49 protein-coding genes and 7 pseudogenes (1 of these 56 running past the window's edge) are annotated in these 57,671 nt (G+C 35.9%); 41 read left to right on the forward strand and 15 right to left on the reverse strand.

The features are described 5' to 3' along the window. Positions 1-97: 97 nt before the first annotated feature. The gene (locus ACVWY7_RS25460; protein WP_456524039.1) at positions 98-7,657 is read right to left on the reverse strand and encodes a DUF7507 domain-containing protein; all 7,560 of its coding nucleotides are present in this window, start codon (positions 7,655-7,657) and stop codon (positions 98-100) included. Between the two features lie 277 nt (positions 7,658-7,934). Here ACVWY7_RS25460 and ACVWY7_RS25465 point away from each other — a divergent pair, with 277 nt between their 5' ends. Both ACVWY7_RS25465 and ACVWY7_RS25470 read left to right on the forward strand, forming a co-directional pair. Further along, complete coding sequence (locus ACVWY7_RS25465; protein WP_456524040.1) at positions 7,935-9,005, forward strand: hypothetical protein; 1,071 nt, start codon at positions 7,935-7,937, stop codon at positions 9,003-9,005. A 49-nt stretch (positions 9,006-9,054) separates the two neighbouring features. Further along, positions 9,055-10,110, forward strand: a complete 1,056-nt coding sequence (locus tag ACVWY7_RS25470; RefSeq protein WP_456524041.1) for a hypothetical protein — start codon at positions 9,055-9,057, stop codon at positions 10,108-10,110. A gap of 30 nt (positions 10,111-10,140) precedes the next feature. On the opposite strand, the gene ACVWY7_RS25475 is transcribed toward ACVWY7_RS25470, so the two are convergent. After that, a complete protein-coding gene (locus ACVWY7_RS25475; protein ID WP_456524042.1) occupies positions 10,141-10,581 on the reverse strand; it encodes a DUF2621 domain-containing protein in 441 nt (146 codons plus the stop codon). 103 nt (positions 10,582-10,684) lie between these two features. Next, entirely contained in the window at positions 10,685-10,981 is a 297-nt protein-coding gene (locus tag ACVWY7_RS25480) for a hypothetical protein (protein ID WP_000262403.1), read from the reverse strand. Positions 10,982-11,235: 254 nt separating this feature from the next. On the opposite strand from ACVWY7_RS25480, the gene ACVWY7_RS25485 reads away from it, so the two are divergent. Together ACVWY7_RS25485 and ACVWY7_RS25490 are read left to right on the forward strand one after the other, a co-directional pair. Then, positions 11,236-11,814: an AAA family ATPase gene (locus tag ACVWY7_RS25485; RefSeq protein ID WP_088120555.1), complete on the forward strand. Its 579-nt coding sequence runs from the start codon at positions 11,236-11,238 to the stop codon at positions 11,812-11,814. Continuing rightward, a pseudogene (locus ACVWY7_RS25490) lies at positions 11,811-12,380 on the forward strand (DJ-1/PfpI family protein). Before ACVWY7_RS25485 ends, ACVWY7_RS25490 begins: the two are co-directional and overlap by 4 nt. Here ACVWY7_RS25490 and ACVWY7_RS25495 read toward each other — a convergent pair. Beyond that, positions 12,363-12,500, reverse strand: a pseudogene (locus tag ACVWY7_RS25495) (class I SAM-dependent methyltransferase); the annotation flags it as partial. The pseudogenes ACVWY7_RS25490 and ACVWY7_RS25495 overlap by 18 nt on opposite strands. 173 nt (positions 12,501-12,673) lie before the next feature. Here ACVWY7_RS25495 and hutP point away from each other — a divergent pair. From hutP to ACVWY7_RS25550, 11 genes are all read left to right on the forward strand, one after another. Beyond that, a complete protein-coding gene (gene hutP / locus ACVWY7_RS25500) occupies positions 12,674-13,114 on the forward strand; it encodes a hut operon transcriptional regulator HutP (protein WP_000926516.1) in 441 nt (146 codons plus the stop codon). A 103-nt stretch (positions 13,115-13,217) separates the two neighbouring features. After that, positions 13,218-14,735, forward strand: coding sequence for a histidine ammonia-lyase (gene hutH, locus ACVWY7_RS25505; RefSeq protein ID WP_456524043.1), 1,518 nt, complete (start codon positions 13,218-13,220; stop codon positions 14,733-14,735). 23 nt (positions 14,736-14,758) lie between these two features. After that, positions 14,759-16,417: a urocanate hydratase gene (gene hutU, locus ACVWY7_RS25510; protein WP_072191420.1), complete on the forward strand. Its 1,659-nt coding sequence runs from the start codon at positions 14,759-14,761 to the stop codon at positions 16,415-16,417. A 12-nt stretch (positions 16,418-16,429) separates the two neighbouring features. Next, positions 16,430-17,701, forward strand: a complete 1,272-nt coding sequence (gene hutI, locus ACVWY7_RS25515) for an imidazolonepropionase (RefSeq protein WP_456524044.1) — start codon at positions 16,430-16,432, stop codon at positions 17,699-17,701. Further along, positions 17,680-18,651 carry a formimidoylglutamase gene (gene hutG / locus ACVWY7_RS25520; RefSeq protein ID WP_000399840.1) on the forward strand — a complete coding sequence of 324 codons (972 nt, stop codon included), beginning with the start codon at positions 17,680-17,682 and terminating at the stop codon, positions 18,649-18,651. Before hutI ends, hutG begins: the two co-directional genes overlap by 22 nt. A gap of 261 nt (positions 18,652-18,912) precedes the next feature. After that, positions 18,913-19,374 (forward strand): CarD family transcriptional regulator, encoded by a 462-nt coding sequence (locus ACVWY7_RS25525; RefSeq protein ID WP_003160944.1) that lies wholly within the window; start codon positions 18,913-18,915, stop codon positions 19,372-19,374. A gap of 585 nt (positions 19,375-19,959) precedes the next feature. Beyond that, a complete protein-coding gene (locus ACVWY7_RS25530; protein WP_072191455.1) occupies positions 19,960-21,087 on the forward strand; it encodes an alkene reductase in 1,128 nt (375 codons plus the stop codon). A 67-nt stretch (positions 21,088-21,154) separates the two neighbouring features. After that, positions 21,155-22,723, forward strand: coding sequence for a glutamate synthase-related protein (locus ACVWY7_RS25535; protein WP_456524045.1), 1,569 nt, complete (start codon positions 21,155-21,157; stop codon positions 22,721-22,723). Between the two features lie 287 nt (positions 22,724-23,010). Continuing rightward, positions 23,011-24,489: a sodium/proline symporter PutP gene (gene putP, locus ACVWY7_RS25540; RefSeq protein WP_000687603.1), complete on the forward strand. Its 1,479-nt coding sequence runs from the start codon at positions 23,011-23,013 to the stop codon at positions 24,487-24,489. A gap of 340 nt (positions 24,490-24,829) precedes the next feature. Further along, positions 24,830-25,768 (forward strand): ring-cleaving dioxygenase, encoded by a 939-nt coding sequence (locus ACVWY7_RS25545; protein ID WP_456524046.1) that lies wholly within the window; start codon positions 24,830-24,832, stop codon positions 25,766-25,768. A gap of 24 nt (positions 25,769-25,792) precedes the next feature. Then, the gene (locus tag ACVWY7_RS25550; protein ID WP_456524047.1) at positions 25,793-26,404 is read left to right on the forward strand and encodes an alpha/beta hydrolase; all 612 of its coding nucleotides are present in this window, start codon (positions 25,793-25,795) and stop codon (positions 26,402-26,404) included. A 53-nt stretch (positions 26,405-26,457) separates the two neighbouring features. Here ACVWY7_RS25550 and ACVWY7_RS25555 read toward each other — a convergent pair whose 3' ends face one another. After that, positions 26,458-27,990, reverse strand: coding sequence for a BA3702 family sensor histidine kinase (locus ACVWY7_RS25555; RefSeq protein ID WP_456524048.1), 1,533 nt, complete (start codon positions 27,988-27,990; stop codon positions 26,458-26,460). Between the two features lie 236 nt (positions 27,991-28,226). Between ACVWY7_RS25555 and ACVWY7_RS25560 the strand changes: the two genes are divergently transcribed. Next, positions 28,227-28,598 carry a VOC family protein gene (locus ACVWY7_RS25560; RefSeq protein WP_001246935.1) on the forward strand — a complete coding sequence of 124 codons (372 nt, stop codon included), beginning with the start codon at positions 28,227-28,229 and terminating at the stop codon, positions 28,596-28,598. A gap of 20 nt (positions 28,599-28,618) precedes the next feature. On the opposite strand, the gene ACVWY7_RS25565 is transcribed toward ACVWY7_RS25560, so the two are convergent. Then, positions 28,619-29,428, reverse strand: a complete 810-nt coding sequence (locus tag ACVWY7_RS25565; RefSeq protein WP_000251336.1) for a YitT family protein — start codon at positions 29,426-29,428, stop codon at positions 28,619-28,621. A gap of 126 nt (positions 29,429-29,554) precedes the next feature. Between ACVWY7_RS25565 and ACVWY7_RS25570 the strand changes: the two genes are divergently transcribed. Genes ACVWY7_RS25570 through ACVWY7_RS25580 form a run of 3 tightly spaced genes read left to right on the forward strand, consistent with a single transcriptional unit; the run spans position 29,555 to position 31,113 of the window. After that, positions 29,555-30,376 carry a protein phosphatase 2C domain-containing protein gene (locus ACVWY7_RS25570; protein ID WP_456524049.1) on the forward strand — a complete coding sequence of 274 codons (822 nt, stop codon included), beginning with the start codon at positions 29,555-29,557 and terminating at the stop codon, positions 30,374-30,376. Positions 30,377-30,391: 15 nt separating this feature from the next. Continuing rightward, entirely contained in the window at positions 30,392-30,844 is a 453-nt protein-coding gene (locus tag ACVWY7_RS25575) for a peptidoglycan recognition protein family protein (RefSeq protein ID WP_456524050.1), read from the forward strand. Positions 30,845-30,861: 17 nt separating this feature from the next. Next, positions 30,862-31,113 carry a DUF2164 domain-containing protein gene (locus ACVWY7_RS25580; RefSeq protein WP_001983516.1) on the forward strand — a complete coding sequence of 84 codons (252 nt, stop codon included), beginning with the start codon at positions 30,862-30,864 and terminating at the stop codon, positions 31,111-31,113. 113 nt (positions 31,114-31,226) lie between these two features. Here ACVWY7_RS25580 and ACVWY7_RS25585 read toward each other — a convergent pair whose 3' ends face one another. After that, positions 31,227-31,655 carry a cytidine deaminase gene (locus ACVWY7_RS25585; protein ID WP_017560432.1) on the reverse strand — a complete coding sequence of 143 codons (429 nt, stop codon included), beginning with the start codon at positions 31,653-31,655 and terminating at the stop codon, positions 31,227-31,229. 395 nt (positions 31,656-32,050) lie between these two features. Here ACVWY7_RS25585 and ACVWY7_RS25590 point away from each other — a divergent pair, with 395 nt between their 5' ends. Then, positions 32,051-33,529, forward strand: coding sequence for a DUF4822 domain-containing protein (locus ACVWY7_RS25590; protein ID WP_456524051.1), 1,479 nt, complete (start codon positions 32,051-32,053; stop codon positions 33,527-33,529). Between the two features lie 204 nt (positions 33,530-33,733). On the opposite strand, the gene ACVWY7_RS25595 is transcribed toward ACVWY7_RS25590, so the two are convergent. Next, a complete protein-coding gene (locus ACVWY7_RS25595) occupies positions 33,734-33,946 on the reverse strand; it encodes a CsbD family protein (RefSeq protein WP_000160409.1) in 213 nt (70 codons plus the stop codon). A gap of 170 nt (positions 33,947-34,116) precedes the next feature. Beyond that, entirely contained in the window at positions 34,117-34,929 is an 813-nt protein-coding gene (locus ACVWY7_RS25600) for a GNAT family N-acetyltransferase (RefSeq protein ID WP_456524052.1), read from the reverse strand. A gap of 152 nt (positions 34,930-35,081) precedes the next feature. Between ACVWY7_RS25600 and ACVWY7_RS25605 the strand changes: the two genes are divergently transcribed. The 9 genes and pseudogenes from ACVWY7_RS25605 (at position 35,082) to ACVWY7_RS25645 (ending at position 43,137) form a co-directional block, all read left to right on the forward strand. Next, positions 35,082-35,285, forward strand: coding sequence for a hypothetical protein (locus tag ACVWY7_RS25605; protein ID WP_099683436.1), 204 nt, complete (start codon positions 35,082-35,084; stop codon positions 35,283-35,285). A gap of 3 nt (positions 35,286-35,288) precedes the next feature. Continuing rightward, positions 35,289-35,474 (forward strand): annotated as a pseudogene (locus tag ACVWY7_RS25610) (GNAT family N-acetyltransferase); the annotation flags it as partial. 263 nt (positions 35,475-35,737) lie between these two features. After that, positions 35,738-36,526, forward strand: coding sequence for a helix-turn-helix domain-containing protein (locus tag ACVWY7_RS25615; protein ID WP_000505621.1), 789 nt, complete (start codon positions 35,738-35,740; stop codon positions 36,524-36,526). Between the two features lie 46 nt (positions 36,527-36,572). Then, positions 36,573-37,424 (forward strand): ABC transporter ATP-binding protein, encoded by an 852-nt coding sequence (locus ACVWY7_RS25620; protein WP_000067327.1) that lies wholly within the window; start codon positions 36,573-36,575, stop codon positions 37,422-37,424. Continuing rightward, a complete protein-coding gene (locus ACVWY7_RS25625; RefSeq protein ID WP_456524053.1) occupies positions 37,425-38,075 on the forward strand; it encodes an ABC-2 transporter permease in 651 nt (216 codons plus the stop codon). Positions 38,076-38,211: 136 nt separating this feature from the next. After that, the gene (locus ACVWY7_RS25630; protein ID WP_000980179.1) at positions 38,212-39,825 is read left to right on the forward strand and encodes a long-chain fatty acid--CoA ligase; all 1,614 of its coding nucleotides are present in this window, start codon (positions 38,212-38,214) and stop codon (positions 39,823-39,825) included. A gap of 123 nt (positions 39,826-39,948) precedes the next feature. After that, positions 39,949-40,524: a biotin transporter BioY gene (locus tag ACVWY7_RS25635; protein WP_001093326.1), complete on the forward strand. Its 576-nt coding sequence runs from the start codon at positions 39,949-39,951 to the stop codon at positions 40,522-40,524. A 65-nt stretch (positions 40,525-40,589) separates the two neighbouring features. Next, entirely contained in the window at positions 40,590-42,053 is a 1,464-nt protein-coding gene (locus ACVWY7_RS25640; protein WP_456524054.1) for an acyl-CoA synthetase, read from the forward strand. Then, positions 42,046-43,137, forward strand: coding sequence for an acetyl-CoA C-acyltransferase (locus ACVWY7_RS25645; protein ID WP_456524055.1), 1,092 nt, complete (start codon positions 42,046-42,048; stop codon positions 43,135-43,137). The genes ACVWY7_RS25640 and ACVWY7_RS25645 overlap by 8 nt, the downstream gene beginning before the upstream one ends. A gap of 7 nt (positions 43,138-43,144) precedes the next feature. On the opposite strand, the gene ACVWY7_RS25650 is transcribed toward ACVWY7_RS25645, so the two are convergent. Then, a complete protein-coding gene (locus ACVWY7_RS25650) occupies positions 43,145-43,726 on the reverse strand; it encodes a DUF6434 domain-containing protein (RefSeq protein WP_001247874.1) in 582 nt (193 codons plus the stop codon). A 104-nt stretch (positions 43,727-43,830) separates the two neighbouring features. On the opposite strand from ACVWY7_RS25650, the pseudogene ACVWY7_RS25655 reads away from it, so the two are divergent. Beyond that, a pseudogene (locus ACVWY7_RS25655) lies at positions 43,831-44,274 on the forward strand (NUDIX hydrolase). 44 nt (positions 44,275-44,318) lie between these two features. Here ACVWY7_RS25655 and ACVWY7_RS25660 read toward each other — a convergent pair. Next, positions 44,319-45,521: an alanyl-tRNA editing protein gene (locus ACVWY7_RS25660; RefSeq protein WP_456524056.1), complete on the reverse strand. Its 1,203-nt coding sequence runs from the start codon at positions 45,519-45,521 to the stop codon at positions 44,319-44,321. A gap of 137 nt (positions 45,522-45,658) precedes the next feature. Here ACVWY7_RS25660 and ACVWY7_RS25665 point away from each other — a divergent pair, with 137 nt between their 5' ends. The 5 genes and pseudogenes from ACVWY7_RS25665 to ACVWY7_RS25685 form a co-directional block, all read left to right on the forward strand. Next, positions 45,659-46,066, forward strand: coding sequence for a hypothetical protein (locus ACVWY7_RS25665; protein WP_456524062.1), 408 nt, complete (start codon positions 45,659-45,661; stop codon positions 46,064-46,066). Between the two features lie 24 nt (positions 46,067-46,090). Further along, positions 46,091-46,987: pseudogene (locus ACVWY7_RS25670) on the forward strand (hypothetical protein). 214 nt (positions 46,988-47,201) lie between these two features. Beyond that, positions 47,202-48,206, forward strand: coding sequence for an HNH endonuclease signature motif containing protein (locus ACVWY7_RS25675; protein WP_456524057.1), 1,005 nt, complete (start codon positions 47,202-47,204; stop codon positions 48,204-48,206). A 22-nt stretch (positions 48,207-48,228) separates the two neighbouring features. Continuing rightward, positions 48,229-48,795: an SMI1/KNR4 family protein gene (locus tag ACVWY7_RS25680; protein WP_073525945.1), complete on the forward strand. Its 567-nt coding sequence runs from the start codon at positions 48,229-48,231 to the stop codon at positions 48,793-48,795. A 404-nt stretch (positions 48,796-49,199) separates the two neighbouring features. Beyond that, positions 49,200-49,460: pseudogene (locus ACVWY7_RS25685) on the forward strand (MDR family MFS transporter); the annotation flags it as partial. Positions 49,461-49,503: 43 nt separating this feature from the next. On the opposite strand, the gene ACVWY7_RS25690 reads toward ACVWY7_RS25685, so the two are convergent. Together ACVWY7_RS25690 and ACVWY7_RS25695 are read right to left on the reverse strand one after the other, a co-directional pair. Continuing rightward, entirely contained in the window at positions 49,504-49,890 is a 387-nt protein-coding gene (locus ACVWY7_RS25690; protein WP_000516742.1) for an Hsp20/alpha crystallin family protein, read from the reverse strand. Between the two features lie 124 nt (positions 49,891-50,014). Beyond that, positions 50,015-50,137 (reverse strand): small acid-soluble spore protein P, encoded by a 123-nt coding sequence (locus tag ACVWY7_RS25695; RefSeq protein ID WP_000517650.1) that lies wholly within the window; start codon positions 50,135-50,137, stop codon positions 50,015-50,017. Positions 50,138-50,258: 121 nt separating this feature from the next. Here ACVWY7_RS25695 and ACVWY7_RS25700 point away from each other — a divergent pair, with 121 nt between their 5' ends. Then, positions 50,259-50,522 carry a hypothetical protein gene (locus tag ACVWY7_RS25700; protein ID WP_001146294.1) on the forward strand — a complete coding sequence of 88 codons (264 nt, stop codon included), beginning with the start codon at positions 50,259-50,261 and terminating at the stop codon, positions 50,520-50,522. A gap of 46 nt (positions 50,523-50,568) precedes the next feature. After that, entirely contained in the window at positions 50,569-51,294 is a 726-nt protein-coding gene (gene pdaB, locus ACVWY7_RS25705) for a polysaccharide deacetylase family sporulation protein PdaB (protein WP_243498092.1), read from the forward strand. Positions 51,295-51,335: 41 nt separating this feature from the next. Here pdaB and sspO read toward each other — a convergent pair whose 3' ends face one another. Further along, positions 51,336-51,485, reverse strand: coding sequence for an acid-soluble spore protein SspO (gene sspO, locus ACVWY7_RS25710; protein WP_000044266.1), 150 nt, complete (start codon positions 51,483-51,485; stop codon positions 51,336-51,338). 290 nt (positions 51,486-51,775) lie between these two features. Between sspO and acnA the strand changes: the two genes are divergently transcribed. Then, on the forward strand, positions 51,776-54,499 hold the full coding sequence (gene acnA / locus ACVWY7_RS25715) for an aconitate hydratase AcnA (protein WP_456524058.1): 2,724 nt from the start codon (positions 51,776-51,778) through the stop codon (positions 54,497-54,499). A 117-nt stretch (positions 54,500-54,616) separates the two neighbouring features. Then, a pseudogene (locus ACVWY7_RS25720) lies at positions 54,617-56,267 on the forward strand (ABC transporter ATP-binding protein). Between the two features lie 23 nt (positions 56,268-56,290). On the opposite strand, the gene ACVWY7_RS25725 reads toward ACVWY7_RS25720, so the two are convergent. Beyond that, positions 56,291-56,548, reverse strand: a complete 258-nt coding sequence (locus ACVWY7_RS25725) for a hypothetical protein (RefSeq protein ID WP_001083863.1) — start codon at positions 56,546-56,548, stop codon at positions 56,291-56,293. A 251-nt stretch (positions 56,549-56,799) separates the two neighbouring features. Between ACVWY7_RS25725 and ACVWY7_RS25730 the strand changes: the two genes are divergently transcribed. Beyond that, positions 56,800-57,375 carry a TlpA family protein disulfide reductase gene (locus ACVWY7_RS25730; protein ID WP_000269066.1) on the forward strand — a complete coding sequence of 192 codons (576 nt, stop codon included), beginning with the start codon at positions 56,800-56,802 and terminating at the stop codon, positions 57,373-57,375. A 115-nt stretch (positions 57,376-57,490) separates the two neighbouring features. Next, on the forward strand, positions 57,491-57,671 hold the beginning of the coding sequence (locus tag ACVWY7_RS25735; RefSeq protein WP_000526913.1) for a 3'-5' exonuclease. The gene runs 767 nt beyond the window's last position; 181 of the gene's 948 nt are visible here — the first part of the coding sequence; its start codon is at positions 57,491-57,493; its stop codon lies off the right edge, out of view.

Consider the following 57,671-nt stretch of genomic DNA (forward strand, 5'->3'; position numbering starts at 1 on the left):
ACGTACGGTTTGATGAGGGGAAACTGAAACAGAAAAGGGATGGCAAAGCCACCCCTAAAGAAAATATAATCTGTTTCAGTTTTCTACTCTACTATTGTTAACACCTTCTATCCCAGCCGCGACGTATAAAACGTGTACCATCAAAAAAGCAATTTAAATTTGGTGCTACAAATGGAACGACCGAAATGATGTTTGGTTCTGAAGTTTCATCAACAGAAATCGGTGGTTGAGTAGGATCAGGTCTTAGTGTATAGCGAATGCGAGCAGTATTGCGAATTAGACCACCACGTGGCTCTGCTGTTACTTGGACGATAAAACGGATAACAACGGATTCACCTGGATTAACAGTGTCGATAAGAATACCAATAGTTGGGTTAGTTCCAGGACGTGCTACTCCGTTTACTGTTACTGAATTCGGATAGAAAGTAACTTCAGGTGGAAGTGGGTCGGTAATGAGTACATTATTTGCTGAGATAGCACCATTGTTAGTAAAGGTAAGTGTATATGTGATGAAATCGCCGAGATGGGCGCTATTTACATTTGCAGTCTTAATAAATGTGTTTGGCTCATTAGGGTTTACTTCTACTGTAATTGGTGGTGTTGTAATCGTTGTTGTGACGGGTGGTCTAGTAGGATCTGGTTGAGAAGTAGACGTAATGGATGCGATATTTGTAATCATTCTATTAGGTGGAAGGGTAATAACCTGTACTTGGAATGAAATTGTTACTGAGTCTAATGGATTAAGAGTTCCAACTAGAATTCCTGTAGATGGATTTGCATTTGGAATTGGAATGTTGTTAATTGTGACACTGTTTGGAATAAATGATGTACCGGCAGGAAGTGAATCAGTAACAGAAATATCAGTGACAGGAATAGTACCTTCGTTTTGGAATGTGATAGTAAACGTAATTGTATCACCTACTGAAACAATGGATTTATCAGCAGTTTTTATCGGATTAATAGTCCCGACATTTACAGGAGTAATTGTAGTAGGTGTAGGTGTAGTAACGGATACCGGTGGTTTAGTATCATCTGGTTGGTATTGGAATGAAACGTTACCTTGGTTTTGGATCTCTCCGCTTGGTGGAATTGAAGTAACTAGGACGCGGAAAGAAATCGTTGCTGATTCAGAAGGAGAAAGTGTTGGAATTTGAATACCTGTTTCTGGATTTGCAGTTGGCTGAGATACATTATTAATCGTAACGCTATTTTGGATGAATGAAGTACCGGTTGGTATAGGGTCGCTTACGAGTATATTGTTGGCAGGAATGGTACCTGTATTTTGGAGAGAAATTGTATACGTAATAATATCACCTAATGTAACTGTTTCCGGCGTAGCTGTTTTTTGTGGATTTAATATAGCTGTATTTACGTCCGTCGTGTTAATTGGAGTAGGGTCTGTAATGGTAATAGGCGGTTCACCAGGAATTGGTTCATATGTGAAAGTAACAGTTGCTTGATTTCGAACGATACCACCAGGCGGTACACTTGTTACCCTCGCTTGGAATTGAACAGTAATTGTATCGTTCGGATTGACTGTACCTACAGGTATACCTTCTACAGGATTTGCTCCAAGATCAGGAATACCATTTAATATAACGGTACCTGGAACAAATGTTAGCCCATTTGCTAACGGATCAGTAATGATAACGGAAGTTGCAGGGACTGACCCGCGATTTTGGAAGGTTACAGTATACGTTATAATTTCATTTATATCTACAATTTGTTTGTCTGCTAGTTTATTTGGGTTAGGTGTAGGCGTAATAACGGATACTTCAACAGTTGGAGTAGGATCTGTAATGGTAATAGGGGGGTCGCCAGGGTTTGGCTGGAATGTGTAAGTGACAGTTGCAGTGTTTTTAATAATACCATCTGGCGGTAGTGCAGTTATAGTAACCTGATAAGTTAATGTAACAATTTGTCCTGGAGTTACAGTTCCGACATTTACACCACTATTCGGATTTGCTCCAGGTGAAGAAATACCATTAATCGTAACACTATTCGGAATGAAAGTAGTACCAGCTGGAGTAGGATCTGTAATAATAACATCTGTCGCATTTATATTTCCGACATTTTGGAACGTAATTGTATATGTGACAGTATCACCAAGATTAATAGTTTGGGGGTTACCTTGTTTGTTAGGATTAATAGTAACTTCACTTACTTGCGTCTTTGTAGTAGGTGTAGGTGTAGTAACAGATACGGGTGGTAAATTTGGGTCTGGCTGGTACTGGAATGAAACGGTTCCTTCATTTTCGATAAAACCTGTCGGTGGTATCGATGTTACTTGAACTTGGAAAGTTACGACGGCGGAAGTGTTAGGTTCTAATGTACCGATAAGAATCCCGGAACTAGGAACGATATTTGGTTGTGTAACGTCGTTTATCGTAACGCTATTTGGAATGAAAGTAGTGCCAGCTGGAATAGGATCGGTTACAAGTACATTTGTTGCAGGGATAGTTCCTGTATTTTGTAAGGAGATTGTATAGGTGATTGTGTCGCCTAATAAAGCAAATACTTTATCAGCGGATTTTGTAGGGTTTGTTGTTGCCGTGTTGACATTGGTAGTAGTAGGAGGCGTTGGAGTAGTCACTGTTACTGGAGGTTCTCCAGGATTAGGTTGGAATGTGTAGGTGATAGTAGCTTCATTTACAATAATTCCGTTAGGTGGTATGGAAACAACACGAACTTGGAAAGTTACAACAACTGATTGACTAGGGTTTAATGTTCCAAGAGGAATGCCAAGAGCTGGATCAACATCGCTAGTTGGGATACCATTAATTGTTACACTATTTGGAATGAAAGTCGTACCAACAGGAATTGGATCTGTGAAAATAATATTTGTTAGTTCGACAGTTTGTAAGGTTTGGAAGGTAACGGTGTACGTAATGATATCGTCTATATCAACGTTGTTTCGATCAGCTGTTTTCGATGGATTAATAATGCTATTAATGATTTCAGTATTAACTGGTGGTGTTGTCTCTGTTTCTGTAATAGGAGGTTCATTTGGATTAGGCTGAGATGTAAAGTTGACTGAACCAACATTTGTAACAACCCCGTTAGGCGGTATATTCGTAATCGTTACTTGGAATGTGATGGTTACTATTTGATTCGGTTGTATTGTACCGATAGGTATTCCAATACTTGGATCAATATCTGGTTGTGAAATACCATTTACTGTAACGGAATCCACAATAAATTGTGTACCTACTGGTGGTGGATCAATGACAGATACATTTGTCATAGGAATATTTCCGATGTTTTCAAGAGTGATCGTATACGTGAGTGCATCTCCAATGTTAGCGACTGGTAAATCTACTATTTTAGCTGACTCTAACTCTGCATTTTGTACAATTGTTTCTGCGATTGGGGTAGGTGTTGTTGTTGTAATAGGCGGAAGAGTAGGGTCTGGTTGAGATGTGTAAGTGACATTTGCTTCATTTGAGATAATGCCATTTGGTGGTAAAGCTGTTACTTGTACTTCTAAAGTAACAGTCACTATTTGTCTAGGGTTTAATGTGCCAACCGGGATTCCTGTTTCAGGGTTCAAATTAGGTTGTGGAATGCCATTAACCGTAACGCTACCAGGGATAAATGTAGTTCCAGTAGGGATAGAATCTGTAATAATGACATTAGTTGCAGGTATATTACCAGTATTTTGAAGGGTGATCGTATAAGTGACCGTATCACCAATACTTGCAAACTCACGATCTACTGTTTTTTGTGGATTCGGGTTAGCGGTACGAACAGGTATTGTTACGGTAGGAGTCGTTTCTGTTGTTGTGATAGGAGGTTCATTCGGATTAGGTTGAGAAGTATAGGTAACACTTGCTGTGTTTTCTATTTTTCCACTAGGAGGAATAGCATTTATTTGAATTTGGAATGTAACTGTAACTGTTTCGCCTGGGTTAACTGTTCCGACAAGAATACCTGTAACTGGACTGGCGCCAGGTTGAGTAACATTGTTTACAGTAACGCTATTCGTAACAAAAGAAGTACCCGGAGGTAAAGCGTCTGTAATTGTTACATTTGTAGCAGGGATTGTACCTTGGTTTGTAAATGTAACAGTATAAGTTACAGCGTTTCCTATTTCTGCAAATGTTAAATTAGCAGTTTTTGTTGGGCTGATTACTGCGGTTTGAATCGGAGTATTCGTTTCTGGTGTTGTTTCTGTTTTTGTCACAGGAGGTAAAGTCGGATCCGTTTGATAATTAAATGTAGCACTTCCTTGGTTATTTATGGTTCCGCTCGGTGGAATGTTAATGACTTGAACTTGAAAAGTGATAGTAACTCTTTCAGTGGGTGCTAGCGTACCGATTGGAATTCCTGATGCTGGATTTATTCCTGCTTGAGGAACACCGTTAATAGTTACGCTATCTGGAATAAATGTAGTACCAGCTGGAATCGAGTCTGTTATAGTTACGTTCGTAGCTGGAACAGTTCCAACATTTTGGAAAGAAAGAGTATAGGTAATAATGTCATTTAATGCAACGAAGGAACGATTTGCTGTTTTTTGTGGTTCTAATGTAGCTGTATTAACAGTTGTTTCCGTTTCAGGAGTTGTAATGGTAGTTGTGACAGGAGGCTCGTTAGGATTTGGTTCATATGTGAATGTGATATTTGCTTTATTTCTAATGACTCCACCAGGTGGGATACTGTTTACGATACCTTGAAACGTAACTGTAATACTTTGACCAGGATTGACAGTTCCAATCGGTATGCCAATTTCGGGATTTTCGCCAAGCTGAGATATTCCATTAATAACAACGCTACCTGGAACGAATGAAACACCTTGCGGAAGCGAATCTTGCACAGTAACATTCGTTGCAGGAACGGTTCCTTTATTTTGGAAAGTAACAGTAAAAGTAATTATATCGCCTATATCAGCTATTTGAAGGTCCGCGGATTTTGTAGTTGTTGGATTTGGATTATTAATAGATACGTTCACATTAGGTGTTGGTGTAGTTGAAGTGACAGGGGGTTCATTTGGATTTGGTTGATATTGATAAGTGAACGATGCTTGGTTTTCAATTATTCCATTTGGTGGGAAATTTGTAACGAGGACTTGGTAGGTGATTGTTTTTGTTTCTCCAACAGCTACAGTACCCAATTGAATACCAAGTGCTGGGTTTGATCCCGGAGAGGTAACGCCATTAATGGTCACACTATCTGGAATGAAGGTGGTTCCGCTAGGGGTAGGATCTATAAGTGTCACGTTAGTGGCAGGAACAGTTCCTCCATTTCGAAATGTAATTGTGTACGTAATGGTATCACCTATATCAGCAAGTTGTTTGTCGGCAGTTTTAGTTGGAGTTGAAATAATAGTATTAACGGCTGTTTCTGTTTTGGGGGTAGGACTTGTTTTTGTCACAGGCGGCTCATTAGGATCTACAATATGAGTAAATGAAACAGTACCTTGGTTTTCAACTAAACCATGTGGTGGCACACTAATAACTTGAACTTGAAAAGATATAGTTGCTGCTTCAGTGGGATCCAATGTGCCTACTATTATACCTGTGGAAGGGTTTGTATTTGGCTGTGAAATCCCGTTAATAGTCACGCTATTTGGAATGAAAGTAGTTCCATTTGGAATAGGGTCTGTCAGGACGATATTAGTAGCAGGAACAGTTCCGTTATTTTGTAAACTAATGGTATACGTAATAATATCACCAATATCAGCAAAAGCTCGATCGGCAGATTTCGTTGGGTTCACTGTTGCTGTATTGACAGTTACACTTGTAGGTGGTGTTGGTTCATTCGTTGTTACTGGTGGCAAGGTAGGATCTGGTTGGTACGTATAAGTTGTTGAAGCCTCATTTGTAATAGTACCGCCAGCAGGAATTTGTGTAACACGAACCTGGAATGATAGTGTTTTTGTTTCGCCTGGATTCAATGTACCAACAGTAATCCCTAATGCAGGATTCGAATTTGGAACAGGATTATTATTTAAAACTACACTATTTGGAATGAAAGTAGTACCAGCAGGGATTGGATCAGTAAATATTACGTTAGTAGCTGGAACGGTTCCATCATTATTAAATGTAATCGTATACGTAATAATGTCACCAATATCAACAGCGGTTTTATCAGCTGTTTTTATAGGATTAATAATAGCGGTATTAATAGGAACGGTAGTAGGTGGTGTAGGATTTGTTGCTGTAATCGTAGGTTTAGTTGGATCAGGCTGATAAGTAAATGTTGTATTTCCTATATTTCGAATTACCCCATTTTGTGGAAGGGAAGTTACCTGGACTTGGAAAGTAACGGTTGTTGTTGAACCGGCATTAATCGTTCCAACTTGTATCCCGCCAGCAGGATTAATATTAGGCTGTGAAACACCATTAATTGTTACGCTATTTGGAATGAAAGTAGTACCAGCAGGGATTGGATCGGTCACAATGACGTTTGTAGCAGAGATATTACCCGTGTTTGGCAATGCAATCGTATACGTAATAATATCACCGATGTCAGCAACTTGTGGGCTAACAGTTTTTGTAGGATTTACAATTGCGGTTCGTACAGAAGTGTTAGTTGGAGGTGGTGTAGTTGTAGTAGTTGTTGGAGGTTCAGTTGGGTTCGGTTGTGACGTATAGGTTACGTTTGCTTCGTTCGTAATCGTTCCGTTAGCTGGAAGGGAAGTGACTTGAACTTGAAAAGTAACGGTCGACGTTTGACCAGCTGCAACAGTACCGATTGGAATATTTGTCGGGGTTACGCCAGTTTGTATAGTGCCATTAACTGTAACGCTGTTAGGAATAAAAGTAGTACCTGTAGGAATCGGATCAGTAATTGAAACATTCGTTGCTGAAATGTTACCGTTATTTGGGATTGTGATCGTGTAAGTAATAATGTCACCAATATTTACAATTTGTTGGTTTGCCGTTTTTGATGGATTAATGATAGCGGCATTAATTAATGTTTCTACAATATTACTAGTTGACGTTCTATTAATAGGAGGTTGACCAGGTGGATTATATTGAAAGCTTGATGAAGCGCTATTTCGAATTGGATTTTGCACAGGTAAACTATTAACTTGAACTTGAAAAGTAATGGTTGCATTTCCATTAGCTGCAATTGTTCCAATGTTTATACCAGTAGCAGGATTGTCTGTAGTAGACGTACCATTAACTGTAACACTACCTGGTACAAAAGTAGTGCCAGCAGGAGGTATATCTGTAATGATAACATTATTTGCAGCTAATGGTGCTTGGTTCGTTGCGGTAATGGTATACGTAATCGTATCACCGATGGTAGCAATTGTTTTGTCAACTGTTTTTACTAATGCAACATTAGCTGTGAAAATATCTGTATTAACTATATTGCTTGTTGTTGTTCGACTAATAGTGGGTGCATTAGGTGCTGGTTGAAATGTGTATCCAAAGGATGCTACGTTGCTTGCAACTGGTGGGGTAGGGACACTTGTAACATCTACTTGAAAGGTAATTGTAACAGAGCCGCCAGCAGGAATGTTGCTAATGGGAATACCAGTAGCAGGATTTCCAGCTGTTGCAACGCCATCAACTGTAACGCTGTTTGGAACGAAAGTAGTGCCAGCGGGTATGGGGTCTGTAAATGTAACGTTTTGGGCAGGAAGTGTTCCGGTATTTTGGACAACGATTGTATAGGTTAAACGACTTCCTATTGTTGCTATTGCCATTAGATTCGTCCTTTCTGTATAAATTTAAATCCGGTCAAGGTATGGAATATTTACAAACAGCATTATTTAATAATCTAGAAACAATACTATGTGTAAATATTAGTATAAAATGAGCTCGTCATTGCATCCTATTCAAATTTAAATGAATAGGAATAGGCAAAGGCTTTTTTTTTGCCCAAATTAGTCTGTGCATATACAAATGGAACTTTTTTTACTTGTTTGCATTAAATGAAATAGCGAATAAATATTTATCTTATATGGAAGGGGAGTGGAATTGTTGGCTTTTGTACAAACATATACGAAAACGGACTCTTTATTTATGGTACACACAGGGAATACAGTTGGCATGCGTGGTATTACAACAGCGACGGCGTATCAATACAATGCATTAATAACAAGAGATACAAATTTAAGTTTTGCAGGGGTTCCTTCTTCGGTAGATCCATTAACTTTTGCAGGAACGACAAATGATTGGACATTAAATGGTTCTTGGGCAAGGCTTAATCCTTCAGTAACAGATGTACCAGCAACAGCAACTGTAGACTTTGCAATGCTAGTATGGCAAGGAACATTGAGTGCAACTGTGACAGAAACGGTGGTAAATAACAATATACCTACTTTACAAACACCGGATGGGGTCACTCATACAATTACGAGTGTTCCTGCATGGGGAGAGACGAGATCAAGCGGAACATTTCAAGGTACCATTTATACACGTGCTGCAAATGTAACAAGTATTTTGCAAGGACTTTCAAACCGAGCGACAGGAGATTATTTTGTAGAAAGAATACCAACGGCAAATCCACCAGCGCAAGGGACAGGGGTAGGATGGGCATTAGTTGTTGTGTATCGTGATAATTCATACCCTGTTAGGAATGTTAGTTTATATACTGGTTTACTCATTTCTACATTGGGTGAGACAGCAACGATTTCAAATTTCATCACTCCATCTGTAGCACCGGTTAATGCTCGCGTATTTACAATGGCGATTAATGGTGATACAGATGCAACAGGTGACAATTTTAATTTAAATGGTACGGGGCTTTCGGGGCCAAATAATGTAATAAATAACTTTTTTGCTTCACAGGTAAATAATTATTTAGGAAATTTAAATACAGTCGGAAGTTTTGGGGATAGAAATATGCCAATTGGTACTTCTGCGACTAACCGTCGTGCGGAATTTGATGTGACAAATGTTCCTGCAAATGGCGTGTTAACAGCTGGATCTACTTCTACTACCGTGAATATCCCAAATACATTTGATTATATTTACGCTGGTGCTGTCGGTTTACAAATAGATTTAGCGGAGGCACGTTTAACTGCTACAAAATCAGTAATAGTAAGTTAAAAATTGAAAACTTTAATAAAAATTTTTATCCTAATAGGAGTGAATTCTATTGGCTTTTGTTCAAGCTTACGGTAAAAATGATAACTTATTTATGATGCATACAGGCAATACGATAGGAATGCGAGGTACTGCTAATACAAACTTTGCTTATAATGCACTTATTACATTAAATACTGATACCACTTTCGGAGGGGTGCCTTCATCGACGGATCCAAATACATTTGGAGGTACGACGAATGATTGGACACTAGATGGTTCATGGGCTGAATTAAATCCATCAACTACTATTGTTCCAACTACAGCGGTTGTAGATTTTGCATTACTTGTTTGGTCAGGTGGGTTGGATACGGCTGTTACAACCGCTGTTGTTGATGCGAATCCACCAAATTTAGTTACGCCTGATGGAACGAGTACACAAGTGACAATAAATTCAGCATGGTCATCAGGAGGGACGAATTTACCTTTCATAGCCAATGTTTATAATCGAGCAGCAGACGTTACATCTTTACTACAAGGGCTACCAAATCGAGCAGCAGGAAGATATAGCGTAACAAGATTACCTACGCGTCAACCAGTTGGTTATGGTGCAGGATGGTCGTTGATTGTTGTATATCGTGATTCCTCCTATCCGATGAGAAATGTGAGTTTATTTCCAGGTTTTTTATTATCAGGTACACCACAAACCCTTTCTGGATTTTTTACACCAGCTACAGGGACGGTGACAGCAAGAGCTTTTGTAATGGCGGTGAATGGTGATCCGAATTTTACAGGTGATAATTTTCAATTGAACTCTGTGACATTAACAGGACCAAATAATCCAATAGGGAACTTTTTTAGAGGGCAAGTAAATGATATTAATGGAAATTTAAATACAATTGGTAGTTTTGCAGATCGGAATTTTTCTGGAACAATTACAAATGCAAATGCAAGAGCTGAATTTGATATTACGAATGTAAATGCAACAGGTTCTATTGCACCAAATACGACATCTACACAAGTAAATATTACAGGTACAGGTGACACAATTTATACAAGTGTGGTTGGGTTACAAATAGACTTGGCTGAAGCTAGGTTAACAGCTGTAAAATCAGTAACTGTAAGTTAAAAAAGATTGCTATAAGCTAGCAATCTTTTTTTATGAGGTGGATTTTGTTAGTAAAGATTGATAATGAGAATAATCAATCTTTTTTTCTTGTAGTTTTTTTACTAAAAATTTATGATCACGCTTCGGTGTAGCAATAATATACCCTTTAATAATTAAATCTTGTGTAATTTGAGAGGCTTTCTCTTGTAATGCTAGTTCACCGATTTTGCCAGCAATTTTTGATTTAGCAACATCGCGAAATAGTTCTGGAACAGGACTGACGAGCTCTTCTAACAATTGTTTTTGTTCGTCATCCCATAAATGCCTCGTTTTATTAATATAGTGCTCTTCCCAATCTAAAATGGACATACCATCTTTTTTTGGTAATCGTTTTAAAAATTTTCTGAACATAAAGTATCCACCGATAGACATAAGTCCTAATAAAATAACAGTCCATAGCACAATAAACCAACTGAACCATCCTTCGAGCAAGTGTATCCCCCCTTAATGATTGCGGTTTTCTTTTATTCATATTATAAACAGTGAGATTCATAGAAAGCAAGAACGCTTGGTCATTTTGACCAAGCGTTATCATTTAAACAAAGTATAGTTGTTCAACACATAAATTATTATTATCATCTTCTACATATTCAATGATTAATGTGCCAACTTTACGATCTTTATCTTCAGTTGTGAAAATAGAGTAAGAAGTAAAACGTGCTGTTGATAGGCCGCTTATATGTGTAGGTAAAGAAATGTAGTCGTTATCGCGGAAGAATTCCATCAGTTCAATATCCTCAAATTCTTTTCGGTCAACTTGTTTGTTTGTATAGCGGCGTTGAAGTTGTTTTAAAGACTCGTTCCAAGAAATTGCTTTTGTGTCGTATACCATTGTTCTATCTCCTTACTGTATGTAATCATTAAGAACATACGTTCTAATTTAGTATACTCTTTTTATTAGAAAAGGGAAAGCAAAAAATAATGTAAGCTTGGATTTCCAAGCTTACATTATTGATGCGTCCGTCATAATCTCTATTTTTTATTATAAGTTAGATAAGAATAAGAAACAAGATGATATATATTTTGTTGATAGTTTTCAAGATTCTGTATATTATAGTTTTACTAAAGCGCAAGGGAATGAGAGGAATGGCATATGTAATTTCACTCCAAGGACCGATGGCAAGTGGAAAAACCACTTTAGCTAAAAGGTTAGAGCTACATGGGTTATCGGTGATATATGAAAATCCATATCCAATTGTAGAAAAGCGAAAACAATTAAATTTGGATATGAATTCAAAAGAAGGGTTTATAGCAAATCAAAAAATGTTTATAGAAGCTAAAATAAAAGAGTTTCAAAATGCGAAGGGTTCAGTCGTAATTTTTGATCGTGGACCAGAAGATATTGAGTTCTATACAATCTTTTATCCTACAACTATAGGAAAAGAGTGGGATATAGAAACTGAATTAAAAGATGAATTATATAAATTAAGAGAATGTCGTTCAGATGCTATTTTTTATTTGGATGTATCGGAAAGTAATTTATATGATAGAAAAAATAATGATAGAACAAGAAACAGAAGTACATTTGAGGAGCAATTTAAATTAGTAGAAACTGAAAAAGACTGGTATAAACAATTTCCTGTAACTTATTTGGACACGAATAGATTATCAGCAGACGCATTAGGGGTATATTTTATGAAGTGGTTAAAGGGGAGAGGGCTATGAAAAAAATACTATTATTCGTATATCCAACATTTGCGGAGTTTGAAATTACGGTAGCAACGGCATTGTTGAAAAACAAATATGAAATCATTACAGCGGGTTTAACGAAAGAATTGATTATAAGTGAAACAGGTTTGCAAGTGCAACCGCATATAGAATTAAGTGAAGTACGTGTAGAAGAATATGAGGGGATTATTATTCCAGGCGGAGACGCGATACATATGAAGGATGCAGAAGGACTCTTTTCAGTCATCCGTCAGTTTCACGAATAAGAAAAATTAGTAGCTGCTATTTGTGCTGGACCGTATGCACTAGCAAGAGCAGGCTTATTCAAAGAAGTCTCGTATACGGTGACTATGGATTATCAAAAATTAGATTGTTTTCCAGTAGAAAATTTTGTGTATGAAGAAGTTGTGCAACACTCAAATATTATTACAGCACAGGGGCATGCATTTGTACCATTTGGAATAGCGATTGCTTCTTATTTTGGAGTAGCAAATGAACATAATATAAATTTTTATGGTGGTAAGGGCAATGTGATGATGGAGAAATTGAATCGCATGTGTTAATACGTCGGTTTTCTTTAAACCTTCATATTGAAGTGCAGATTCAAACCTTTCAAGTAATTTTTCTTCAATTCGAAAATGAATATCTTTTCGCTTCGTCATTGAAATATCGCCCCTTTGCATCTGTTAGTGAGACTATAGCACGCCTGAAAAAATTGTGTAAATCATTTGTGTACACAAATGGAGAAGATGAAAAAAATGTTTGAATGTGAGTTTAAACTATTGACGATTTAACCGTTTTCATATATTCTTAAATTAAGAAATATTCAAATAATTAAAAGAAATGAGAGAGTCACATGCTTCTTCAAGGAACACATCGAATTGGTCGTATGGCCATGCTGTTGGCACTTGCGGATGAGAATGAAAGCCCTGTATTATCTATTCCAAAAGGTTGGAAGTATTGTACTGGGAAAGTGGGTTCGATGAATTCGCAAAAAGTTGTAGCAGCAATGGAAACAGCGGCTAAGAGCAACCAAGTTATTGAAACAGACGTTTACAGAGAAACACATGCACTTTATCATGCAATTATGGAAGCTTTGTACGGAGTGACGAGAGGTCAAATTCAGTTAGCAGACGTTCTTCGTACAGTAGGACTTCGATTTGCGATTGTGCGCGGTACACCATACGACGGAAAAAAAGAAGGCGAATGGGTTGCTGTTGCATTATATGGAACGATTGGTGCACCTGTAAAAGGATCTGAGCATGAGGCGATTGGTTTAGGAATTAATCACATATGATTTGCCCATAGTCTATTAGTTAGAAGGGGGCCTTACTTTTTTAGGACAGAAGTCTGTCTTAAAAAGATAAGGTCCCCTTTTGCCTTTTTAAGGAGGAAAAAGAATGATTACGTTAACAGGACACACATTGACAATTGAAGAAATGAAGAGGTTGTTACTTGAAGGAGAAGGTGTAACAGCTTGTCCAAATAGTATGCAAAAGGTGGCGGAGTGCCGCGAAGTGGTTGAGAAAATTGTAGAGGACGGAAAAGTCGTTTACGGTATTACAACTGGATTTGGAAAGTTCAGTGACGTGCTTATTCAAAAAGATGATGTAAAGGCACTTCAACACAATTTAATTCAGTCACATGCATGCGGGATAGGCGATCCATTCCCTGAAGAAGTATCACGCGGTATGTTAATTTTACGAGCGAACACGATGCTTAAAGGCGTATCTGGCGTTAGACCGCTTGTTGTAAATATGCTTCTTGAGTTTGTAAATCGCAAAATTCACCCAGTCGTTCCGCAACAAGGTTCACTTGGTGCGAGTGGTGATTTAGCACCTTTATCTCATCTTGCACTTGTATTATTAGGCGAAGGTGAAGTGTTCTATAAAGGAAAACGAGTTCATGCGATGGTGGCCCTTACAGAAGAAGGTCTTGAGCCGATTGAACTTGAAGCGAAAGAAGGGCTTGCATTAATCAATGGTACGCAGGCGATGACAGCGCAAGGAGTTGTTTCTTATATAGAAGCTGAAGCAACGGCTTATCAAGCGGAATTCATTGCTTCGATGACAATTGAAGGATTACAAGGCATTATTGATGCATTTGATGAAAATGTTCATAAAGCACGTGGTTATAAAGAGCAAGTGGAAGTAGCGAGCAGAATTCGTGACATCCTTCACGATAGTAAGTTAACAACAAAACAAGGAGAACTACGAGTACAGGATGCCTATTCACTTCGCTGTATCCCGCAAGTACATGGTGCTTCTTGGCAAGTTTTAAATTATGTGAAAGAAAAATTAGAAATTGAAATGAATGCAGCAACAGATAATCCGTTAATCTTTGATGGCGGGGAAAAAGTAATTTCAGGTGGTAACTTCCACGGTCAACCGATTGCATTTGCGATGGACTTCTTAAAAGTAGGGATGGCAGAACTTGCAAATATTTCAGAGCGTCGTATTGAGCGTTTAGTAAATCCGCAATTAAATGATTTACCACCATTTTTAAGTCCAGAGCCAGGACTTCAGTCTGGTGCAATGATTATGCAATATGCTGCAGCGTCACTAGTTTCTGAAAACAAAACGTTAGCGCATCCGGCGAGTGTTGATTCAATCCCATCATCAGCTAACCAAGAAGATCACGTAAGTATGGGAACAATCGCTTCACGCCATGCACATCAAATTATTCAAAATGTAAGACGTGTTCTTTCAATTGAGATGATTTGTGCGATGCAAGCAGCAGAATATCGCGGTATTGAAAACATGAGTACAGTGACGAAGAACTTCTACCATCAAGGTCGTCAGCAAGTACCTTCAATTACAAATGACCGCATATTCTCAACAGATATTGAAAATATTGCGCATTGGTTAAAAACGAATTATTCGATAAAAGAAAGATTAGATGTAAACGCAGCACTATAAAATGAGAAAAGGGAGAGATTGAAATGGAAAAAGTAAAACAAACAATTCGCGCGCCAAGAGGTACTGAGTTACAAACGAAAGGGTGGGTACAAGAAGCTGCACTTCGTATGTTAATGAATAATTTAGATCCTGAAGTTGCTGAAAAACCAGAAGAATTAGTTGTATATGGCGGAATTGGCCGTGCAGCTCGTAACTGGGAAAGCTACCAGGCGATTGTAGATTCATTAAAAACGTTAGAAAGCGATGAAACATTACTTGTTCAATCAGGAAAACCAGTTGCTATTTTTAAATCACATGAAGATGCGCCTCGCGTTCTTTTAGCGAACTCAAACTTAGTACCGAAGTGGGCGAACTGGGATCACTTCCGTGAACTAGAGAAAAAAGGTCTTATGATGTACGGACAAATGACGGCAGGTAGCTGGATTTATATTGGAACACAAGGTATTTTACAAGGAACGTATGAAACGTTTGGTGAAGCGGCACGTCAACATTTCGGTGGTTCATTAAAAGGTACATTAACACTTACTGCTGGTTTAGGTGGTATGGGTGGTGCACAACCTCTTGCTGTAACGATGAACGGCGGTGTTGTTATTGCTATTGATGTTGATAAGCGCAGCATCGATCGTCGTATTGAAAAGAGATACTGTGATATGTATACAGAATCATTACAAGAAGCGTTAGCGGTTGCGAATGAGTATAAAGAGAAGAAAGAACCAATTTCTATTGGTTTATTAGGAAATGCGGCAGAAATTTTACCAGAACTAGTGAAGCGCAATATTACGCCAGACTTGGTTACAGATCAAACATCTGCTCATGATCCATTAAACGGTTATATTCCAGTAGGCTACACGTTAGAAGAAGCAGCAAAACTTCGTGAAGAAGATCCAGAACGCTACGTACAATTATCAAAAGAAAGCATGACAAAACATGTGGAAGCAATGCTTGCTATGCAAGAAAAAGGCGCAATTACATTTGATTACGGAAATAACATTCGCCAAGTTGCTTTTGATGAAGGTTTGAAAAATGCATTCGATTTCCCAGGGTTCGTTCCAGCATTTATCCGTCCATTATTCTGCGAAGGAAAAGGACCATTCCGCTGGGTAGCACTTTCTGGTGACCCAGAAGATATTTATAAAACAGACGAAGTAATTTTACGTGAGTTCGCGGATAATGAGCATTTATGTAACTGGATTCGTATGGCACGTCAGCAAGTTGAATTCCAAGGCCTTCCATCACGTATTTGTTGGCTTGGTTACGGTGAGCGTGCGAAATTTGGCCGCATCATTAATGAAATGGTTGCAAATGGTGAATTATCAGCACCAATTGTTATCGGTCGTGACCATTTAGATTGCGGTTCAGTAGCATCTCCAAACCGTGAAACAGAAGCGATGAAAGACGGTAGTGATGCAGTAGCTGACTGGCCAATTTTGAATGCATTAATTAATAGTGTAAACGGTGCAAGTTGGGTATCTGTTCACCACGGTGGTGGCGTTGGTATGGGTTATTCACTTCATGCAGGAATGGTTATCGTTGCAGATGGAACAGAAGCAGCGGCAAAACGTATTGAGCGCGTATTAACTTCTGACCCTGGTATGGGTGTTGTTCGTCACGTTGATGCAGGGTATGACTTAGCTGTGGAAACTGCGAAAGAAAAAGGCGTTAACATTCCAATGATGAAATAAGGAGGAGAAAACATGCTGGACACTTTACTAATCAATATCGGTCAATTACTAACAATGGATCAAGAAGATGGCTTGTTAAGACGGGAAGCGATGAACACGCTTCCTGTTATCGAAAATGGTGCGGTTGGAATTGAAAATGGTGTAATCACTTTCGTTGGAACGGCGGAAGAAGCGAAAGGATTACAAGCGAAAGAGGTTATTGATTGCGCGGGAAAAATGGTTTCTCCTGGTCTTGTTGACCCGCATACTCATCTTGTATTTGGTGGATCTCGCGAAAATGAAATCGCACTAAAATTACAAGGAGTTCCGTACTTAGAAATTTTAGAAAAAGGCGGAGGTATTCTTTCAACTGTAAATGCAACGAAACAAGCGTCGAAAGAAGAACTTGTTCAAAAAGCGAAATTCCATTTAGACCGTATGCTATCTTTCGGAGTTACAACTGTAGAAGCGAAGAGTGGTTATGGATTAGATAATGAGACGGAATGGAAACAATTAGAGGCAACTGCACAATTACAAAAAGAACATCCAATCGATTTAGTGTCAACGTTTTTAGGTGCTCATGCAGTTCCGAAGGAGTACAAAGGTAGATCAAAAGAATTTTTACAATGGATGTTAGACCTACTACCAGAAATGAAAGAGAAGCAATTAGCAGAATTCGTTGATATTTTCTGCGAAACAGGTGTGTTCTCTGTCGAAGAATCAAAAGAGTTTTTATTAAAAGCGAAAGAGCTTGGCTTTGATGTGAAAATTCATGCGGATGAAATTGATCCTCTTGGTGGTGCGGAAGCAGCAGCTGAAATTGGTGCAGCATCAGCGGACCATTTAGTTGGTGCTTCTGATAAAGGAATTGAAATGCTTGCAAATTCTAATACAGTAGCCACTTTATTACCAGGAACAACCTTCTATTTAAATAAAGAAAGCTTTGCTCGCGGTCGTAAAATGATTGATGAAGGTGTTGCAGTTGCGTTAGCTACAGACTTTAACCCAGGCAGCTGTCCAACTGAAAACATTCAGCTTATTATGAGCATTGCAATGCTCAAACTGAAAATGACACCAGAGGAAGTTTGGAATGCTGTAACAGTTAACTCTTCTTACGCGATTAATCGTGGTGAGGTAGCTGGGAAAATTAGAGTGGGTCGCAAGGCAGATTTAGTTTTATGGGATGCTTACAATTATGCTTACGTACCATATCATTACGGCGTAAGTCATGTAAATACAGTGTGGAAGAATGGTAATATCGCATATACAAGAGGTGAACAATCGTGGAGCACGGCCACTATTTAAAGAAAAATGCAAAGTTTATTGATCGTGAAGTGACGAAATGGAGTGAGATGATTAAAGATTGGGAGGAAGGCGTGGAAATATTCGGTGCTGCCTTAATTGGAGCACCCCTTTCTAAACCGTCTATTAGTCATTCAGGAGCAAGTTTTGCACCAAAAACAATTCGTGCGATGTTAGACGCATATAGCACATACGCAATTACAGAAGAACACGATATGAAAGAAAGTGTTCTATATGATTGCGGTGATATTACAATGCATGTAACAGATATAAAAGAAAGTCATAACCGAATTGCGAAAACAGTAGGTCATGTAACGAAAGTAAATCCGAACATGATACCAATCGTTCTTGGTGGTGATCACTCGATTAGTTTTCCGAGTATAACAGGATTTGCAAACAGTAAAGGAAAGGTCGGTATCATTCAATTTGATGCCCATCATGATTTACGTAATTTAGATGATGGTGGTCCGTCAAATGGTACGCCGTTCCGTAGTTTATTAGAAAATGGTGTCATTACAGGAAAACAACTTGTTCAAATCGGTATTCGTAATTTTTCAAACGCGCGTGCGTACCATGAATATGCAAAAGAACATGGCGTGACAGTGTATACAATGAAGGATGTACGAGAGCGAGAAATAAAAGATATTATGACGGAAAGTATTGAAGTATTAAGAAGGCAAGGCGTGACTTCTATTTACATTTCTCTTGATATGGATGTACTAGACCAAGCGTTTGCGCCAGGTTGTCCAGCAATTGGGCCTGGTGGAATGGATAGTACGACTTTACTAGATGCGATTGAATTCCTTGGTAAAGAACCGCTCGTTCAAGGGATGGATATAGTAGAGATTGATCCAACTCTTGATTTTAGGGATATGACGAGTAGAGTAGCAGCGCAAGTGATTATGAGTTTTCTTTTAGCGAGGGAAACAGTTAGTAAGCAGGTTAGTATATAGACGGAAAAGTAGATTTTTATGTATGCCTTATCAAAAACACATTACTACTCAAATGTAGTGATGTGTTTTTATGTTAAAAGAGAATGAATGTGTGTGGAACCGTTAATAAAATTGCGGTTTTTTATAGTGTATTGTGTGAATTTAATTTCTTGCTTTCTAAGTATTGACGTGTAAAATAATTTTATGATAAAATAAAAATTTTGCTAAAAAACTTAAGTTGTGTTAAGCTTGAGAAGGTTACCATATATGGAGGTGGATTATTTGTTTCAAATTGGCGATAACATTGTTTATCCAATGCAAGGAGCAGGTATAATTAAAGCCATAGAAGAGAAGGAAATCGCAGGGGAAAAACAACAGTATTATGTTATAAAAATGTCGGCTAGTAATATGGAAATAATGATTCCTGAAGGGAAAATATTGAATTCAAATATACGACCAGTTACAGATATCAAGGCATTAATACACATAATAGATATTTTTCAGCATGGAGAATCAGATAGATTACTTACATGGAAACAAAGGTACAAAGTGAACACTGATAAAATAAAAACGGGTAAAATGCAAGAAGGTGCTGAGGTTGTGCGTGATTTAATGCGTATACAGAAAGAAAAGGCACTTAATGCAAGCGAAAAGAAAATGTTAGATAACGCACATGAATTTTTGATTAGTGAACTGGGATTAATTGAAGGGATCACAGAAAATCAAATAAAAAGCTTTTGTTAAGGTTCATTACAAATAATATATGGCATCCCAAAAAAGATCTTGAATTTTTTGGGAGTATAATTATAGAGAATTAATCATTTCAAAGACATTCAACTCTTTCAAACCACTTTTAGAGCATTAACCTCTTTTGTTATTACTACAATCAAATCCATTTTTATTTTTAAAATTTCTTTTACGAATGTTCGAAGTTTAATTAAATACTTCGATAAAATAATTACTTGATTTTTGCAATCCTGATTCACACTGGCACGGACGAGGAGCCGTAAGGATGAAAGAGAGGTAGGGCTTTCATTGTTTTAGGTATATATAAGTTATTATTTTCATAAGAATATTGAACCGCTCTCACTTCTATTGTTAAGGGATTTTCTTATATGTGTATATCCTTTATATAAAAGAGATAAATAAATTGACATTCACATATGGTAAATAAAAAAGGTTTCCTACTCAGGAAACCTTTTTTATTTATTTATAGCATCCCATTTGTTTAATATTCGAATAATCTCTGGTTAAAGCGTATAAATTGACGTTACTATCTAAAAGTAAGTATGATGCGATTGTAGTAAGAATTTTTTAGGGGGAAGAAACATGACAAGTTCAAACAAGAAATCGGCAAGTATTTATGAAGGAACAAATGTAAACGCTTGGGGGTCTTTTGAAAACGTTGCAGAAAAGAAGTTGTTTAATTCGATTCAAATTGGATCTTGGCCTCTTCGTAACCGTATAGCAATGGCACCAATGACAAGATGCTTTGCAGACAATGAAACTGGAGCAGTGGGTGCTGATGTAGTGGAATACTATAGAAAACGTGCAGCTGATGGAGTTGGATTGATTATTACAGAGGGAATCGTTATTAGCGCAAGAGCAAAAGGGAATCCGGGAGTACCGGGGATTTATACACAAGAACAAATTGATTCGTGGAAACCTGTTACAGAGGCAGTACATAAAGAAGGCGGGACAATTATTGCTCAAATATGGCATGTTGGTCGTATGAGTCATCATGAAATAATTGGTGGGCAAATGCCGCAAGCGCCGTCTGCAATCGCTGCAGAGGGAAATGTTCCACGTTTTCGTAAGCCATTCGATACACCAGAAGCAATGACGTTAGAAGAAATACAAGAAGTTATTAGTCAATACGCACAAGCTGCAAAAAATGCGATCGAAGCTGGATTTGATGGAGTAGAAATTCACGGTGCACACGGATATTTAATTGATCAATTTACTTATGAGTTTGCAAACAAGCGTACAGATAAATATGGTGGCGACTTAAAGCAAAGGTTAACGTTTATGAAAGAAGTAACTGAGGCTGTAATAGAAGCAATTGGAGCTGATAAAACACTTCTTCGTTTCTCTGCTTTTAAAGGTGATAATCCTACTTATATGTGGGAAAAACCTGAACTGGCAATTGAAACATTCGTAAATATGTTTAAAGAAGTTGGATTAACGATGATTCACCCTTCAACGATGAGTTATACGCAAGTGATTGCTGACGGAAAGAATTTTCATCAATTAGTAAGAAAATATTGGGATGGTGCGATTGTTGGGGTTGGTAATTTGAATCCGAAAGAGGCTGAAGAAGCGTTGCAAGAAGGAACAATTGATGTAGCTGCATTCGGAAGACCTTTAATTGCTAATCCGGATTTTGTTCATCGAATTAAAAGTGCTGAAAGTTTAGTTGAATATGACGCGAAAGAGCATCTTGCTACATTGATTTGAATAAAGATAAAAGGAGAACACACGGAGTGTTCTCCTTTTATTATGGGATTTCATAGGGGGAAGCGAGATGAGTGAAACGCTACTCGTTATTATTAGTATATTACTATTATTACTGTTGCTTTTAATCGTCTTTTTTATTATTACATTTTTTATAAAAAAACGGACGCATCATTCTATTTTAAAACTACATCCATACTTAGGAAGAATGCGCTACTTACTGGAAAAGATAGGGCCGGAATTCCGGCAATATTGGTTTGATCACGATACAGATGGAAAACCTTTTTCACGTTACGACTTTCAAAGTGTTATGTTTTTAGCGAAGTATCGCTCTGAAATACTTGGTTTTGGGTCGAAACGAGATTTTGAAGCATCTGGTTATTATATTGCTAATACGTTGTTTCCGGTATTAACAGAAGAATTAAGTGTGAATGTAACGCCAGAACGTGAAGGGAAAAAGTATGCGATTCATAAAGAAGGATTATTTTCACGAAGAGAAAAATTGACAGCGGATACAACGAATCTTTGGTTATACGAAGAAGACGATGCAATTATCATCGGCGAAAATCGTAAATATCCATGGAAACTGTATGGCATGTTTGGAGCATCAGCAACTTCTTACGGTTCGATTGGTGAAAATTATATTTTAGCGAGTGGGTTTGGAGCGAAAATGGCTGGCGGTTCGTGGATTAATACTGGCGAAGGCGGCGTTATTCCAGAACATTTACATACAGGGGCAAATATCGTTGCACAAATTGGCCCAGGGTTATTTGGATATCGTGATGAGGACGGTAATTTTTCGATGGAGAAATTTATGGGGAAAGCGAAAGAGAGTAATATTAAAGCATTTGAATTGAAATTTGGGCAAGGTGCGAAAATACGTGGTGGTCATTTAGAGGGGCAAAAAGTAAACGAGAAAATTGCTTTTGTTCGGAATGTACGAGAGGGAGAGACAATTAATTCACCGAATCGATTTTCATTTTTAAATAATGCAGCAGAGACACTTTATTTTATTCAACAATTGCAAGAAAACGGCGGAAAACCAGTTGGGATGAAAATTGTGATTGGACAACAGGAGCCGTTGGAAAATTTATTCAAAACGATGAAAGAGTTAAACATCTATCCGGATTTCATTACAATTGATGGTTCAGAAGGTGGATCAGGAGCAACGTATAAATCGATGGCAGATAGCATGGGAATGCCGCTTATTCCAGCATTATTGACGTTTATTGATACAGCAAATCATTATGATATTCGGGATAAATTCAAAGTGTTTGCTGCCGGGAAATTAATTACACCAGATAAAGTGGCAATCGCTTTAGCTATTGGTGCAGATGCTGTAAATTCAGCGCGTGGTTTTATGATGGCAAGCGGCTGTATAATGGCGCTTCAATGTAATTCTGGCCAATGTCCATCTGGTGTGGCCACGACGAATCCACATTATCAAAAAGCGTTAGATCCGTATGAGAAGAAGTGGCGAGTCATGAATTATATTGTTAGTATGAGATATAGTTTATTTTCGTTAGCAGCGGCGGCGGGAGTGAAGAGCCCGCGTCATTTAAAGAGAGATCATATTGTATTTAAAGATGAGATGGGGCGGGTAGTTCCTCTCTCGGAATTGTTTCCTACTAGTAAATAGTAAGCTATGTTTAATAGATTAAAAGTCATACATTTGTATGGCTTATTTTTATTAAAAAAATAGGTATTTTATTTTCTGAATATTTTTACTTTAATTTCTTTTGAAAACAGGGTAATCCACTGGGATAAAGGCGTTTATAAAGGTTTTCTCATATAGGAAAAAGTGCTTGTTCACTTGAAAGAACAAAAAATGTTTGGTAAGGTAGGGAACCATAAGCGAAAACAAGAAAATAGAAAAAGTCATTTTTCGAAATTTTGAATGGCTTATGTAACTAAGGGAGAGATTTGGTGAAGATTGAGATTATGGTTTCGCTTGCTATTTATATGGCAGGTATGTTGTATATCGGGTATTGGTCTTATAAGAAGACATCCGATTTATCAGATTATATGTTAGGCGGAAGAGGACTCGGTCCAGCAGTTACAGCTTTATCAGCCGGTGCTTCTGACATGAGTGGTTGGATGCTTATGGGATTACCGGGTGCGATGTATGCGACAGGGTTGTCCAGTGTATGGATCGCGATAGGTTTATTAATAGGCGCTTATGCAAACTATTTAATTCTCGCACCGCGTTTACGAACATATACGGAAGTAGCAAATGATTCAATTACGATTCCAGATTTTTTAGAGAATCGGTTTAAAGATCGTACGAAAATACTTCGTTTTGTCTCCGCTATCGTCATTTTAGTATTTTTCACATTTTATGCGTCAGCTGGTTTAGTTTCAGGTGGACGTTTGTTTGAAAATTCTTTTAACCTTGATTATAAAATTGGTTTATTTGTAACTGTCGGTGTCGTTGTTGCTTATACACTATTCGGTGGTTTTTTAGCAGTAAGTTGGACCGACTTTGTGCAAGGTTGTATTATGTTTATTGCTCTTGTATTAGTTCCAATTGTAGCTTTTACAGATGTCGGTGGTGTAACAGAAACATTCAATACAATTAAGCAAGTTGATGCATCGCATTTAGATATGTTTAAAGGGACTACAATACTTGGTATTATTTCATTTTTAGCATGGGGCCTTGGGTATTTTGGTCAACCACATATTATTGTCCGCTTTATGGCAATTACCTCTATTAAAGATTTAAAAACTTCTCGTAGAATTGGTATCGGTTGGATGACGATTTCAATTATAGGTGCAATGCTTACTGGTCTAGTTGGTATTGCTTATTACGCTAAAAATAATGCGACATTACAAGATCCGGAAATGGTCTTTGTAACATTCTCAAATATTTTATTCCATCCGTACATTACTGGATTTTTATTATCAGCTATTTTGGCTTCGATTATGAGTAGTATTTCCTCGCAATTACTTGTTATTTCAAGTGCTGTAACGGAAGATTTCTATAAAACATTTTTCCGTCGTAAAGCAAGTGATAAAGAACTTGTATTTATCGGTAGGCTGTCAGTATTAGTAGTAGCGATGATTGCAGTTGTTTTAGCGTATCATCCGAGTGATACAATTTTAACGCTTGTTGGATATGCTTGGGCAGGATTTGGATCAGCATTCGGACCAGCAATTTTATTAAGTTTATATTGGAAGAGAACGAACAAATGGGGCGTTCTTGCTGGGATGATTGTCGGTGCATTAGTTGTTATCACTTGGGTACAAATTCCAAGTTTAAAAGCGACTATGTATGAGATGGTACCTGGATTCTTCTGTAGCTTATTAGCTGTTATTATCGTAAGTTTAGTAACGAAAGAACCAGTTAAAGCAATACATCGTGAATTTAATGAGATGGAAGCAGTATTGGAAGAGGAAACAAAATAATTAGTGAAGAGGGTAAACGCTGAATAGCGTTTACCTTCTTTTCATTTTAAATGAAATCCGTAACTTATTGACAAATAAAAGTAAGTAACTTATAATAAATAATAAGTTCGAGGTAAATAAATATTTGTTATGTTTACAGATTGAACAAATATTTTTTGTGAATTATCTCGAATTCGAGATAATTTTGTTAGGTTAGTTATTTGTGTGTAATTTTACAGTTAATATCTCAATCCCGAGATAAATTATAATTAAGGATTTTACTTTCTAGTATGGACAAAATGAATAATGAATTTTAATGTAAAAAATTTTTTCATAATGAATTAAAAAAGGAGTGGAGAAAATGGAAAAGAAAACAATGGGAATTCATCACATTACAGCAATCGTAGGACATCCACAAGAAAATGTAGATTTTTATGCTGGTGTATTAGGGTTACGTTTAGTGAAACAAACAGTGAATTTTGATGATCCAGGTACGTACCATCTTTATTTCAGTAATGAAGCAGGGAAGCCAGGAACAATCATTACGTTTTTCCCATGGGCAGGTGCTCGTCAAGGAATTATTGGTGACGGTCAAGTAGGAATCACTTCTTATGTTGTACCAAAAGGGGCAATGAAATTTTGGGAAAATAGATTAGAAAAATTCGATGTTTCGTATACAAAAATGACTCGATTTGGAGAGCAGTATTTAGAATTTGATGATCCACATGGTTTGCATATAGAATTAGTAGAAAGAGAAGAAGGCGAATTAAATAATTGGAGCTTTGGGGAAGTTACGCCAGAAGTAGCAATTAAAGGATTTGGTGGTGCTGTTCTTTTATCAGCGCACCCTCAAAAAACTGCTGAATTGTTAGAGCACGTTATGGGTCTTGAGAAAATTGGGGAAGAGGGCGAATTTGTTCGATTCCGTTCTTCTGCTGATATTGGAAATATTATTGATTTGAAATTATCGACAATTGGACGTGGCCAGATGGGTGTTGGTACAGTCCATCATATTGCTTGGAGAGCGAGTGATGATGCTGATCAGTTAGACTGGAAAGAGCACGTATCCCGTTTTGGATACCACGTAACTCCTGTACAAGACCGAAATTATTTTAACGCGATTTATTTTAGAGAACACGGTGAAATTTTATTTGAAATTGCAACAGATCCTCCTGGTTTCGCTCATGATGAATCGTTAGAGACGATGGGTGAGGAATTAAAGTTACCAGAACAATATGAACAACATAGAAAACAAATTGAACAAACGCTTTTACCATTTGAAGTGAGAAATTTAGATTAAAGTGATTGAAAGGGGAACAGAATTATGATGAAACATGTTTTTCAAAAAGGAAAAGATACGTCAAAACCAGTGTTATTATTACTTCATGGTACAGGAGGTAATGAATTAGATTTATTACCACTTGCAGAAATAATGGATCCGGAAGCTTCAGTATTAAGTGTCCGTGGGAATGTATTAGAGAATGGGATGCCACGTTTCTTCCGCCGATTAGCAGAAGGTATTTTTGATGAAGAGGATCTTATCTTCCGTACGAAGGAATTAAATGAGTTTTTAGATGAATCTGCAAAAACATATGAATTTGATAGAAATAACATTGTTGCAATCGGTTATTCAAATGGGGCAAACATTGCGGCAAGCTTATTATTCCATTATAAAAATGCATTAAAAGGTGCTGTGCTTCATCACCCAATGGTGCCTAGAAGAGGAACGCAATTACCTAATTTAGAAGAAAAATCCGTGTTTATTGCTGCTGGGACAAATGACCCGATTTGTTCATTAGCAGAGTCAGAGGAATTGAAGGTACTATTAGAAAATGCAAACGCTAATGTAACAATGCATTGGGAAAATAGAGGTCATCAATTAACAATGGGTGAAGTAGAAAAAGCAAAAGAATGGTATGAAAATACAGTACTATAAAAGTAAATAAAGAAAGAAGCATTTGCAATCATTAGCAGATGCTTCTTTTTTATTTAAGACTGAATTGTAAGATGTGATGAAGAAAGTGGTAATTGAATGTCAACGATCGTACCTTTATTTAATTCGCTTGAAATGTGTAATTTACCATGGTGTTCTTCAATTATTTTGTAACACATCATTAGCCCTAGTCCAGTTCCCTTTTCTTTTAAACTATAAAATGGTTCGCCTAGACGAGAGATACGATCTTCTGGGATACCGCAACCTTCATCGATAATCCGTATTAAAATAAAGGTATCTTCTAATGGTTTTGTTTGGATGAAAATATTTCCGCCATTTGGCATCGCTTCTATCGCATTTTTTAATATATTTATAAAAACTTGTTTTAATTGGTTACCGTCACATTGAATATCATAGACGTAATCAAAATGATCCATAATGATATGAACACTGTGCATAATAGCAGTCGGTAAAATAAATGTAACTACCTCTTCAATTAAAGTTTGTATGTTACAAGTTTGGATTGCTAACACTTGTGGTTTAGACATCGCCATAAATTGACTTGTGATAGATTCCATCTGTGAAATTTCACTTAACATAACATCAATATACCATTTATGCTCCTCATTTATTTCAGGGAGTAGCAATGTTAGAAAACCTTTTAGAGAAGTGAGTGGATTTCGAATTTCATGGGCAATTCCAGCTGTCAGTTGTCCGACTACTGCGAGTTTTTCTGATTTTCGTAATAATTTTTCTGTTTCTTTTAACTCAGTAACGTCTCTTCCCATTACGATAAGACCTTTACGGGAGCCATCAGGATGATAGAGAGGAACTTTCGACATACTTAAGATTAGGTCGAAATCATCTCTATGAATAATAAATTCTTCACCATGAAGAATTTGTCTTTGTTGCCATGCTAGTTCATCGACTTCTTCGCAATGTAAAAAAGCTTCTCGGTACGCTTCATTATATTGAATGAGTTCACTATCTTTTTTCCCACGGTAAGGTACATGATGGAAATTGAAACAAGAAAGTGCGTAGTCATTTGCCTCAAGCCAGCGCCCTTCATGATCTTTAAATATAACAAACGCAGGCATAGAGTTCACTAATGTACGTAATCTCTTCTCACTTTCTTTTAGCATATTCTCAATTCTTTCTGATTTTTCAAGCGGCTTCATAATGGTATATACACCTGTAAGACGATTTTGGACAAAAATAGGAACTAGTTTTGTCACGACGTCTAATAAGAATCCATTTTTATGACAAATAGATAAAATATACTCTTGTTGATTATCCACTTCAGTATTCTTTATATTTTGTAATACTTGCTCAGAAATATGGGCTTCTAAAATAGAGGTAATATTTTTCTGTTCTAATTCTAAAGAAGTGTAACCTAATATTCTTTCGGCAGAAGGATTTATATGTAGAATAACTCCTTCTAAATTTAATGAAATAATACTATCAGGATTGTGTTCGAACAGGGATGCGTACATTTCTGTTAATGAACGATCTTGTATATGGTTTCGCAAACGTCTAGAAATGTTCGGATGACGTTTTTTTTGAGTTGATGAATATTTTTTACGACTCATAATAGTTCCTCCGTACAAATAGCATCTAAAAAGATTTGTCTATTCATAACTATAATATAGATGTAACGTGTATTTCTATAAAAAATGGAAGTTATATAATAAATTTTGTTTTCTTTATTTTTTGCAAAGTGAGTGCCAGGTGGTAATAAGGGAAGTTTATATTGTTTTATAAACCCTTTGTAAGTTACAAAAGTGGGTTTTTTGTATAACATTAGGGTAGAAGAGGGGGAGAGAAAATGAGAAATTATATTCAAGGGATCGATCATGTACAAGTAGCTGCACCTGTAGGGTGTGAAGAAGAAGCACGAGCGTTTTATGGTGAAACAATAGGTATGGAGGAAATCCCGAAGCCAGAGGAATTAAAGAAGCGTGGTGGATGTTGGTTTAAGTGTGGAAATCAAGAGATTCATATTGGAGTTGAGCAAAACTTCAATCCAGCTAAAAAGGCGCATCCGGCTTTTTATGTTTTAAAAATTGATGAATTTAAACAAGAGTTAATAAAGCAAGGTATTGAAGTAATAGATGACCATGCACGTCCAGATGTAATTAGATTTTACGTATCAGATCCGTTCGGAAATCGAATTGAATTTATGGAAAATAAAAACTAGGTGGAAATCCACCTAGTTTTTTAACCTTTTCTAAACAATCCTAATACTTCAACCGTTTCGGTAATGTTAACGAATGCATGAGGGTCAATTTCAGAAATTGTTAATTTCATGCTTGCTAATTCTTCACGAGAAACGACTGTCATAAGTACACGTTTCTTTTCGCTAGAATAAGCACCTTCGCCATCAAGTAATGTAATTCCACGTACAACAGTTGAAAGAAGTTGTTTTTTCATTTTTTCTGCTTCATTTGTTACAATCATAAGTGTAACTTTTCGATGTTTCGTATGAATAGCATCGATAACTTTACCAGTTACATAAATGGAAAGTAAGCTTGTAAGAGCAACATCCCAAGTGAAGAAGAATCCTGCAATGATTACAACGACCGCATTTAAAATAATAAGGAATCCGCCAAGTTTAATGTCTCGCTTGCGGGATAAAAGCATACCGATAATATCGAAACCACCAGTTGATCCATTACAGTTAAAAACAAGACCGATACCGGCTCCGGCAATGACACCACCAAAGATAGATGATAAAAGTGGATCTGTTGCGACGACTTTCACTGGAACGTAGTATAATGCAACAGATAATACAATAACAGAGACAATCGTGTTAAAAATTACTTTTTTTCCAAGACCTATGTATCCTAAAATAAGGATAGGTAAGTTTAATACGAAGTTAATAATACCTGTGTTTACAGGCGTTACAATCCCTAAAATAATAGCAATTCCGCCAATTCCACTACTTAAAATTTTGTGGGGGATAAGGAAAAGATTAAAGGCAATCGCAATAATAATAGAACCAATAATAACACCAAGAAATCTGACCATCTCTTTCCCGTCCTTCACTAAAAAATTCATATTATTTCAAGATTATATATGATATTGAAAGTTTTGGGTAAAAACAGTTTATTTCGGAAAATTAGATTAATCAAAAGAATTTGAGTATCTTATCATTTGAAAGGGGATACAGTTGTGAAGATAAAAACATATCAACAGAAAAGCCCGTTGAAGCAAGAATGTGAGGATTCTTATTTTTGTAATGAAGAAAAAAAGATTTATGGTGTATGTGACGGTGCAACACCACTTGTTCCGTTTCGTGATGAAAAGGGACATAATGGAGCATACATCGCTTCACATTTATTTGCAAGTTATTTTAATTCATTCCGCGAAAATCATAGTTTACAAGTTGCTGTTGCAAAAGCAAATGAAGCATTGCAAAGCAAAATGTTAGAATATGAAGTAGATACGAGAAAGAAAGAGCATTTGTGGTGTACATGTATTGCCGCAGTTCAAATAAAAGGTGAGAAAATTGAATATGCACAGTTAGGGGACTGTATGATTGTCGCAATACTTCAAAATGGAACGATGCAAGTATTAACGAAAGACACAGTTGAAGGAATTAGTAAACGAGCAAAAAAGAAGAGAGAAGAAGATCGTAAAAAAGGGTTATCTGTGCCAGAAGAACATGTTTTTCAAGATGTGAAAGAACAGTTAAAATACAATCGTTATCTTGCAAATATGCAGGGCGGGTATTCCGTTGCAAATGGAATGAAAGAAGCGATACATTATTTACAATATGGTGAATTACATATAGATAAAGTAAGCGGGATTTTTATTTGTTCAGACGGATTATTCCACCCAGATTGGCCACTCGAACAAACTGTTGCATATATAAGACAGAATGGTATAAATGAATATGTAGCTATTATTGAAGAGCTAGAAGGGAAAAAGAGAATAAGACCAGATGATAAAACAATTATAATCATTGATTTTTAAGGGGAGGGTGTTCAAATGGAAATTAAATGTGTTAATTTAACATTTCAAGATGAATTAGTTCCTTTAGAAAAAGTAAATAAACTGATTATCCACCATACATCCGAAGATGGATGGGATGTGTATCAAACACATGAATTTCATCAAAAAATAAGAGGGTGGAGCGGGATTGGTTACAACTATTTTATTGAAGAAGATGGTACTGTAGTTGAAGGACGAGGTTTACATATTGGAGCACACGCGAAAGATAATAATAGAGATACAATTGGAATATGTATGACGGGTAATTTTGATAAATATGATCCAACTACCGCACAAATGAATGCATTATATTCTTTATGTAAAATGTTTATGGATCAGTTTGCTATAAAGAAAGAAAATATACTTGGTCATAGGGAGCTAGAAGGTGTTACAAAAAGTTGTCCTGGCAATCGCTTTTCTATGGTAGAGTTAAGAAACTTACTATCTTAAATATAGAGGAGTAATAAATGATGATGAATATAAAAATACCAAATGATAAAAAAGAAGAGCTTGTAGCACAAATTCAGCAATTTTTCGTTGAAGAAGATTTAGATGAAATTGGACGTTTTCAAGCAGAGCGTTTAATAGAAGAAATGATCAAATTAGTAGGACCATTTGCATACAATCAAGCAATTGGAGATGCTAGAAAGCTTGTAACAGAGAAACTATCTAATATTGAAGAAGATTTATATGTGTTAGAGAAGAGTGAGGGGAAGTAAACTTCCGTCAATTATAAAATAAGTGTTATTTCACGGCTTTTTCCGATGTTTTATTTGGAAAAGGCCGTGAAATTTTTTCATTGTCAGCAGGAAAATAATGAAACTTATTCCCCTTATCTCGTACTCCATTCTTTTGCCATTTCATCATGATATGCTTCTGTCCAATGATATGGTTGCAACTCTTTTAAAGGTTTAAAAATAATATCTTGTTTAGCATTTGTAATCGCACACTGTACTTCTGGTCCCCAGTAAAATAAACGTTCTTGGCATACACCACAAGGTGAGAGTACTTTTAATTCAGAATGCTCATTTTCTCTTGCAAGACAAATAGAATGTGTAACTTTCTTTTGAAATTTATGAGCTTCTAAAATTGCACCTGTTTCCATACAAAGTTCTGTTGAAGCATTTATTACGTCCGGAGCAACACTTGTATAAATTGTTCCATCTTCTACACGAATCGCTGCGGCTCCACCCCAATCGTTTGGATATCTTTGTTCAATTAACTGTTTCACTACATCATATAATTGTTGCTCAATATTCAATTTCTTTTCCTCATTTCTGCCCAAATTCAGGTTTGTTATTTCTAAATATTCTTTCTTTTATCATAATAACATAAACAAAAAAATGGAATGAACATTTAATTTCAAGCCATCTTTTTGCCAAAAGGAACGTTTTTTTATAAAAAAATTGAGATTAAAAATATATTATCTTAATTTTATCTTTTTTTAATAATTTGTTTATGGGCAATTTATAGTTGTTATTTATAATTCCTATATATAGCAGCTATGGATACTACGAAAAAGAACTTTGGAGGTGTAACACTTTGTATCCAATTAGCTGTAATGAAAATTTAAAACATGAATTGCTCACATAGAGTCTTCTTTTGGAAGAAAAGTGGTGTAATTCTTTGTTAAATGAAGGAAGGGATTGGAAAGCTATGAATAAAACAATTTTAAAAACATGTATCATATCAGTAGTTCTAGGTGGAGTTCTAGTAACTGAAAAAAATGGAGAAGTGAAAGCAGAGGAGATTACACCACAAACGAATCATACTAGTGTATTTAAAGATGTTCCAAAGGGGCACTGGGCATATGAGGCGATTCAGCAATTAACAGATGAGAAAATCATTTTCGGATATGATGATGGGAGATTTGGTTTTGGAGATAATGTGACACGCGAACAAGTTGCAGCTTTACTGTATCGTTATTTTAATTTGGCAGAAGAGAAAAATTATGAGAATCCATATGGGGACGTAAGTGAAGAGTCGACAAGCTATATAAAGGAAATCTTGTCTTTAACAGAAATGGGCGTTTTTAAGGGTGACGAGCACGGGAACTTTAGACCGAAGGCATCCTTAACACGTGCAGAAATGGCACAAGTTCTTACAAATGCTTTTCATTTAAAGGCAAAGAGTAATCATACTTTTAATGACGTTTCAACGAATGCATGGGCAAGCAATGCAATTAGTGCTGTTCAAACAAATAATATTGCAAAAGGAGTAGGCGGAGGGAATTTTGCTCCAAATATGGATGTGACGCGTGAACAGTATGCACAATTTTTATACAATGCAATACAGGAAACTGAGCAAACTCAAGAAACGAAAGGGCAACTATTAGCTAGCATACTTGGTGAAACAAATTGGCAAGGGACAAAAGTCTATGACAAAGATCATAATGATGTAACGAAAGAAAATCAGAATTTCATCGGGCTTGCAAAGTATGATGCTAAAACGGCAAGGTATGAATTTTTTAATGCAAGTACAGGAGAGAGTCGTAATGATAGCGGTACCTTTTTTATAACTAATGATGGAAAGAAAAGAGTACTAATTTCTGAGACGCAAAATTATCAAGCAGTTGTTGAATTAACGCAATTAGATAAGGAGAAATTTACATATAAAAGAATGGGGAAAGATGCAAAAGGGAACGATGTAGAAGTATTTGTTGAACATGTTCCTTATCATGAAAAAGAGCTATCTTTCACGCGACCTGATAAAAATTTAGAGAGCTCGACGGGTAAAATAGTTACGGATGTTGATGGAGATAAAATATTATCTAGTACACTATGGAATGGAACGGTGGTATTAGATGAACAAGGTAATAATGTAACAAAATACAATTCAAACTTAATCAGTCTAGCAAAATATGATAAAAATACAAATAAATATGAGTTTTTTAATGTGAATACAGGAGAAAGTCGTGGAGACTATGGTTTCTTTGATGTTGTACATGATAATAAAATAAGAGCCCACGTTTCGTTAGGAAATAATAAATACGGTGCAGTTCTTGAACTTACAGAATTAAATAAAGAGAAATTTACGTATACAAGAATGGGGAAAGATGCGAATGGAAAAGATATAAAAATCTTTGTTGAGCATGAACCGTATACAGGTGACCTAAAACCAAATTTCACAAAGTAAGCCTTTACTGTATGTAGCAAAGGCATTATGTTAGAAAAGGTTAGTAAGGAAAGATCAGAGTGATTATATAATTAAAATAGTTGTTTATAGACAAATAGATGCCTTGAGGCATCTATTTGTCGTTTTAAAATGATTTTATGGGGCAAATTCTCTTTTTTCAGACCTAGTCACTTACTACTTGCACAACCATACATTTTCGTTCTTTTATTTATTCTCTTTATGTTCTTTATATTCATGAACTTTTTCTTTTACATTACCGACAGTATCTTTAGCAGTGCCTTTTACTTTATCCCATTTTCCTTCAGCTTGTAATTTTTTATTGTCAGTTACTTTCCCGACAACTTCTTTTACTTCACCTTTTACTTTATCAATTGCACCTTCTACTTTTTCTTTTAAACCATGATCATGTTTAGTCATACATTTCTCCTCCTTGTAGTTTGATTAGAATTCCCTTTTCATATTGCAAGTTGAATGATGTATCTAGTAATAGCGTAACAAATTTAGTTTGAATATTCAAATGATTAATAGCTTGAAAAAGAGATTGTCATAAAATAGATAAAATTGTAATGAGAAGAGAAAAATGTTAATTACATGTCTTTTGCAGTCCATATTGATTTCGTATAAGCGATTTTCATATGGGCACGTTCCATATTATTTTGACTGCCGCTACCGAACCTTGCTTGTCCAACTATTAAATGACAATTGGATTCAATAGCTGTCTCAATTCGTTTTTGAATTAATGCAGTATGACAGCCTTTACGCTGAAATTCTGGCAAAGTAGCAGAAGCAGCTAATGAAGCGACGCCTTTATTTATATAGAGAACTCCTATACTAGCAGGAGTGTTTTGAATTTCAGCTATGAAAAAATGCCATCCTGGTTTATTGTAAAGAATTTCGTTATTTTGGCGCACGCCATCTTTTGTAAAGGATGGCATGTTAAAACCACGTACATATATGTCAGCAAAAATATCAAACTCATTTTCTTTTAGTTTGCGTACTGAAATGTTAAAAGGAAGAAGAGATGGATCTTCTTTTGGTTTACTATATAAAGCGGTATGGAAGCTAGATTGGTAAAATCCTTTTTCAGATAAGTATTGAAATAATTCAGCTGTCCCTTGAGCGGGTGTAATTTCAAAACGGCAAGGGATTTGTAATGCTTGATAATAAGAGATAATTTCATCTAATTCATTTGTATTTGTAAATGTAATACCTTTTACCGTATTAAAAGCCGGACCAGCAATTACTTTTGATGAAAAAGCAGTGGCACTACCAAACTTTTTCATTTGTACTTGCATTGGATTTCCACTTATTGCTTGTAGTAGCGCTAATCTAGAAGAAAGCATATGTATTTCTGCGTTTTCAATTTCATTTGCTGTATTAAGTGTCACAATAGTACTCATAAAATTCCCCCGTCATTAAATATATTTCATAGTACATATACGCTTTATGTTCTAAGATTCCTGTTGAAATGTAAGAGAATTAGAAGTTTTTTGGAAGGGAAATGGAAGTGAACTGTCGAAGGGAGTAGAAACAGATTAAAGGTGGTGCTCTCATGAAACAGAAAGACGTGCAGACATGCTCTTATTGTGGCTCACATCACATCGGTGAAGGTGAGTTTATTGGCTATGCACAAATACGGAAAAAGGAGACGATGTTCACATCTTCACCAGTGGATGCTTATATTTGTACAGATTGTGGGAATATCCTTTCATTAAAGGTACGAAATTATGAAAAGTTTAAGCAGAAGCCGTTATGATTATTGAGAAGTGGTTTTATTAGGGAAGTTAATAAGAGTAATATTTTACATATATATGAATATGCCTTATATAAAGAGATGACAACATATACTGTGTGGGATGCTTATTAATCGTTGCACAACGTACAAAAATGTATAGAAGAAATTGTGAATGAGTATGAGAAAGAAAAATTAGCCCTTTTTGGAATATTTCATATCGAAAACTCCTTTAAATGAATGAGGGAGTTTTTGTTTTTTTTATAACAATAATTACCTTTAATTGTTATAATTGGTTATTGAGGTGGAGTGTTTTATAAACGCCCTAATCATAGAAGAAAACTAGCTAAATCTTATGGAAAACCGCTATATAACACAATCGCAACCGTAAGTTGACAAAGTGCAACCGCAGGAAGATAGAGATAAGGGCAATGTTTACATACAATTTAGTTAAGAAAACAAAGGGGGACACACATATGGGATTTGGTGAAAAGCTTTTTAAATTAAGAAAGGAAAAGGGTCTTTCTCAAGAAGCATTAGCTGAGAAATTAAACACAACAAGGCAAGCGGTTAGTAAATGGGAAAACGGTCAAGGTTTTCCTGAAACTGAAAAGTTAATAATGATTGGAAATGTATTTGAAGTATCACTTGATTATTTATTAAAAGAAACAGCTGAGCAAAGTAATGAAAATGTGGATGGTTATTATGTAAGTCAGGAAATGGCAGAAGGGTATGTAGCGTATGGACAAAAAATTTCTAAATATATAGCGCTAGGATTTAGTTTACTCATTTTATCTACAATACCGTATTTATTATTTAAAGAAAATGCAACAATGTCGACATTCCTTGTCATTATTGTTGCTGTCCTTGGAATTGGAGCGATGATGGTACCTGTAACGATAGAAGAGAGTCGATACAATGTATTGAAAAGGGAAGAACTATTATTTGATCAAAACTTTCTAAAAGAATTGACAAAAAGATATGCAATTATTAAGAAAAAGTATGCGGCAGTAATGATAATTGGATTTTGTTTTATAGCCGCAGGCACAATCCCGTTTTTGCTTGAGAAAAAGCATATCACTTCAGGAGAATTAGTACAGTATCACCCTTATTGTGTTGTACTTATTGCTATCGGAGTTTATCTTTTTGTTCGTGTGTTAGGAGTATTAGAGGCGTATCGAATTTTAGTAGAAAATAAAGAATATAGTAATCGTCTTATTTTTAAACTGAAAAAGAAAGTGAGAGAAAAAGTGGATCATTTTTAATAGGAGAAAACATATTTTTATGAAAAGTTAAGATAGGAGTGTAGTGATGTCAAATCTTCTAGAAATTGAAAATTTAAGTAAATCATTTGGAAACAAAGTTGTTTTAAGAGATATTTCCTTCAATGTGCCGTCTGGATCAATTGTTGGATTCATTGGTGACAATGGAGCAGGGAAATCAACAACCTTTAAAACAGTACTAGAATTAATTTCTAAAGATAGTGGTACAGTAAAAATATTTGGTGAAGAAAATATAAATAAAGATGCCAAGATTAAGGAAAAGATAGGAGTCGTATTTGATGCTATGAATCTACCGGCTCATCTTACGATAAAGCAACTAAACAAAGTTTTTGAAAAGATGTTTGAATCTTGGGATCAAGATAATTTTTATCGATTAGTTCATACTTTTTCTTTACCTACTAATGAGAAAGTAGGTAAATTCTCGCGTGGAATGTCAATGAAACTAACTATAGCTGTTGCGTTATCACATAGTGCAAAATTATTAATTCTAGATGAAGCGACGGGTGGTCTCGATCCTTCATCTAGGGAAGAGGTGTTAGAGGAATTAAAAAGTTTTGTGAGTAAAAGTAATGGTGGTATATTACTTTCTTCTCATATTATGAGTGATGTAGAAAAAATAGCTAGCCATCTTATCATTATAAAAGATGGAGAAATTTTATTGAACGAAGAAAAGGATAAAGTTTTGAAAAGTTACTCCATTGTAGACGTTGATGAAGAACAATTAGCTTTAATTAACAAAGATATAGTTGTGGCTAGAAGGAGACTTGGTTCATATTTCAATGTACTCGTATCAGATATATATAAATTACCAAGGGGTATTGCTCATAGAACCATCTCGATAGAAGAAATAAGTGTCTTATTAACGAGGAGTGAAAAATAAATGAGAGGTTTATTATTGACAAACTATTATCTAGTGTATCGAACTTTCTTTATGTTCATGGGAATAGCGATATTGGGAGCTGGATGCGTTTTTTATTTTGGTAATGCTTCAATGTACCGTTTAATTGCTACGTTTATTATATTTTTTGCTGCAATTCCTGCACTTGAAGTTATTAAATATGAGAGTAAGTCAGGTTATGAAAAATATGTACTTACTTTACCGGTTACTAGAAGTAATATTGTGCAAAGTCACTACTTTTTCTATTTTTTAGTTGTAATTATTGGTACTTTACTATCGTACGGCATATTTTATATACATGGTTTAGTTTCAGATACGCCAATTGATGATGAGATATTTAAGAGTGTTTCTTTAGGGACGTTCATCATCCTTAATGCTGGAGCAATAGCCTACCCACTTCTCTATGTTTTTGGAGCAGAAAAATCTGATGCTATTACAATTGGAGGCGCATGCGGGGGACTTGTTACTTATTTTGGATTACAAAGTGTAATTGGCTATCTAATAGAACAATTTCCAATATCAAATTTAAATTCATCTTTATATGTTTCCATTCTATATACGATATTTGGCGTTACCATATATATCTTTTCTTTTGTTATTTCATTATTTATATATCGTAAGAAGGAATTTTAGTAGATCTTCTCTTAGTATTTTCTGAATTATTTCCAAAGAAATAATTCAGAAAATACAGAAAAATGTCGTAATTATTTGTAGAAGTCTGTTATAATAAACGAAAAATGAAAACGTTTTAAAGGGGGATATAACCAATATGATGATGAATGTACCGCTAACAATTAGTTCTATGATGGAAAGAGCAGAAAAACTGTTTTCGAAAAAAGAAATTGTTTCACGGACACATGACACGGTTACGACATTAACGTATAAGCAGTTAGGTGAAAGAACGAGAAGGCTTTCCAGTGCGTTAAAAAAATTAGGAATTAAAGAAGGCGAGCGTATAGGAACGTTAGCGTGGAATCATCATCGACATGTGGAAGCGTATTTTGCTATTCCTGGTATTGCTTCCGTTTTGCACACAATTAATATTCGTTTATCTCCTCAACATATTTCATACATTATTCAGCATGCAGAAGATCGAATTCTACTTATTGATGAAGATCTTGTACCACTCATTGAAAATATTCAATCACAATTAGCAACTGTACAAGCCTACATTATTATGACTGATAAAGATGAACTTCCAAATACTACGCTAGAACCTGTATATCATTATGAAAAGCTATTAGAAGAAGGCGATCCAAATTTCCAATTTGTAAAAGATATTGATGAAAATACACCTGCTGGTATGTGTTATACGTCAGCGACTACAGGAAATCCAAAAGGTGTTGTATATACGCATCGTAGTACTGTACTGCATTGTATGGCACTCGGTTTAGCAGATACAGCTGCTTTATCGGAAAGTGATGCGGCAATGGCGATTGTACCGATGTTCCATGTGAATGCTTGGGGACTACCTTTCGCAGCTACTTGGTTTGGATCAAAACAAGTGCTTCCAGGACCGATGTTTACGCCGAAAATTTTATTAGAAATGATTCAAGCTGAAAAAGTGACGTTAGCTGCTGGTGTGCCGACAATTTGGCTTGGTGTATTACAAGAGTTAGAAAATAATAGTTACGATTTATCTAGTATGACGAGAATACTATGCGGTGGTGCAGCTGCACCGAAGAGTGTTATTAAAGCATTTGAACAGAAACATAATATTCCGTTCATCCATGCATATGGTATGACCGAAACAAGCCCACTCGTAACACTTGCACGTTTAAAAAGTTATGAAACAGAATTATCGTATGAAGAGCAATTAGAAATTCGATCAAAACAAGGGTATCTTGTTCCTGGTGTAGAGATGAAAGTAGTCGGTACAAATGGTGAAGTGAAGTGGGATAGTACGGAGATGGGAGAACTATGTTTACGAGCGCCATGGATCGCTGAAAGCTATTATAACGATGATCGTACTGTTGAAGGCTTTCGCGATGGGTGGTTATATACAGGAGATGTTGTCACAGTCGATGAGGAAGGTTGCGTAAAAATTGTTGACCGCACGAAAGATGTGATTAAAAGCGGAGGCGAGTGGATTTCCTCTGTTGACCTTGAAAATGCGTTAATGGCACATGATGCTATATTTGAAGCAGCTGTCGTTGCCGTTCCTCATCCGCAGTGGCAAGAGCGACCAGTTGCGTGTGTCGTTCAAAAGAAAAATAGTACAGTAACAAAAGAAGAAATATATGAGTTTTTAAAACCACAGTTTGCAAAGTGGTGGTTACCAGACGATATTGTATTTATGGAAGAAATACCGAAAACATCTGTTGGGAAGTTTTTAAAACAGGCGCTTCGGAAAGAACTCGAGCATTTGCAAAAAGAGAAATAATGGAATTTATATTTGTAAACCTGAATTAAAAATAAGTTGACAAACGCTAGATAGAAAGATAATATAACTCCTATAATATGTTATCTAAAAATCATTTCGAGTTTACAAATAGGAGAAGCAAATATGAATACAAAAAACTTAGTTTTCGTCGCTTTATTTAGTTCTATTATGGGAGTGTTAGGGTTAATACCTCCAATTGCTCTTTCTATTACACCAGTTCCAATTACATTACAATCACTTGGTGTTATGCTTGCTGGTGGATTGTTAGGATCACGTCTTGGTGCATTAAGCCAGCTTATTTTCTTACTTATTGTAGGAGTTGGAGCGCCATTACTTGCTGGTGGACGTGGTGGCTTTGGCGTATTTGTTGGGCCAAGTGCAGGATATTTACTTGGTTATATCGTTGGAGCATTTGTCATTGGTTACTTAATTGAGCGTTTACGTGAAGTTTCTATTATAAAAGTATTATGCATTAATATAATTGGTGGTATTTTCGTAGTTTATGCATTTGGTATTACTGTACAAGCTTTCTTAATGGGTGTTTCCGTGTGGGAGACGATGAAAGTGAGTGCTGTGTTTTTACCAGGGGATTGCATAAAAGCTATTATTGCAGCGATTCTTGTAACGAAATTACATCGTTCATTGAAACATATTATTACGCCTGCTCTAAAGAATGGGAAATATACAAATGCGGGATAAGAAAGAGAAGAAACACGTTTATTGCGTGTTTCTTTTTAGTATTTTGTAAAGAAAGGACATCTCATATGGGAATAACAAAAGAATATAAAAAACATGCCTCTTTACAACCGAATAAAATAGCAATAAAGGAAAATGATCGAGTTTTAACATATAAAGAGTGGTTTGAGTCAGTGTATAAAGTAGCAAACTGGTTGAATGAAAAAGAATCGAAGAATAAAACGATAGCGATTGTATTAGAAAATCGTATAGAGTTTTTACAACTATTCGCTGGTGCTGCTATGACCGGATGGGTTTGTGTGTCACTAGATATAAAGTGGAAACAAGATGAGCTCAAAGAAAGAATTGCAATTAGTAATCCGGATATGATTGTGACAGAGAGATATAAGTTAAATGATTTACCGGATGAAGAAGGAAGAGTAATTGAAATTGATGAGTGGAAAAGGATGATTGAGAAATATCTTCCTACATATTTCCCTATAGAGAATGTACAAAATGCTCCTTTTTATATGGGATTCACATCAGGATCGACTGGGAAAGCAAAAGCGTTTTTACGTGCGCAACAATCGTGGCTTCATAGTTTTGATTGTAATGTACATGACTTTCATATGAAAAGAGAGGATTCGATTTTAATAGCTGGGACGCTTGTTCATTCTCTTTTCTTATACGGGGCAATAAGCGCATTATATGTAGGGCAAACGGTTCACATTATGAGAAAGTTCATTCCAAATCAAGTATTAGATAAGTTAGAAACTGAAAATATATCAGTTATGTATACAGTTCCGACAATGCTTGAATCTCTATATAAAGAAAATAGAGTGATAGAAAATAAAATGAAAATTATTTCGTCAGGGGCGAAATGGGAAGCTGGAGCGAGAGAAAAAATAAAGAATATATTTCCTTATGCGAAAAGATATGAATTTTATGGTGCATCGGAACTGAGTTTTGTAACAGCATTAGTTGATGAAGAGAGCGAAAGAAGGCCAAATTCAGTAGGGAAACCTTGTCACAATGTGCAAGTTCGAGTATGTAATGAGGCAGGAAAAGAAGTACAGAAAGGTGAGATAGGAACTGTTTATGTGAAAAGTGATCAGTTTTTTATGGGATACATAATAGATGGTGTTTTAGCACGGGAGTTGAATGCAGATGGCTGGATGACAGTGCGAGATGTAGGTTATGAAGATGAAGAAGGATTTATTTATATTATCGGTAGAGAGAAGAATATGATTTTATTTGGAGGAATTAATATTTTCCCAGAAGAAATAGAAAGCGTATTACATGAACATCCAGCTGTTGATGAAATAGTTGTAATTGGTGTGGAAGATGGTTACTGGGGTGAAAAACCTGTCGCGATTGTAAAAGGAAGTGCTACGAGGCAACAATTAAAGAGTTTTTGCTTACAAAGATTATCCTCTTTTAAAATACCAAAAGAATGGTATTTTGTAGATGAAATACCGTATACAAATAGCGGGAAAATCGCTCGTATGGAGGCAAAAAGTATCATTGAAAATCAGGAGAAAATATATGAATAGAGCAGTTATTGTAGAAGCGAAAAGGACACCTATTGGTAAGAAGAATGGGATGTTAAAAGACTATGAAGTTCAGCAATTAGCAGCGCCGCTTCTTACATTTTTTAGTAAAGGAATGGAGAGAACAATAGACGATGTCATATTAGGGAATGTTGTTGGGCCAGGAGGGAATGTTGCGAGATTATCTGCTTTAGAAGCGGGGCTTGGTCATCATATTCCGGGTGTAACGATTGACCGGCAATGTGGTGCCGGATTGGAAGCGATTCGCACCGCATGTCATTTCATTCAAGGCGGGGCCGGTAAGTGCTATATCGCCGGAGGAGTAGAGAGTACAAGTACGTCACCTTTTCAAAATAGGGCGCGATTTTCACCAGAAACAATTGGCGATCCTAATATGGGAGTAGCGGCTGAGTATGTTGCAGAAAGTTATAACATCACGAGAGAAATGCAAGACGAGTATGCATGCCTCAGTTATAAACGAACACTGCAAGCATTAGCAAAAGGATATGTACATGAGGAAATATTGTCTTTTAATGGATTGCTAGATGAATCCATTAAGCCAGAAATGAATTATGAACGAATTATTAAAAGAACAAAACCTGCATTTTTACACAATGGTACAGTAACGGCAGGTAATTCGTGTGGTGTCAATGATGGGGCATGTGCTGTTCTTGTAATGGAAGAGGGGCAAGCTCGAAAATTAGGATACAAGCCTGTCCTTCGTTTCGTTCGTAGTGTTGTAGTTGGAGTAGATCCAAATCTTCCGGGGACTGGTCCGATATTTGCGGTGAACAAATTATTAAACGAAAGGAATATGAAAGTAGAGGACATCGATTATTTTGAAATAAATGAAGCATTCGCCTCAAAAGTTGTAGCTTGTGCAAAGGAGTTACAAATTCCTTTCGGAAAATTAAATGTAAATGGTGGGGCAATTGCGCTTGGTCATCCGTACGGTGCATCTGGGGCTATGCTTGTAACGCGCTTGTTTTATCAGGCGAAACGAGAGCGTATGAAATATGGAATCGCAACGTTAGGAATAGGGGGCGGGATAGGTCTTGCACTATTATTTGAGAAAGTAGAAGACTAGAAAGGAACTAGTTTTCTACTTTTTGAGGAACATAAGCATTGCTACCAGGTTTTGCTTTTATTTCATTCCAAGCAGCGATAGCATCAGCTTTTGATTTTCCTTTATTATTTGGATCTTCGAAAAAGTCACGAGTAAAGCGATTGTATTCAAATTGTGCACTAATCGTTGTTTTGTATGTAGGGTCTTTTTTTCGTGCGTTTTCTTCATGCCAAAAAGCTACCGCGTCTTCATATGTTTTTCCAATATTCTCTTTGAAAAATTTTTGAAGAGCTACTGTAAAGCGGAAGTTTGCTCCAATTTTTTCTTTGAAAAAGGCCCGAACCTCTTCGCTACAGCGGTGATTTTCAGTAATAACAGTTTGAAGAGAAAGGTCTTTATAAGAGAGAGAAGTTTTACTCGCTTTTGGACCAGAGCTGTTTTTTAATATTTTACCAGTATGTAAATAATGTGAGATACGCTCGGTTATTTCAATCTTAGAGCCACTAGCTGGTAAACCATTCTCACGACAAAATGTTTGAAGTTCTGCTTTTAACCAATAATAGTTTTGGAAATCTTCAAGTGATATAGACTTTGTTAAAGATGGACGCATGAATGTAACAACTTCTTTCTTCCATAATTTTCTTTAATTATAAAACATATGTTCTTTTTGTGGAAGGATCTATTTGTAAATTTAATAGGAAGAGGAGATTGTATATGGAAAATGTAATGCAAGTTCGTGTTACTGGAATTTTAATTGAAGATGAAAAAGTATTGCTAGTAAAGCAAAAAGTTGCTAATCGGAATTAGTCTTTACCTGGAGGAAGAGCAGAGAATGGCGAAACGTTAGAGGAAGCAATGATTCGAGAAATGAGAGAAGAGACAGGGTTAGAAGTTAACATTCAGAAGCTACTCTATGTTTGTGATAAACCAGATGCACGTCCGTCTTTATTACATATAACGTTTTTGCTTGAAAGGATTGAAGGTGAAATTACGCTACCTTCTAACGAGTTTGATCATAATCCAATTCATTATGTGCAAATGATACCGATTAAAGATTTAAGTCAGTATGATTTTTCGGAAACTTTTATCTCTCTTATAAGTGAAGGTTTTGTAAATGCAGGGAGTTATCAAAGGTTAAAACGAAATATAGGCCTATAAATGTAGTGGAAGGATAGCCGTTAGCTATCCTTCATAAACAGGTTTTAGACTGCTGACTGTAAAGAAGAAATAAGTTGATTTAAAAACTCATCCCCGCTCATAATCGCTTTCCCACCGCCGCGAGCACTCTTTTTATTTCCGCCACCTTTTCCTTCAATTGTAGGAAGTGCCTCTTTTAAAAGAGCATTCATATCGAGCGTGACTGTTTTTCCACAAGCGAGGATGCATTGTAATTTGTCTTCGTTTTCAATAACGAAATATGTAATGGCATGCTCTTGTTGTTCTGTAATAATAGCGGATAGCTTTGCGATTTCTTGCATAGAACGATTTGTAAACACTTTAGAAATAAGTATGCCAGCATGTATTTTGGTAGGTTGTTGAAGTAGTTCGTTTGCCTCTGTATATAATAATTTTTCAGTCATTGTTTGCATTGCTTTTTCATTTTCTTTTTGAGAAGTAAGAAGTTGTGCTACTTTTGCTGGAATATCAGCTTCGCTACTGTTTAATTGTTTAGAAACATCCTTCATAATTTGTTGCTGTTGTCCCATTAATTTAAGTGTGCGCCAACCAGCGATAAATGTTAATCGTATGCCGCCTTTATTACGTTCCCATCCTAGTACTTGAATAGGCCCTACTTCACCTGTATGTTTCGGGTGCGTTCCACCACAGCCGTTATAATCAAAGTTTTCAATAATAACAACGCGTATATTTTCTGTCATAGTCGGTTCTTTGCGAAGTGGTAATGTTTTCGCTTCTTCTAAGTTCATCCATTTAATAAGAATTGGATGATTTTCAAAAACAATTTTGTTCGCAATTTGCACTGCTTTTTCAACCGTTTCTGCATATAAATTTTCTGTTTCTAAATCAATTGTTACCGTTTCTTTACCAAGATGGAATCCAATCGTAGGTATGTTAAAGTAATCCCAAAAAGCAGCAGATAAAATGTGCTGAGCCGCATGTTGTTGCATATGATCAAAACGGCGCTCCCAATTAATTTTACCTTCTACTTCTTCTCTATGTAATTGTTCTGCAATGAAGTGGCGGATTTCTTCGTCGACTTCTTCAACACCAAGTACAGCAATGCCATTTAAAGTTCCAGTATCATGAGGTTGCCCGCCACCTGTTGGGTAAAATACCGTTTCGTTTAAAATAACGTATAAGTTACCGTCTTTATCATAATCTTGCTTTATAACTTTTGTAGTAAAGTCTTGCTTATAAGCGTCAGTGTAATATAATTTTTGCTCCAATTTTCTTTCCCCTTTCGTGTTCGCTAGTTTCATTGTAAAGCAATCGAAATTCGTTTCCTAATATTTCAGAAGAAAGAAACTATTTTTAGAATTTTCTTGCTATAATAAGAGGAAGAAAATGCGGGGGTGGAATGAATATGTTATATGAAAACGGCGTAGATAAACTGCTTAGTTTAAGCAAAAATATTTCTGAATTGTATCGAGAATTAAATGAAATGACCCGGATTTTAACGGATTGTAATCGAGAAAGCGTGAAGTTTGATCGGTTATATGTAAAAGAGGTACTGTGGAAGAAAGAAGATGTAATAGAGAAATATGACCAGTTGCTTGTACAACTTTGTATAAATGAATGCTTTGATCTAAAAAGTGTCATTACAGGGGACTATAAGTATACATATGAAGAAGTAGAAAATATCGTTTTACAATTTAATGAGAAGTATAATGTCGCAATTTTAATTAAAGATGTTTGTAAAGAATTACAGTTTACATATGGCATAGATATGGATATAACGAGAACAGCGCGGGTATCAACAGCGCAAGTATAAAAAGGGTACAGATTATATCTACCTATACCCCCTGTAATTCCTCATTTATCAAATGAGGAATTACAGGGACTTCATATATATCGGATTCATGGGCTCAATAAAACCTATGTATTCCATTCTTATGACGAATTGGTAAAGTTTAAGCAGTGTTTAACAGAAGAACAGTACGCCATACTCTCTTTCATTGGTATCTATACATCCGTTCGATTTAATCATTTATTATATTTATTCAAGGATAAGTATTCACGTAAAAAAATAAATGATGCACTTCAAGGGTTACTTTACTATCAATTAATTGAAAAATGGCAAGTAGAGGTTTTTGATATGGAGATCTTTGAAGAAACATATACATTATCCGATAACGGTTATAAGCTCTTAAAGTACTGGTAAGGTAATATATTCTTCTTTGCCCCTGAGCGTCTTGATAATCACGGTAAATATGTTCACCTACGTTATTGGCATGATATAGACTTACTTTGTCACCTGCGTTATGCTCCATCTTTTTTAGGGCATATTATGCATCCATCAATTAGTAAGGGGGTTTTTAGCCCTCCTTTAAGTTTTGCAGTGCAAGCTGGAGTAAATCAAGAGTTTAATTTCGTTGTATATTCCACCTTATTAACAGATAAAAGGGAACGCTTGAAAAGAATTATTGCTAGATGGAAAGATTTCGTGGAATCAGGTAGAGATATTCTCATGAAGGATTTGGGGAATAACCCTACTATCCTAGTTATTTATGTTTCTACCGTTAAGCAAGCACAGCGTATTAATAATGAACTATTATTAGACTTAATTCCTGGTAGAGTTTTATTATGTATAGGAGAGACCTTACACATACGAGGATTACAGCATGCATTTTATCAGCCCCTTGCAGAAGGGGAGATTAAACAATTAAATACAAAGCTATTCGAAACACACTAAGCCACCCTTACAAGCTATTGCTTTCTTTTAAGGGTGGCTTGTTTATCTTTATTCAAAGAGATAATGGTATAGATAATAATAAAAATCTATACTTTACACACCAGGAAGCGCTTACGGATAATGATAATAATTATCAATTAAATTTATCCTGAACAAAGCTAACACATGTTAATATTTAATTGTTAGAAAAAACAAACAAACGGAGGCATGTGAAATGAAATTTAGAAGTAAATTATTTCAGTTTCTTTTAGTTTCAGGTTTAGCAATTTTAACATTTTTTTCTCCAATAATTAGTCAGGCAGAAGTACAACCAGTTCAGTCCAACGACATAGTAATTGAAGTTAACCACCCAATAAAACATATTGAATATTTTAGTGTTGAGTCTAATGGAAACACCAAAAAAATCGATAAAAGTACGTATGACGCAGCAAAAATAGTTAAAGAGGCAAATGAATTACACAAACAATCTCCGGAATCTATTACTCCAAAGAATACAGACATACTCCAAACAGGTAAACAAACAGTAGTTCCTAACCAGAAACAAGATAATAAAACAAAACAGTTTAAAACAGCTCAACAAGAAAGTGTTCTAGCTCTTGAATACTCAACAACATTTAATGAATTTACTCAAAGCATTGATCTTAGCATAAAAATTACGGACATTATCGGACAAGCCCCTATAGTTGTATTATCCAATCTTAGCTTATACGCAGGAGATATCTATGATGATGCTTATTATCGACAAGGCTACTTAGAAGTAGATTGGCAAGGTTCCCAAATACATCCTGGACAGATTGCACAAAAATCATTTAAAGTTAATTCTACAAAGTGGTGGGCAACAAACCATAACACTACAGCGGGATGGGTAGGCAGTTATCCTCAAACAAGTTCTGAGCAATATGACCCAACCTTAGCTAATAAGAAAGCAGTAATGTATCCTATCATTTATAATGGACATAGTAAACAGTATATGCCAATCCCAAAAAGAGCAAACTTACCAAAAGCAGATAACCCTGTGGATTGGGATTCTTATAAGAGAGCCGCTTATATAGCTCAATACATCGATACTTATGGTAACCCAGGATGGGACTGGTCTGAAGCAGATATACACCATGTAATTCCTAGAGCATATGGAGGTAATAATTCCTTTGATAATTTATTCCCTCTACCACGTCAAATTCATCAACAGATTGTAAACCCATGGTGGTCTGCCTACTAAAATTTAAAGTTAGGTGAATAATATGCAAAACACTATCATTCTTAAAAGTTTAGATTCCTTAAAACAAAGATTAAGTAAAGCAAACAATAAATTAAATTTACAAAATGAACAAGGAAATACTAGTACAGTAACTTGTTCATTTAATTCACCAGTAGAACAAAGAGAAATTAAATCATTCGAAAATAATACTGAATGGACATTACCTATAGATTATAAAATCTTTTTACAACAACACAATGGAGCTCGCATCTTTGAAATGTTATTGGAAGGGGATATAAATATAGGTGGTGGTATAAGCATATTTTCTCTCAATGAAATAGAAGTCACACATAGTAACCTACAACTACCAAAAGACGTGTATCCAATTGCACATGTGCATGAAAATTATTTAGTAGTTGATAACAGTAAAGTTAGAAGTAATAGCCCAGATTATTTGTTGTTAGGAGATGACATATTAGACTTACATCCCCTCCATTCCAATTTTGAAATTTTTTTAGACCGGTATATTGTATCTCAGGGATCTAGTTTCTGGCGATGGAATATGTACACAGCAGCAGAGTATTATAAAATAAATACAACTGAAAACTGAGTTTAGTAATCCCGGAATAAATAATTCAATTAATTTTAATGGCATTTATAATCAAAAAGATTTTCTTTTAAGTATCTTTTCTTAAAAGAAAATCTTTTTTTTTAAGTTTAAGGGGGGAGAAATACTTAAAATTAATATGATGAAGTTAATTATCCTGTATCTTCCTCTATACAAATTACCAATTTTACGAAATAGTATTCTTTGACACCTTTTCACAAAAAACAATATATAAGGATATGGATGATTGTGTGAAAGAATATATATGAAAGGGGATAATATCAGAACCTTTGCTTTCTTTTTTTATGTAAGAACAGGGAGAGTAGGTTTTTAAGATGAAGGGGAAGTTGCAAAATATTCATCCGTTAGGAATAACAATTATAATATGGTCCATGATCGCTTGGGTGTTTGTATTTATAGATGGTATAGCTGTTTCACATTTAAAAGGAACATATTTTGGAGCAATGGGATTTTCAGGAATTGGAGCAGTAATTGGTCCATGGTTTGGGGGAGTACTGCTCGATTATTACGGGTACCAAAATGGATTTGTAGTATTTTCAGCGCTAGCTATATTTTCAACTGTAGCATTTCCTGTACTTTTAATTACAAAAGGTTTATTGAAAAAAAGATATGACAGAAATTCTAATATGGAAGTACATGCGAAATAAAATAAGCCCCAGTAGACGACTGGGGCCTATCTTTGTATTTATTTTAATTCTCAATTTGAAAAAGAACTTTCTCTTCATGTTTATTAGCTACTTCGTTTTTGGAAATATGAATGGCTAAAAATCCATTCTCTAAGCAGGCTAGCATCTTCTTATAAATAATAGTAGCGGGTAAAGGAATGTTCCGCTGCAAAGAAATATTTTTATGAAGTATGCAAATGTTTAGGCCTGTCTCCATCTTTTTAATAACTACATTTTGTTCAGTTACATTTGGTACATCTGTTTCCAAAATGTATTCTTGTTCCGTTTCACAAAGATCAATATGAATTTGATTTGGGAAACTAAAGTTACTACAAGAATCAGAACAAAATTGGTCCATCCATTCTTCGAAACCATCAACATGAAAAAGACAATCCTTCTTTTTCTTGCCCATGTAAGACACCCTCCGTAAAATCTCAATTCATACTATGTTATGCATGAATGAAGTAGGGGTGAAGAATAAATGGAAAAATATAAACATTGTATGTGGAAAAAGTAGCTAGTGTGCACTTTTTGTTTTACATATCATGATGCGCATGATTCTTTTGGCGTGAATGGTTACGGTTTTTTACTTTATGAGATCCGCTTAATGGTTCAGGTTGTCCCTTTTTTTCTTTCGCTTCACGATTGTTTTTACCCATTGTATGTGACACCTCCTCTTTCTCTTTAGAATGAGAGAAGTTTGCGAATTTATACGAGAATGTTTTTAGAAAAAAAGGTAAAGATAAATGGGACTAACTATTATGGAAAGGGGATTGTATAATGCCATATCATAAAGATAAACAACAAGCGTTTCAAGCAGCTCAGCAAGGAGTTACACAAGCAGAAAATGCATTTAACAACATTGTGAAAAATGATCCAAACTACGGTCATGATTTAAAAGAATTACGCCAAGAGGTTCAGGAAGCGTATGAACAGATTCAAAATGCACTAGAAGTAGCTTCGGAAACACAACGCCCACAACTTGAGCAATACGAAAATAATCTTCAAAATATTATGCAACATGTAGATCAATTAGAAAAGTAAATGAGGTTGTTGTGTATTCGACAACCTTATTACTTTAATAAATGTTATGTTAAGACAGAAAATTTTTCTATTCGTTTTTTCTTTATTATGCGCAGTACATATATTTCAAGTTGAAAAAGTGGAAGCGAAAATGTTGCTCAGAAAAGAGCTAGAACCAACTGGCTATGTAACATGGGAAGTACCTAATAATGAAAAGATTATTGCCATTACATTTGATGATGGACCAGATCCAACTTATACACCACAAATTTTAAATTTATTACGTCAATATAAAGCAGAAGCGACATTTTTTATGATCGGATTTCGAGTTCAGCGTAATCCATATTTAGTGAAACAAGTGTTAAAAGAAGGACATGAAATTGGAAACCATACGATGAACCATTTGTATGCGAGTAATTCTTCAGATGAAAAATTAGAAAATGATATTTTAGATGGAAAGAAATTTTTCGAAAAATGGGTGAAAGAACCTTTACTATTCCGTCCACCTGGCGGATATATTAACGATGCTGTATTTAAAACAGCGAAAGAAGCTGGTTATCAAACTGTTCTATGGTCGTGGCATCAAGATCCACGTGATTGGGCAAATCCAGGGGTTGAATCCATTGTAAATCATGTATTGAAAAATGCTAAAAGTGGCGATATTGTATTGTTACATGATGGAGGAAATAATCGTAGTCAAACAGTAGCAGCGCTAGCAAAAATTTTACCTGAACTGAAAAAGCAGGGCTATCGATTTGTAACGGTTTCGGAATTATTACGTTATAAACATTAGAAAAAATCCCAAAAGGTGAATGTTCCTTTTGGGATTTTTCGTTACTGGTTCTTTTTGCGTTTCTTATTATTTTGTCGTTCTGCAGCAGTTAAGTTTTCATTTGCAAACTCTTCGTTATAACCAGCACCTTGTCCTTGTGCAGATGCCGCATTCATTCCTGAAATAGTATGATTTGCTTTTCTTTTACTCATTTTATTTCACCTCTATAACTTTTTTGTAAGTTGAATGATGAGCAGTTCATAGTATGTATGAACTGTAAGTAAAGCGTTAATAGAGCACTTTACTTTATGGTAATAGTATTCATAAGGAGCATGAAAGCTATTCAAATTTAGAAACATAAAGAAAACTTATGATAATCTATAAGTTTCTTATTATTTACTTATTTAGAAAGTTGTAATAAGATATTATCGTAAGGTATTGAAAAGTTTGTCTACATTTTATATTCAGACAACTTAGTCACGTTTAACAGGGGGGAAACATAATGGTCAAACATAATCCATTTCAATCACGTGCAACTTTTGAAGTAGATGGAAAAACGTATCATTATTATGATTTGAAAGCGCTTGAAAACGCAGGGGTTGGCAACGTATCTCAATTACCATATTCCGTGAAAGTTTTACTTGAATCAGTACTTCGTCAAGTAGACGGACGTGTAATTACAGAAGAGCATGTTACAAATTTAGCGAAATGGGGAACGAAAGATGTACAAGATATCGATGTTCCATTTAAACCATCTCGTGTAATTTTACAAGATTTCACTGGTGTTCCAGCTGTTGTTGATTTGGCTTCGCTTCGTAAAGCAATGGCAGACATGGGTGGGGATCCTGATAAAATTAATCCGGAAATTACTGTAGACCTTGTAATTGATCACTCTGTACAGGTTGATAGAGCGGGTACGGCAGACGCGCTTGCATTCAACATGGACTTAGAGTTTAAGCGTAATGAAGAACGTTATAAATTTTTAAGCTGGGCACAAAAATCATTTGATAACTACCGTGCAGTTCCACCAGCTACAGGTATTGTACACCAAGTAAACCTTGAATATTTAGCACCAGTTGTTCACGCTGTGAAAAATGCTGAAGGTGACTTAGTTGCATACCCAGATTCATTAGTTGGAACAGACTCACATACAACAATGATTAACGGTATCGGCGTTCTTGGATGGGGCGTTGGTGGTATTGAAGCAGAAGCAGGAATGCTTGGACAGCCTTCATACTTCCCGGTACCTGAAGTAATCGGTGTGAAATTAACGGGTACACTTCCAAGTGGTACTACAGCAACTGACGTTGCATTAAAAGTAACACAAGTATTACGTCAAAAAGGTGTAGTTGGTAAATTCGTTGAGTTCTTCGGTAATGGCTTAAAGAGCATGCCTTTAGCTGACCGTGCGACAATTTCAAATATGGCACCAGAATACGGCGCAACTTGTGGATTCTTCCCAATCGACGAAATTTCATTAGAATACTTGCGTTTAACAGGTAGAGATGAAGAACAAATTCGCGTTGTTGAAGAATACTGTAAAGCGAACGGCCTATTCTATACAGCAGACAGCAAAGATCCAATTTACACTGATCTTGTTGAAATTGATTTAAATACAATCGAATCTAACCTTTCTGGACCGAAACGCCCACAAGATTTAATTCCACTTTCAGATATGAAAGATGCGTTCCACAAAGCTGTTGTAGCACCAGTTGGAACACAAGGACTTGGATTTAATGAGCAAGAGTTTGATAAAGAAGTGAAGGTTACATTAGAAGATAAAGAAGTAACGATGAAAACAGGTGCAATTGCAATTGCTGCAATTACAAGCTGTACAAATACATCAAACCCATACGTATTAATTGGGGCAGGTTTAGTTGCGAAGAAAGCAATTGAAAAAGGACTTAAAGTACCTGAGTACGTAAAAACATCATTAGCACCAGGATCTAAAGTTGTTACTGAATACTTAGATAAATCAGGTTTAACAACGTATTTAGACCAATTAGGTTTCCAAACAGTTGGTTACGGCTGTACGACTTGTATCGGTAACTCTGGTCCATTAGCACCGGAATTAGAAGAAGCAATCGCAGCAAACGATTTATTAGTAACATCTGTTTTATCTGGTAACCGTAACTTTGAAGGTCGTATTCACCCGCTTGTAAAAGCGAACTACTTAGCATCACCACCACTTGTTGTGGCTTATGCACTTGCAGGTACTGTTGATATTGACCTGAAAAATGATGAAATCGGTAAAGATGCAAATGGCAATGCTGTTTACTTCAATGACATTTGGCCATCAGCTAAAGAAATTGAAGATGTAGTCCAAAGTGTTGTTACATCTGAACTGTTCAAGAAAGAATATGCACAAGTATTTAACAGCAATGAGCGTTGGAATGAAATCCAAACTTCAAACGAAGCTTTATATACTTGGGATAATAATTCAACATACATTCAAAACCCACCATTCTTTGAAGGTTTATCTAAAGAGCCAGGTGAAGTTGAAACGTTATCAGGCTTACGCGTAGTTGGTAAATTTGGTGACTCTGTAACGACAGACCACATTTCACCAGCAGGTTCAATCGGTAAGCACACACCAGCTGGACGATACTTATTAGAAAACGGCGTACAACCAGTTGACTTTAACTCTTACGGTTCTCGTCGTGGTAACCATGAAGTTATGATGCGTGGTACATTCGCGAACATCCGTATTAAAAACCAAATCGCACCAGGAACAGAAGGCGGATATACAACATACTGGCCAACTGGTGAAGTAACATCTATCTATGATGCTGCTATGAAATATAAAGAAGATGGCACAGGCCTTTTAGTTGTTGCTGGTAAAGATTACGGTATGGGAAGTTCTCGTGACTGGGCTGCAAAAGGTACAAACTTATTAGGTATTAAAGCAGTAATTGCAGAAAGCTTCGAACGTATTCACCGCAGTAACTTAGTGTTAATGGGCGTATTACCACTTCAATTTAAAGATGGCGAAAGCGCTGAAACATTAGGTCTTGTTGGTAACGAGTCATTTGAAATTCAAATTGACAAAACAGTTAGACCGCGCGATCTTGTAAAAGTAGTTGCAACTGATGCAGATGGCAACGAAAAACAATTTGAAGTAGTAGCTCGTTTCGATAGTGAAGTTGAAATTGACTACTACCGTCACGGTGGTATCTTACAAATGGTTCTTCGTGAGAAAATTGAAGAATCTAAAGTGTCAAACTAAATAATTGAAATGAACGAGAAGGAAGCTAACAACTGTTAGCTTCCTTATTTTATGGAAAGGGATGAAACCATTTGGTTTCATCCCTTTCTTTTTACTATAAAAAATGGAGGAAACGACATGAAAGAATATAAAAGAATTTTGTTACCGTTACAGAAAGAAAAAATATTGGTAATCGCAGCTATATGCAGTGGATCCTTTGCGGCTATTTTAAATCTATCCCGTCCACTATTCATGGGACTAATTGTAGATAATCTGATTCAACGAGAGCTGAAGGGAGCGTACCTTTACATTACTTTGTTTGCAGCTAGCCGCTTGTTGATGTGGGTGAACAATCTTTCATTTGATTATATAAGCTCCAAAGCAAGTCAACGAATATTGCGAAAGACACGTATAGATGTATTGCGCCATTTTTTCTTATTACCGTTTGAAGAGAGTGAGAAAATTAAACAAGGAGAGTTAGAGACGTTAGTTGTATCTGATATTCCGAACTGGGTCAGGCTATATGGTTCTATATTAATAGAATATATACACGCTATTGCGCAATTTATAGGTGCGTTTATAGCACTACAACATATAGATATACAGTTTATATTGTGGGTAACTCCATTTTTATTTTTAAGTGCAATGGTTCCGATGCTTTTAGGGAAGAAGGTAAGAAATATTGCTAGTATTGCTCAAAAAAATCAATCAACTGTTGTAGAGATGATGTCACAGTTTGTAAAAGGAGCGCAAGATTTACGTAGTTTGCAAAAAGAAAAATGGGCCATTCGCTTATTTAAAGGAGTAACAGCACAATCGTATAAAACAGAAGTAAAGAAGACGATGATGCAGCACTGCATTGGAGTAGTTGGAACAGTGATTGAAACAGGAGCATATATCGTTGTTCTTATTATAGGTGCGCAAAAAATAATGCAGGGTGAAATGGAAGTTGGTTCACTTGTTGCAGTTTTAGCGACAATAGAGATGCTCTTTTTCCCTGTCCGTTATGTGGGAGATTTATTAATGATGTCACAAGTTGCAGCTGCTTCGGCAAGTAGAGTGTTTTCCTTTTTAGATAAACGAGTGGCAAATAGTAATGTAGAAAGAGCGATGGGGATGACAATAACAAATGTTTCATTTCAGGAGAATGATGAAGAGAAATGTAGAATTCATAATATCGATTTGCAAATTAATCCTGGTGAACTCGTTATGATTGTAGGAGAAAGTGGTGCGGGAAAAACAACGCTTTTAAAATTAATGACAGGCTTGTATAAACCATCTAGCGGTAGTGTTGTTTATTACGGTAATGGGGCTCGAATGACTACAGTGTGGCAAGAACCTCGTTTTTTTTCGGACGACAGTAAAAGAGAATATGTATTTCAGAGAAGAGGGCTTAGAAAACAAGTTAGAAAAAAATGCTGAACTTGTAAACGTAACGCCGATTATTAGTGGATTACCTGAAGGGCTTCAAACTGTACTACATAAAAGTGGTGAAGAGTTTTCAGGGGGAGAAAGAAAACGTCTTGCATTATTGCGAGCAATTGTTTCAAATCCGAATCTTATTATTTTAGATGAACCAACAGCGGGATTAGATCCGAGCAATCAAGAAGTTGTTTGGGATATGATAGAAGGGCTAGGAAGCGATGTAACGAGAATTGTAGCAACGCATTATGTAGAGAAAGTGATACTAGCAGATCGCGTTGTCATCATGAAAGAAGGAAGTATTGTAGCATGTGGAAATCCTGAAAAATTAATAAATAATCATTCGTTTTTTAAAGGGTGTAAATAAAGATAAGCGCAATGCACTTATCTTTATTCAGCGTCATTTATTTGATACTCGATAGATTCAGAATGATTCAGATCAACATTAAAAGTAGCGGTCATAAGGAAAGTTGCAATTCCGAGGATTACGAAAAGGACGAATGAAACTAGAGAGATGTAGAGACAAATACGTCCTATTTTCTTTTTTTCAATATCTTTACTAAAGAGTGAAATGATCCACGCAATAATACCGATTGGATATAAAAGAAAACTAAGAATATATAATGTTATTTTTTCGAATGAATTCATAAAAATCCCCCTTTTGTTGAAAGTTATATAACTACGAAAGTAAAAAGGTGAATGGGTCCATAAGAAGATAAACAACACTTCATTTATTATTCTAATTATATGATGAAAAGGAAAAAATTACACTTTAAATAAGAATATTCAAATTATTTTGACTGTGAATATTTCCAAGCTTGTCCGTATAAGCTAAAATAAGGTATATAGCATTTGAATGGATATATTAAAAGAAGATAAACATGTTAGGGTGATATAAAATGTGGCGGAAGCTTACGATTATTGTAGTGTTACTTTGTTTAGCGGGATATGCAGCTTATGAACAGTTTGGTAAAAACGATCAGGCGGTACAAGGAGAGCAAGAAAAAAGTGAAGCTGCTATGAAAGAAATGATTGCAAGTAACGGTATTGAAATAGGAAAGAGTGCGCCAGACTTTGAATTAACGAAGTTAGATGGAACGAATATAAAGTTATCGGATTTGAAAGGAAAAAAGGTGATTTTAAACTTTTGGGCAACGTGGTGTGGACCTTGCCAGCAAGAAATGCCGGATATGGAAGCTTTCTATAAAAAACATAAAGATAACGTAGAAATTTTGGCAATAAATTATACGCCTTCCGAAAAAGGTGGAGGAGTAGAAAAGGTAAGTAATTTTGCGAAGGAAAAAGGAATTACATTTCCTATCTTATTGGACAAGAACATTGATGTAACAACAGCCTATAAAGTCATTACGATCCCAACTTCGTATTTTATAGATACAAAAGGTGTTATTCAAGATAAGTTCATTGGACCGATGACGCAAAAAGAGATGGAGAAACGAATTGCTAAATTAAAATAAAGGCGAAAAGGTAGAGGTGGAAAGTAGCCATTTCTGCCTTTTCTTTTTCACGTAGTGATAGCAGCATGTTATGATAAAAGAAATATAAACGTTTAGAGATAAAGGAGGGGTTCAAGTGGGGAATATATCCTTACCGTTAGATTATGTTGTAATTGACTTTGAAACAACAGGATTTAACCCTTATAATGATAAAATCATTCAAGTGGCAGCAGTGAAATATCGTAATCATGAACTAGTAGATCAATTTGTTTCCTATGTGAATCCGGAGCGTCCAATCCCGGATCGAATAACGAGTT

The sequence above is a fragment of the Bacillus sp. TE9106W genome, assembly GCF_054062215.1.

What these genes read in the sequence shown, in the direction of transcription:
- ACVWY7_RS25460 (WP_456524039.1), bottom strand. Translation starts at nt 7,657, where the DNA reads ATGGCAATAGCAACAATAGGAAGTCGTTTAACCTATACAATCGTTGTC.
- ACVWY7_RS25480 (WP_000262403.1), bottom strand. Translation starts at nt 10,981, where the DNA reads ATGGTATACGACACAAAAGCAATTTCTTGGAACGAGTCTTTAAAACAA.
- ACVWY7_RS25485 (WP_088120555.1), top strand. Translation starts at nt 11,236, where the DNA reads ATGGCATATGTAATTTCACTCCAAGGACCGATGGCAAGTGGAAAAACC.
- hutP (WP_000926516.1), top strand. Translation starts at nt 12,674, where the DNA reads ATGCTTCTTCAAGGAACACATCGAATTGGTCGTATGGCCATGCTGTTG.
- hutH (WP_456524043.1), top strand. Translation starts at nt 13,218, where the DNA reads ATGATTACGTTAACAGGACACACATTGACAATTGAAGAAATGAAGAGG.
- hutU (WP_072191420.1), top strand. Translation starts at nt 14,759, where the DNA reads ATGGAAAAAGTAAAACAAACAATTCGCGCGCCAAGAGGTACTGAGTTA.
- hutI (WP_456524044.1), top strand. Translation starts at nt 16,430, where the DNA reads ATGCTGGACACTTTACTAATCAATATCGGTCAATTACTAACAATGGAT.
- ACVWY7_RS25530 (WP_072191455.1), top strand. Translation starts at nt 19,960, where the DNA reads ATGACAAGTTCAAACAAGAAATCGGCAAGTATTTATGAAGGAACAAAT.
- ACVWY7_RS25535 (WP_456524045.1), top strand. Translation starts at nt 21,155, where the DNA reads ATGAGTGAAACGCTACTCGTTATTATTAGTATATTACTATTATTACTG.
- ACVWY7_RS25545 (WP_456524046.1), top strand. Translation starts at nt 24,830, where the DNA reads ATGGAAAAGAAAACAATGGGAATTCATCACATTACAGCAATCGTAGGA.
- ACVWY7_RS25550 (WP_456524047.1), top strand. Translation starts at nt 25,793, where the DNA reads ATGATGAAACATGTTTTTCAAAAAGGAAAAGATACGTCAAAACCAGTG.
- ACVWY7_RS25555 (WP_456524048.1), bottom strand. Translation starts at nt 27,990, where the DNA reads ATGAGTCGTAAAAAATATTCATCAACTCAAAAAAAACGTCATCCGAAC.
- ACVWY7_RS25560 (WP_001246935.1), top strand. Translation starts at nt 28,227, where the DNA reads ATGAGAAATTATATTCAAGGGATCGATCATGTACAAGTAGCTGCACCT.
- ACVWY7_RS25565 (WP_000251336.1), bottom strand. Translation starts at nt 29,428, where the DNA reads ATGGTCAGATTTCTTGGTGTTATTATTGGTTCTATTATTATTGCGATT.
- ACVWY7_RS25575 (WP_456524050.1), top strand. Translation starts at nt 30,392, where the DNA reads ATGGAAATTAAATGTGTTAATTTAACATTTCAAGATGAATTAGTTCCT.
- ACVWY7_RS25580 (WP_001983516.1), top strand. Translation starts at nt 30,862, where the DNA reads ATGATGATGAATATAAAAATACCAAATGATAAAAAAGAAGAGCTTGTA.
- ACVWY7_RS25590 (WP_456524051.1), top strand. Translation starts at nt 32,051, where the DNA reads ATGAATAAAACAATTTTAAAAACATGTATCATATCAGTAGTTCTAGGT.
- ACVWY7_RS25595 (WP_000160409.1), bottom strand. Translation starts at nt 33,946, where the DNA reads ATGACTAAACATGATCATGGTTTAAAAGAAAAAGTAGAAGGTGCAATT.
- ACVWY7_RS25600 (WP_456524052.1), bottom strand. Translation starts at nt 34,929, where the DNA reads ATGAGTACTATTGTGACACTTAATACAGCAAATGAAATTGAAAACGCA.
- ACVWY7_RS25605 (WP_099683436.1), top strand. Translation starts at nt 35,082, where the DNA reads ATGAAACAGAAAGACGTGCAGACATGCTCTTATTGTGGCTCACATCAC.
- ACVWY7_RS25615 (WP_000505621.1), top strand. Translation starts at nt 35,738, where the DNA reads ATGGGATTTGGTGAAAAGCTTTTTAAATTAAGAAAGGAAAAGGGTCTT.
- ACVWY7_RS25620 (WP_000067327.1), top strand. Translation starts at nt 36,573, where the DNA reads ATGTCAAATCTTCTAGAAATTGAAAATTTAAGTAAATCATTTGGAAAC.
- ACVWY7_RS25625 (WP_456524053.1), top strand. Translation starts at nt 37,425, where the DNA reads ATGAGAGGTTTATTATTGACAAACTATTATCTAGTGTATCGAACTTTC.
- ACVWY7_RS25630 (WP_000980179.1), top strand. Translation starts at nt 38,212, where the DNA reads ATGATGATGAATGTACCGCTAACAATTAGTTCTATGATGGAAAGAGCA.
- ACVWY7_RS25635 (WP_001093326.1), top strand. Translation starts at nt 39,949, where the DNA reads ATGAATACAAAAAACTTAGTTTTCGTCGCTTTATTTAGTTCTATTATG.
- ACVWY7_RS25640 (WP_456524054.1), top strand. Translation starts at nt 40,590, where the DNA reads ATGGGAATAACAAAAGAATATAAAAAACATGCCTCTTTACAACCGAAT.
- ACVWY7_RS25645 (WP_456524055.1), top strand. Translation starts at nt 42,046, where the DNA reads ATGAATAGAGCAGTTATTGTAGAAGCGAAAAGGACACCTATTGGTAAG.
- ACVWY7_RS25650 (WP_001247874.1), bottom strand. Translation starts at nt 43,726, where the DNA reads ATGCGTCCATCTTTAACAAAGTCTATATCACTTGAAGATTTCCAAAAC.
- ACVWY7_RS25665 (WP_456524062.1), top strand. Translation starts at nt 45,659, where the DNA reads ATGTTATATGAAAACGGCGTAGATAAACTGCTTAGTTTAAGCAAAAAT.
- ACVWY7_RS25675 (WP_456524057.1), top strand. Translation starts at nt 47,202, where the DNA reads ATGAAATTTAGAAGTAAATTATTTCAGTTTCTTTTAGTTTCAGGTTTA.
- ACVWY7_RS25680 (WP_073525945.1), top strand. Translation starts at nt 48,229, where the DNA reads ATGCAAAACACTATCATTCTTAAAAGTTTAGATTCCTTAAAACAAAGA.
- ACVWY7_RS25690 (WP_000516742.1), bottom strand. Translation starts at nt 49,890, where the DNA reads ATGGGCAAGAAAAAGAAGGATTGTCTTTTTCATGTTGATGGTTTCGAA.
- ACVWY7_RS25695 (WP_000517650.1), bottom strand. Translation starts at nt 50,137, where the DNA reads ATGGGTAAAAACAATCGTGAAGCGAAAGAAAAAAAGGGACAACCTGAA.
- ACVWY7_RS25700 (WP_001146294.1), top strand. Translation starts at nt 50,259, where the DNA reads ATGCCATATCATAAAGATAAACAACAAGCGTTTCAAGCAGCTCAGCAA.
- pdaB (WP_243498092.1), top strand. Translation starts at nt 50,569, where the DNA reads ATGTTAAGACAGAAAATTTTTCTATTCGTTTTTTCTTTATTATGCGCA.
- sspO (WP_000044266.1), bottom strand. Translation starts at nt 51,485, where the DNA reads ATGAGTAAAAGAAAAGCAAATCATACTATTTCAGGAATGAATGCGGCA.
- acnA (WP_456524058.1), top strand. Translation starts at nt 51,776, where the DNA reads ATGGTCAAACATAATCCATTTCAATCACGTGCAACTTTTGAAGTAGAT.
- ACVWY7_RS25725 (WP_001083863.1), bottom strand. Translation starts at nt 56,548, where the DNA reads ATGAATTCATTCGAAAAAATAACATTATATATTCTTAGTTTTCTTTTA.
- ACVWY7_RS25730 (WP_000269066.1), top strand. Translation starts at nt 56,800, where the DNA reads ATGTGGCGGAAGCTTACGATTATTGTAGTGTTACTTTGTTTAGCGGGA.